Source organism: Streptomyces sp. NPDC050806 (assembly GCF_055586425.1).
Window position 1 is genome coordinate 1 of sequence record NZ_JBVJIF010000001.1, and the last position, 55,911, is coordinate 55,911.

General features: G+C 69.7%; 52 protein-coding genes and 1 pseudogene. 28 read left to right on the top strand and 25 right to left on the bottom strand.

Annotated elements, in window-relative coordinates; translation table 11 throughout:
* Positions 1–432: 432 nt before the first annotated feature.
* Positions 433–591 carry a hypothetical protein gene (locus tag ACZ6WH_RS00005; protein ID WP_469724760.1) on the top strand — a complete coding sequence of 53 codons (159 nt, stop codon included), beginning with the start codon at positions 433–435 and terminating at the stop codon, positions 589–591.
* Between the two features lie 33 nt (positions 592–624).
* Positions 625–732: pseudogene (locus tag ACZ6WH_RS00010) on the top strand (HipA family kinase); the annotation flags it as partial.
* Between the two features lie 295 nt (positions 733–1,027).
* Here the strand turns inward: ACZ6WH_RS00010 and ACZ6WH_RS00015 are convergent.
* A complete protein-coding gene (locus ACZ6WH_RS00015) occupies positions 1,028–3,397 on the bottom strand; it encodes an ATP-binding protein (protein ID WP_469724762.1) in 2,370 nt (789 codons plus the stop codon).
* Positions 3,398–3,850: 453 nt separating this feature from the next.
* Here ACZ6WH_RS00015 and ACZ6WH_RS00020 point away from each other — a divergent pair, with 453 nt between their 5' ends.
* From ACZ6WH_RS00020 to ACZ6WH_RS00035, 4 genes are read left to right on the top strand one after another with little or no spacing between them, the layout of a single operon-like run.
* A complete protein-coding gene (locus ACZ6WH_RS00020) occupies positions 3,851–4,399 on the top strand; it encodes a flavin reductase family protein (RefSeq protein WP_469724763.1) in 549 nt (182 codons plus the stop codon).
* Between the two features lie 59 nt (positions 4,400–4,458).
* Positions 4,459–6,033: a 4-hydroxyphenylacetate 3-hydroxylase N-terminal domain-containing protein gene (locus ACZ6WH_RS00025; protein WP_469724764.1), complete on the top strand. Its 1,575-nt coding sequence runs from the start codon at positions 4,459–4,461 to the stop codon at positions 6,031–6,033.
* 58 nt (positions 6,034–6,091) lie between these two features.
* On the top strand, positions 6,092–6,955 hold the full coding sequence (gene catA, locus ACZ6WH_RS00030; protein WP_469724765.1) for a catechol 1,2-dioxygenase: 864 nt from the start codon (positions 6,092–6,094) through the stop codon (positions 6,953–6,955).
* 14 nt (positions 6,956–6,969) lie between these two features.
* Positions 6,970–7,647 (top strand): hypothetical protein, encoded by a 678-nt coding sequence (locus ACZ6WH_RS00035; RefSeq protein ID WP_469724766.1) that lies wholly within the window; start codon positions 6,970–6,972, stop codon positions 7,645–7,647.
* A gap of 11 nt (positions 7,648–7,658) precedes the next feature.
* On the opposite strand, the gene ACZ6WH_RS00040 is transcribed toward ACZ6WH_RS00035, so the two are convergent.
* Complete coding sequence (locus ACZ6WH_RS00040; protein ID WP_469724767.1) at positions 7,659–8,174, bottom strand: non-oxidative hydroxyarylic acid decarboxylases subunit D; 516 nt, start codon at positions 8,172–8,174, stop codon at positions 7,659–7,661.
* The gene (locus ACZ6WH_RS00045; RefSeq protein ID WP_469724769.1) at positions 8,104–9,861 is read right to left on the bottom strand and encodes a PucR family transcriptional regulator; all 1,758 of its coding nucleotides are present in this window, start codon (positions 9,859–9,861) and stop codon (positions 8,104–8,106) included. The genes ACZ6WH_RS00040 and ACZ6WH_RS00045 overlap by 71 nt, the downstream gene beginning before the upstream one ends.
* A gap of 287 nt (positions 9,862–10,148) precedes the next feature.
* Here ACZ6WH_RS00045 and ACZ6WH_RS00050 point away from each other — a divergent pair, with 287 nt between their 5' ends.
* The 10 genes from ACZ6WH_RS00050 to ACZ6WH_RS00095 all read left to right on the top strand — a co-directional run bounded on the left by ACZ6WH_RS00050 (position 10,149) and on the right by ACZ6WH_RS00095 (position 19,682).
* The gene (locus tag ACZ6WH_RS00050) at positions 10,149–10,337 is read left to right on the top strand and encodes a general stress protein (protein WP_469724770.1); all 189 of its coding nucleotides are present in this window, start codon (positions 10,149–10,151) and stop codon (positions 10,335–10,337) included.
* Positions 10,338–10,488: 151 nt separating this feature from the next.
* The gene (gene dnaK, locus ACZ6WH_RS00055; protein WP_469724772.1) at positions 10,489–12,405 is read left to right on the top strand and encodes a molecular chaperone DnaK; all 1,917 of its coding nucleotides are present in this window, start codon (positions 10,489–10,491) and stop codon (positions 12,403–12,405) included.
* A 10-nt stretch (positions 12,406–12,415) separates the two neighbouring features.
* Positions 12,416–13,000: a nucleotide exchange factor GrpE gene (locus ACZ6WH_RS00060; RefSeq protein ID WP_469724774.1), complete on the top strand. Its 585-nt coding sequence runs from the start codon at positions 12,416–12,418 to the stop codon at positions 12,998–13,000.
* A gap of 6 nt (positions 13,001–13,006) precedes the next feature.
* Positions 13,007–13,948: a DnaJ C-terminal domain-containing protein gene (locus tag ACZ6WH_RS00065; protein WP_469724775.1), complete on the top strand. Its 942-nt coding sequence runs from the start codon at positions 13,007–13,009 to the stop codon at positions 13,946–13,948.
* Complete coding sequence (locus tag ACZ6WH_RS00070; RefSeq protein WP_469724777.1) at positions 13,948–14,316, top strand: chaperone modulator CbpM; 369 nt, start codon at positions 13,948–13,950, stop codon at positions 14,314–14,316. The genes ACZ6WH_RS00065 and ACZ6WH_RS00070 overlap by 1 nt, the downstream gene beginning before the upstream one ends.
* A complete protein-coding gene (gene clpB / locus ACZ6WH_RS00075; RefSeq protein WP_469724778.1) occupies positions 14,307–16,946 on the top strand; it encodes an ATP-dependent chaperone ClpB in 2,640 nt (879 codons plus the stop codon). The genes ACZ6WH_RS00070 and clpB overlap by 10 nt, the downstream gene beginning before the upstream one ends.
* Positions 16,943–17,401, top strand: coding sequence for a thioredoxin (trxA, locus tag ACZ6WH_RS00080; protein ID WP_469724780.1), 459 nt, complete (start codon positions 16,943–16,945; stop codon positions 17,399–17,401). The genes clpB and trxA overlap by 4 nt, the downstream gene beginning before the upstream one ends.
* Positions 17,402–17,407: 6 nt before the next feature.
* Complete coding sequence (locus ACZ6WH_RS00085) at positions 17,408–17,668, top strand: UBP-type zinc finger domain-containing protein (protein ID WP_469724782.1); 261 nt, start codon at positions 17,408–17,410, stop codon at positions 17,666–17,668.
* Entirely contained in the window at positions 17,668–19,449 is a 1,782-nt protein-coding gene (locus ACZ6WH_RS00090; RefSeq protein ID WP_469724783.1) for an FAD-dependent oxidoreductase, read from the top strand. Before ACZ6WH_RS00085 ends, ACZ6WH_RS00090 begins: the two co-directional genes overlap by 1 nt.
* A 47-nt stretch (positions 19,450–19,496) precedes the next feature.
* Positions 19,497–19,682: a hypothetical protein gene (locus tag ACZ6WH_RS00095; protein ID WP_469724785.1), complete on the top strand. Its 186-nt coding sequence runs from the start codon at positions 19,497–19,499 to the stop codon at positions 19,680–19,682.
* Between the two features lie 213 nt (positions 19,683–19,895).
* Here the strand turns inward: ACZ6WH_RS00095 and ACZ6WH_RS00100 are convergent, their stop codons facing one another.
* A complete protein-coding gene (locus tag ACZ6WH_RS00100; RefSeq protein ID WP_469724787.1) occupies positions 19,896–20,093 on the bottom strand; it encodes a DUF1931 family protein in 198 nt (65 codons plus the stop codon).
* Positions 20,090–20,437 carry a hypothetical protein gene (locus ACZ6WH_RS00105; protein ID WP_469724788.1) on the bottom strand — a complete coding sequence of 116 codons (348 nt, stop codon included), beginning with the start codon at positions 20,435–20,437 and terminating at the stop codon, positions 20,090–20,092. The genes ACZ6WH_RS00100 and ACZ6WH_RS00105 overlap by 4 nt, the downstream gene beginning before the upstream one ends.
* Positions 20,438–20,672: 235 nt before the next feature.
* On the opposite strand from ACZ6WH_RS00105, the gene ACZ6WH_RS00110 reads away from it, so the two are divergent.
* Positions 20,673–22,847, top strand: a complete 2,175-nt coding sequence (locus tag ACZ6WH_RS00110; protein WP_469724790.1) for an FUSC family protein — start codon at positions 20,673–20,675, stop codon at positions 22,845–22,847.
* On the opposite strand, the gene ACZ6WH_RS00115 is transcribed toward ACZ6WH_RS00110, so the two are convergent.
* Positions 22,821–23,357, bottom strand: a complete 537-nt coding sequence (locus ACZ6WH_RS00115; protein WP_469724792.1) for a phosphate-starvation-inducible PsiE family protein — start codon at positions 23,355–23,357, stop codon at positions 22,821–22,823. The genes ACZ6WH_RS00110 and ACZ6WH_RS00115 overlap by 27 nt on opposite strands.
* A 519-nt stretch (positions 23,358–23,876) precedes the next feature.
* Here ACZ6WH_RS00115 and ACZ6WH_RS00120 point away from each other — a divergent pair.
* Positions 23,877–24,182 (top strand): putative quinol monooxygenase, encoded by a 306-nt coding sequence (locus ACZ6WH_RS00120; RefSeq protein WP_469724793.1) that lies wholly within the window; start codon positions 23,877–23,879, stop codon positions 24,180–24,182.
* 201 nt (positions 24,183–24,383) lie between these two features.
* On the opposite strand, the gene ACZ6WH_RS00125 is transcribed toward ACZ6WH_RS00120, so the two are convergent.
* The 15 genes from ACZ6WH_RS00125 to ACZ6WH_RS00195 form a co-directional block, all read right to left on the bottom strand.
* The gene (locus tag ACZ6WH_RS00125) at positions 24,384–25,007 is read right to left on the bottom strand and encodes a UbiX family flavin prenyltransferase (RefSeq protein ID WP_469724795.1); all 624 of its coding nucleotides are present in this window, start codon (positions 25,005–25,007) and stop codon (positions 24,384–24,386) included.
* Between the two features lie 2 nt (positions 25,008–25,009).
* The gene (locus tag ACZ6WH_RS00130; RefSeq protein ID WP_469724797.1) at positions 25,010–26,371 is read right to left on the bottom strand and encodes a UbiD family decarboxylase; all 1,362 of its coding nucleotides are present in this window, start codon (positions 26,369–26,371) and stop codon (positions 25,010–25,012) included.
* Positions 26,371–27,795, bottom strand: coding sequence for an aldehyde dehydrogenase family protein (locus ACZ6WH_RS00135; protein ID WP_469724799.1), 1,425 nt, complete (start codon positions 27,793–27,795; stop codon positions 26,371–26,373). The genes ACZ6WH_RS00130 and ACZ6WH_RS00135 overlap by 1 nt, the downstream gene beginning before the upstream one ends.
* Positions 27,792–28,568 carry an SDR family NAD(P)-dependent oxidoreductase gene (locus ACZ6WH_RS00140; RefSeq protein WP_469724801.1) on the bottom strand — a complete coding sequence of 259 codons (777 nt, stop codon included), beginning with the start codon at positions 28,566–28,568 and terminating at the stop codon, positions 27,792–27,794. Before ACZ6WH_RS00140 ends, ACZ6WH_RS00135 begins: the two co-directional genes overlap by 4 nt.
* Before the next feature lie 82 nt (positions 28,569–28,650).
* Entirely contained in the window at positions 28,651–29,838 is a 1,188-nt protein-coding gene (locus ACZ6WH_RS00145) for an NAD(P)/FAD-dependent oxidoreductase (RefSeq protein WP_469724802.1), read from the bottom strand.
* The gene (locus ACZ6WH_RS00150) at positions 29,835–30,074 is read right to left on the bottom strand and encodes a ferredoxin (RefSeq protein ID WP_469724804.1); all 240 of its coding nucleotides are present in this window, start codon (positions 30,072–30,074) and stop codon (positions 29,835–29,837) included. Before ACZ6WH_RS00150 ends, ACZ6WH_RS00145 begins: the two co-directional genes overlap by 4 nt.
* A gap of 60 nt (positions 30,075–30,134) precedes the next feature.
* Positions 30,135–31,313: a cytochrome P450 gene (locus tag ACZ6WH_RS00155; protein ID WP_469724806.1), complete on the bottom strand. Its 1,179-nt coding sequence runs from the start codon at positions 31,311–31,313 to the stop codon at positions 30,135–30,137.
* A 15-nt stretch (positions 31,314–31,328) separates the two neighbouring features.
* The gene (locus tag ACZ6WH_RS00160) at positions 31,329–32,687 is read right to left on the bottom strand and encodes an MFS transporter (protein ID WP_469724807.1); all 1,359 of its coding nucleotides are present in this window, start codon (positions 32,685–32,687) and stop codon (positions 31,329–31,331) included.
* 119 nt (positions 32,688–32,806) lie between these two features.
* Positions 32,807–33,706, bottom strand: a complete 900-nt coding sequence (locus ACZ6WH_RS00165) for a LysR family transcriptional regulator (protein ID WP_469724809.1) — start codon at positions 33,704–33,706, stop codon at positions 32,807–32,809.
* Between the two features lie 16 nt (positions 33,707–33,722).
* Positions 33,723–34,886 carry an XdhC family protein gene (locus ACZ6WH_RS00170; RefSeq protein ID WP_469724810.1) on the bottom strand — a complete coding sequence of 388 codons (1,164 nt, stop codon included), beginning with the start codon at positions 34,884–34,886 and terminating at the stop codon, positions 33,723–33,725.
* Positions 34,887–34,892: 6 nt separating this feature from the next.
* The gene (locus ACZ6WH_RS00175; RefSeq protein WP_469724811.1) at positions 34,893–36,137 is read right to left on the bottom strand and encodes a xanthine dehydrogenase family Fe-S subunit; all 1,245 of its coding nucleotides are present in this window, start codon (positions 36,135–36,137) and stop codon (positions 34,893–34,895) included.
* Positions 36,134–37,030: an FAD binding domain-containing protein gene (locus ACZ6WH_RS00180; RefSeq protein ID WP_469724813.1), complete on the bottom strand. Its 897-nt coding sequence runs from the start codon at positions 37,028–37,030 to the stop codon at positions 36,134–36,136. Before ACZ6WH_RS00180 ends, ACZ6WH_RS00175 begins: the two co-directional genes overlap by 4 nt.
* A gap of 8 nt (positions 37,031–37,038) precedes the next feature.
* Positions 37,039–37,818 carry an enoyl-CoA hydratase/isomerase family protein gene (locus tag ACZ6WH_RS00185; protein ID WP_469724814.1) on the bottom strand — a complete coding sequence of 260 codons (780 nt, stop codon included), beginning with the start codon at positions 37,816–37,818 and terminating at the stop codon, positions 37,039–37,041.
* A 2-nt stretch (positions 37,819–37,820) separates the two neighbouring features.
* A complete protein-coding gene (locus tag ACZ6WH_RS00190) occupies positions 37,821–40,253 on the bottom strand; it encodes a xanthine dehydrogenase family protein molybdopterin-binding subunit (protein WP_469724815.1) in 2,433 nt (810 codons plus the stop codon).
* A gap of 5 nt (positions 40,254–40,258) precedes the next feature.
* Entirely contained in the window at positions 40,259–41,812 is a 1,554-nt protein-coding gene (locus ACZ6WH_RS00195) for a class I adenylate-forming enzyme family protein (RefSeq protein ID WP_469724817.1), read from the bottom strand.
* A gap of 118 nt (positions 41,813–41,930) precedes the next feature.
* Between ACZ6WH_RS00195 and ACZ6WH_RS00200 the strand changes: the two genes are divergently transcribed.
* On the top strand, positions 41,931–42,500 hold the full coding sequence (locus tag ACZ6WH_RS00200; RefSeq protein WP_469724818.1) for a PadR family transcriptional regulator: 570 nt from the start codon (positions 41,931–41,933) through the stop codon (positions 42,498–42,500).
* Between the two features lie 939 nt (positions 42,501–43,439).
* Positions 43,440–44,528, top strand: a complete 1,089-nt coding sequence (locus tag ACZ6WH_RS00205) for a hypothetical protein (protein ID WP_469724819.1) — start codon at positions 43,440–43,442, stop codon at positions 44,526–44,528.
* Here the strand turns inward: ACZ6WH_RS00205 and ACZ6WH_RS00210 are convergent.
* Positions 44,525–45,526, bottom strand: a complete 1,002-nt coding sequence (locus ACZ6WH_RS00210) for an AraC family transcriptional regulator (protein ID WP_469724820.1) — start codon at positions 45,524–45,526, stop codon at positions 44,525–44,527. The genes ACZ6WH_RS00205 and ACZ6WH_RS00210 overlap by 4 nt on opposite strands.
* A gap of 723 nt (positions 45,527–46,249) precedes the next feature.
* On the opposite strand from ACZ6WH_RS00210, the gene ACZ6WH_RS00215 reads away from it, so the two are divergent.
* The 7 genes from ACZ6WH_RS00215 to ACZ6WH_RS00245 all read left to right on the top strand — a co-directional run bounded on the left by ACZ6WH_RS00215 (position 46,250) and on the right by ACZ6WH_RS00245 (position 51,778).
* Positions 46,250–47,179 carry a tyrosine-type recombinase/integrase gene (locus tag ACZ6WH_RS00215; protein WP_469724821.1) on the top strand — a complete coding sequence of 310 codons (930 nt, stop codon included), beginning with the start codon at positions 46,250–46,252 and terminating at the stop codon, positions 47,177–47,179.
* Positions 47,180–47,213: 34 nt separating this feature from the next.
* A complete protein-coding gene (locus tag ACZ6WH_RS00220; RefSeq protein WP_469724823.1) occupies positions 47,214–48,038 on the top strand; it encodes a HipA family kinase in 825 nt (274 codons plus the stop codon).
* The gene (locus tag ACZ6WH_RS00225) at positions 48,035–48,430 is read left to right on the top strand and encodes a DUF3037 domain-containing protein (protein ID WP_469724825.1); all 396 of its coding nucleotides are present in this window, start codon (positions 48,035–48,037) and stop codon (positions 48,428–48,430) included. The genes ACZ6WH_RS00220 and ACZ6WH_RS00225 overlap by 4 nt, the downstream gene beginning before the upstream one ends.
* Positions 48,431–48,634: 204 nt before the next feature.
* Positions 48,635–49,396 carry a 3-oxoacyl-ACP reductase FabG gene (fabG, locus tag ACZ6WH_RS00230; RefSeq protein WP_432850893.1) on the top strand — a complete coding sequence of 254 codons (762 nt, stop codon included), beginning with the start codon at positions 48,635–48,637 and terminating at the stop codon, positions 49,394–49,396.
* A 159-nt stretch (positions 49,397–49,555) separates the two neighbouring features.
* Complete coding sequence (locus tag ACZ6WH_RS00235; RefSeq protein ID WP_469724827.1) at positions 49,556–50,308, top strand: SDR family oxidoreductase; 753 nt, start codon at positions 49,556–49,558, stop codon at positions 50,306–50,308.
* Positions 50,309–50,471: 163 nt separating this feature from the next.
* Positions 50,472–51,149, top strand: a complete 678-nt coding sequence (locus ACZ6WH_RS00240) for a uracil-DNA glycosylase (RefSeq protein WP_432850892.1) — start codon at positions 50,472–50,474, stop codon at positions 51,147–51,149.
* Between the two features lie 143 nt (positions 51,150–51,292).
* A complete protein-coding gene (locus ACZ6WH_RS00245; protein ID WP_432850890.1) occupies positions 51,293–51,778 on the top strand; it encodes a hypothetical protein in 486 nt (161 codons plus the stop codon).
* A 131-nt stretch (positions 51,779–51,909) separates the two neighbouring features.
* On the opposite strand, the gene ACZ6WH_RS00250 is transcribed toward ACZ6WH_RS00245, so the two are convergent.
* Positions 51,910–52,425, bottom strand: coding sequence for a DinB family protein (locus ACZ6WH_RS00250; protein ID WP_432850889.1), 516 nt, complete (start codon positions 52,423–52,425; stop codon positions 51,910–51,912).
* A gap of 222 nt (positions 52,426–52,647) precedes the next feature.
* Here ACZ6WH_RS00250 and ACZ6WH_RS00255 point away from each other — a divergent pair, with 222 nt between their 5' ends.
* Positions 52,648–53,553, top strand: a complete 906-nt coding sequence (locus tag ACZ6WH_RS00255) for a Gfo/Idh/MocA family protein (protein WP_469724829.1) — start codon at positions 52,648–52,650, stop codon at positions 53,551–53,553.
* Positions 53,554–53,596: 43 nt separating this feature from the next.
* On the opposite strand, the gene lnt is transcribed toward ACZ6WH_RS00255, so the two are convergent.
* Entirely contained in the window at positions 53,597–55,180 is a 1,584-nt protein-coding gene (lnt, locus tag ACZ6WH_RS00260) for an apolipoprotein N-acyltransferase (protein WP_469724830.1), read from the bottom strand.
* 141 nt (positions 55,181–55,321) lie between these two features.
* Complete coding sequence (locus tag ACZ6WH_RS00265) at positions 55,322–55,837, bottom strand: nuclear transport factor 2 family protein (protein WP_469724832.1); 516 nt, start codon at positions 55,835–55,837, stop codon at positions 55,322–55,324.
* Positions 55,838–55,911 lie beyond the last annotated feature (74 nt).

Sequence of the window (55,911 nt, forward strand, 5' to 3'; positions counted from 1 at the left end):
CACTCAGCCCACGACCCTTCTGCTGAACTCCCGTACGCAGTAGCTGGGTGAAGAATCGCGAGGAAGGCCACCTCACACCCCGCGATCACTCCAAAAAGTGACGATTCGACCGGGTCAGAAGTTAAGGAACAAGGTGAGTAGCTGTGCCATATCCTCGGCCATGTGACGCTATGTAAGGCTGAATGGTGATGGGTCGGGCTCGCCCCGCTGCTGCCTACTGGGTCCACGCAGGGACGACGGGCCTCGGGGTCGCGATCGGCGCGTTGGTCATCTAGCGGGCGTGGGAGTTCCGGGCCGCCGGTGCGGCGCTGCGGGAGCGGCAGGCGGCCATGACCCCGGAGCTGGTCGGGCACGTCGCCGCCGTCGCCTTCGACGCGAACTCCGGCCGACTCACGGTGCCCGGAGTCGGCGGTCTGGGCGACGAAGACGCGGTTGGAGCAGACCCGCGTCATCGAGGCCGCCAACAAGTCGGCCGGCCGCACGGTCGTCCGCTCCCTGCGGATGCTCGCGCCCAGCGCCGCCGCGAGGCCGACGCCATCCGCGCTGCCGCCCTGCGGCGGGCCCGCCTCGAACGTGCCGGGTCCGGCGTGATTCCGGCGGTCAACAGGCGGATAGCCTGGGCAAATGCTTACAGAAGTCATTGCGACTCGATATGTGACACCTCTGCGGGAGGGTGGATCACTGCCAGGGATCGTCGAAGGGGACGACCTGGGTACTTACGTCATGTACTTCCCCAGCGGACGTCGCTGACCTGCGGTTCCGGCCGCTAGCAGCCCGCTGACCTGCGGCGATGCTTCTTGCGGAGGCTTTCAGGTTCGTGCGCTTCTATGCGGCCGGAACTCCCCATGGACTCCCCAGCGGGGGCCGTTCTCCCCAGCGACTCCCCAAGCAGGTGGGGGAGTGGCCCTTAGCCAAGGGGGGTTCTGCTCTGCAACGTGCGCGGCCGCCGCAATCCGATTGGACCGGACAGGGCGTGGACGGGTGGGAAGTGCTCCACTGATGTCAGGGGGCGAGGGCCGCCGGGTCTTCAGGTAGGTGGCGTTGAACTTCCACACGAGCGGCTGTCGTCGCCGGGCCCGTCGAGGGATGCGGTCCAGGAGGCGATCTGGGTGCGGGAAGCGAAACCGAGCTTGTTAAGGATGCGCTCGACGTGGCCGTCCACCGTGCGTGGTGAGATCACGAGTGTCTCGGCGATCACGCGGTTGCTCATACCCGTTGAGATGAGGCGTGCCACCTCCAACTCTCTGCTGGTGAGGGGGGAATCGCGGGGGACGTGCGCCGCGGTGCTGGACTTGGCGGCAGCGGCGGTCTCCAGCGCGAGCTCGATAGCCTCGGCCTTGGTCAGATGGGCCAGGCGTCGGGTGACCTGTTCCACCCGTGCAGTACCGAGGGCCGTACGCACCTCCTCGGCGACGCGCCGGGAGTCCGTGCTGATGTGCGGGCCGAACGCGTCGATGGTGGTGCCGAGCCGGTCCCACACCGCCGCGGCGGCGGCCCCCAGCGTGACCGCGTGGTCCGGGTGCCGGTTGGACATGGCGATCCACGACATCAGCTCCAGGACCAGGGCGGTACAGACGCCGTCCGTGAAGTCCCGTTGGATCTCCAGTGCCGCTGTCGCCACACGCTTGGCGGCGGACATGTCACCGGCACGCCAGTGCTGCAGGCCGCTGATCCATAGCGCGTACGCATGGTTCCAGCGTTCGCCGTGCCGGGCGCTCACGTCGAGAACTTCCTGGCACGTGTGCAACGCCCGGCCGGGCGGATAGTGGAAGTTCTGTGCCATGGCGAGCTGGAATTGGGCGGTGAGCGCCGAACCGGTACTGCCGGCCTCGCGATGTCCTCGCACGGCGCGGTGGTACAGCTCGATCGCCTGCCGCAGGTCGCCGGTGAAGAGGTGGTACAGCGCTCGCCAGTGCGCCGCGTGCGCAGCGAGCTCCGGGTTCTGCACCACCTCAGTCAGGCGTTCCAGTTCCGTCAGGCGATCGCCGGCGGCCTCCCGGTCACCCTGCAGGAGCGTGGCCCATGCTGCCACCCACAGCACCGACCCCCGTTCTACGGTGTCGCCGTCCAGCACGTCGAGAATGCGGTCCAGCCATCGCCTGCCCTCGCTGAGCGAGCCGCCGGCGATCCAGTGGTAGCGCAGGAAAGAGGCGAGTTCGCCGCCCGTGGGACGCTCGCCGGGTGTGTTGACGGACCATTCCAGCACCGCGAGCAGGTTGGTGTGGTCGCGGCGCATGGTGGCAAGCATCTCGTGCTGACCGGGGCCGCACCAGCGCTCCACCATGGAACGTGCCTGGCACAGGTAGTGATCGCGCATACGACGGCGGAGCGCCGGCAGCTCCCCGAGTTGATCGAGCCGCTCGGCGCCGTACTCGCGCACGGTCATCAGCTGCCGGTAACGGACCTGCTCGCCCGAATGCTCGGCTCTCACGATCGACTTGGCGACCAGCCGGTCGAGCACGTCGACAACGCGCTCGGGAGCAAGGTCGCCGAACCCGCAGACCTCCTCGACCGCCTTGAGGTCACATCCGCCGGGGAAGACCGACAGCCGTGCCCACAGCAGGCGCTCGTCGTCCGAGCACAGCTCGTGGCTCCAGTCGATCAGCGCACGCAGGGTCTGCTGCCGGGGGCGTGCCACCCGGCTTCCTCCGGTGAGAAGTTCGAAGCGGTGGTCGAGGCGCTCGACGACCTGGCCGACGGACAGGGTGCGCAGCCGGATGGCGGCGAGTTCGATGGCGAGCGGCATTCCGTCGAGCCGTTCGCACATCTGCTGGACGGCGGCGCGGTTGGCGTCGGTGACGGCGAAGTCGGGGGTGACGCTGCGCGCCCGGTCGACCAGCAACTGCACGGCTTCGCAGTGATCGACGCTCGCGGTGTCGTGGAGCTGGTCCGCCGTGGGCACCGACAGCGGCGGAATCACCGTGACCAATTCGCCGGCGATGCCGAGCGGCTCGCGGCTGGTCGCCAGGACACGTAGACCAGGGGTTGTTTCGAGGAGTTGCGCCAGCAGGCCGGCGGTGGCCGGCAGGACGTGCTCGCAGTTGTCAACAACCAGGAGCACCTGCTGAGCCTGCAGATGGTCGATCAGCTGTTGGGACGCGGACCGATTCGACTGGTCCAACACGGCGAGCGCCGAGGTGAACGCGGAGGGTACCTCGCGTTCGTCATCGAGGCTGGCGAGCTGGACCACATGCGTACCGTCGCGGAACGCCTTATGGATCCGGTTTGCGACCACCAGGGCGAGTCGCGTCTTGCCGATGCCACCGGGACCGGTGAGCGTGACGAGCCGGGAGGCCGACAGGTTCCTGCGTATGTCGGCGATCTCCTGTCGCCGCCCCACGAAGCTGGTGAGGCCGCCGGCGCCGACCAGGCAATCGCGTCCACTGTCGTCGTGCATCGTCCTTGATGTCCTCGCTCGGGCCGTTCCACCGCTGCCCTCGACGGTATGCGGCAGGACACGCTGTGCCAATAACCGCACACCACGAGAGACGACGTTTTCCCCGGTCAGCCTCCAGATTCAGAGGCCAGCACTCCCGTCTCATATCTACCACAACCGAATTCGAATATACGCTCGAATTCATAGCTACCTGGACGTGCCGAGGGGGTGGGTGAGGGGGTGGTCTCACCCGAGACCGCGACCGCGGATCTGTCCAGTCTGCTGTCACTACGACGCGGGCCGGTGCTGTGGCGGGCACGGCACCGGCCCGCGTGCCACATCTCCGACAGGCAGGAGCGGGGCAATGAGACTCCCGAGGACGAGCCGCACTGTGCGGGCACCCGAGACGGTCGTCGCCATCAGCAGAGGCGAGCACCTGGTACTCACTGGTTCCGGCTCGCCCGGGCGGACCACATGAATCAGCGCGACCTCAGGAACGCCTTCGGCCGCTTCGCCACCGGGGTCACAGTCGTGACCTGTGCAACCTCCGACGGCGGACGTCACGGCGCCACCGTCAACGCATTCACTGCCGTCTCTCTGGAGCCGGCCCTGTGCCAGGTGACTCTTACCCGCCAGTCCAAGGCGTGCCAGTACCTGAAGGAGGCCCCGTTCGCGGTCAACATTCTGGCAGCCGACCAGGTCGATACCGCCTGGCACTTCGCCGGGCGGCCCGTCGAGCCGGAACCGGAGTGGTCGGAAGGCCCCCTTGGCCCTGTGCTCACGGGAGCGGCAGCAACGATCTCGTGCCGCCCCTGGCGCACCTACGACGGCGGTGACCACCTCATCGTCATCGGTGAGGTGACCGCAGCCGAGATCACCGACCTGGAACCGCTGCTGTTCCACGCCGGCACCTTCCGCCATTTGGGCCGACCGGAGACGAGCGCCCACTGGGGCGCCTGCCTGGACAGCCCGGAGAGCGGATGGTTCACCGGCGCACCGGCCTTCACCGCGATGCACGCGTAACGCGCACGTACGCCACCTCGCACACCACGTTTCGCCCCCCGAACTCACCGAGGAACGACATGACTCTCGAAGACACCCGCTCCCCGGCGTCCCCGGCCACCGAGGACGTCCGCACGACCCGCCCGCTGACGGGCGACGAATACATCGAATCGATCCGCGACGGGCGTGAGATCTGGGTTTACGGCGAGAAGGTCAAGGACGTCACCGAGCACCCCGCCTTCCGCAACTCGGTGCGGATGACCGCCCGTCTTTACGATGCGCTGCACGACGCGGAGAAGCAGCCCAAGCTCACCGTGCCGACCGACACCGGCAGCAACGGCTTCACCCACCCGTTCTTCCGCACACCCCGCAGCCGGGAGGACCTGATCGCCGACCGGGACGCCATCGCGGAGTGGGCGAAGATGACGTACGGCTGGATGGGCCGCAGCCCTGACTACAAGGCGTCCTTCCTCGGCACCCTCGGCGCCAACAGCGACTTCTATGCGCCCTTCACCGACAACGCAAAGCGCTGGTACACCGAGTCGCAGGAGAAGGTCCTGTACTGGAACCACGCGATCATCAACCCGCCGGTGGACCGCGACCGCAACCCCGACGAGGTCAAGGACATCTTCGTCCACGTCGACGAGGAGCGCGACGACGGCCTGATCATCAGCGGTGCCAAGGTCGTCGCGACCGGCTCGGCCATCACCCACTACAACTTCATCGCGCACTACGGGCTCCCCATCAAGAAGAAGGAGTTCGCCCTCGTCTGCACCGTGCCGATGGGCGCGCCGGGCATGAAGCTGATCAGCCGGCACTCCTACGCGATGAACGCCGACGTCATGGGCAGCCCCTTCGACTACCCGCTCTCCAGCCGGTTCGACGAGAACGACACCATCTTCATCCTCGACAAGGTGAAGATCCCGTGGGAGAACGTCTTCATCTACGGCGACGCCGAGAAGGCCAGCACCTTCTTCCCCGGATCCGGCTTCCTGCACCGCTTCACCTTCCACGGCTGCACCCGCCTGGCCGTCAAGCTCGACTTCATCGCCGGGCTGCTGATGAAGGGCGTGGAGGTCACCGGCACCAAGGAGTTCCGCGGCATCCAGACCCGCGTCGGCGAGGTGATCGCCTGGCGCAACCTCTTCTGGGGTCTGACCGACGCGATGGCGAACAACCCCGATTCCTGGAAGGACGACGCCCTCTTGCCGAAGCTGGACTACGGCCTGGCGTACCGCTGGTTCATGACCGTGGGCTATCCGCGGATCAAGGAAATCATCATGCAGGACCTGGGCAGTGGGCTTATCTACCTCAACTCCAACGCCAAGGACTTCGCTCAGCCGGAGATCCGCCCGTACCTGGACAAGTACGTGCGTGGCTCCAACGGTTACGACTCGGTGGAGCGGGTGAAGCTGATGAAGCTGATCTGGGACTCCATCGGCAGTGAGTTCGGCGGTCGGCACGAGCTGTACGAGCGCAATTACTCCGGCAACCACGAGCAGGTCCGCGCCGAGATGCTCTTCACTGCCCAGGCCAACGGCACGGCCGATGCCATGAAGGGCTTCGCCGAGCAGTGCATGGCCGAGTACGACCTCAACGGCTGGACCGCCCCGGACCTGATCAACCCTGACGACGTCAGCATCCACCGCCGCTGACCGACCCTCTGGGCCGGGGCGGCCACGCGCCGCCCCGGCCCGCTGAAGGAGCCGCACGATGAGCATCACCGAACCCTCGACATCCCCCGCTCCCACTGCCGCCGGCTCCGGTGCCTCGGCCAGCGCCGCGTTCCGGGGCAGCAGGCAGCGACGCGGCACGGCGGACACCTCCACCGAACGGACCGACAGGGTCTTGCGCGCACTGCTGGGTGCGTTGCACCAGGTCATCTCCGAGCATGAGATCACCTATCCCGAGTTCCAGGCTGCCAAGGGCTGGCTCATGGAAGTTGGCGAGGCCGGAGAATGGCCCTTGTTCCTGGACGTGTTCGTCGAGCACGCCGTGGAGGAAGTGGCCTCCCGCACCCAGCAGGGCACGAAGGGCACCATCGAAGGGCCGTACTACCTGCCGGGCAGCCGGCGGCTGCCCGCGCACTGCGAACTGCCCCGCCGTGCAGACGAGAGGGGCACTCCACTCACCTTCGCCGGCCAAGTCCGTGACGTGGACGGCACCCCACTGCCCGGAGCCGAGGTCGACATCTGGCACGCGGACGCCGACGGCTATTACTCCGGCTTCGCACCGCACCTTCCCGAGGGAAATCTGCGTGGTCTGGTCGTCACCGACGACGAGGGCCGGTTTGCCATCCGCACGGTCCAGCCGGCGCCGTACCAGATCCCGGTCGACGGGCCCACAGGACAAATGATCGACGCGGCAGGCTGGCATCCTTGGCGTCCCGCGCATCTCCACCTGATGGTGCGGGCCGAAGGACACCGGCAGCTCACCACGCAGCTGTACTTCGAAGGCGGGCAGTGGGTGGACGACGACGTCGCACAGGCGACCAAACCCGAGCTGGTCCTCCACCCCGTGGCGGACGGACGCGGTGGGCTGGCGCAGAAGTACGACTTCGTTCTCGAGCCGGGCTGAGGGGAGTGATGGACATGACCGCACCGGCCCCCTCGCACTACCGAACTTGCACATCGGCCACCGGACCAGCCGGCCTGACATGGACGGGCCTGGACGACGTACCGTCCGACTGGTCCGGTTGCGCGGTGACCATGGGCGTCTTCGACGGGTTCCACCGCGGTCACGCGGCACTGGCCCACCGGGTACGCGAGCGGGCGGCACAGTACACACTGCCGTCCGTGTTGCTGACTTTCGATCCGCATCCCTTGGCGGTGACGTGCCCGGAGCGGGCACCCAAACAGCTCGTGCCGTTGCAAGAACGCATTCGCCGTGCGCACAGCGTCGGCCTCGATGCCGTACTCGTGCTCCCCTTCACCCCGGCGCTGGCGGCCATGACGGCCGAGCACTTCACCCACCGGGTCCTCGGCGGCACGCTCAAGGCACGCGCTGTGGTGGTCGGCGAGAATTTCCGCTTCGGCCAGGGAGGTGGTGGCGACACGGCGCTGCTTTCCCGTGTGGGGAAAGCGCTCGGCTTCACGGTGGATGCCGTACCCCTCGTCGTCCACGAAGGCCGCGCCTGCTCGTCCACCTTGGTGCGCAGATGCCTGGCGGCCGGTGATGTCCAAGGCGCCGAAGAGCTCCTGGGCCGCCCGTGGCGTACACCAGCCTCGGTGCCGTCTGTGCCGCCCAGGGGCGACAACGGTGTCGAGTGAGGGCATAAGCATCATGCCGGGCATCGGCGAGGACGGTGTCCGGCGCGTTCGAAGCGCGCCGGACACCGTGGTGCGAGACAGGGGGCAGGGTTGTGCGCGCAGCGGAGGGATGGTGGGGACGGCCGGGGCGTTGGCGATGTCCTCACGGTCATCTTGAAGCTGTTGGGGTAGGCGTCGTGCTGGGTGCGGCGGTCCGGTTCAGTGGTCCGCCACATGTAGAGGCAGCGCGGGCACTGCAGGACGTCCCAGGCGCCGGGAACGGGGGCTGGTGACGTGGTCGATGGTTCCGTGCGCGCAGCGCGTGCAGATGGGCACCACCGGTGCCTCGAATCGCCGGGTCGGCTGGGGGTCTGGCCTGCATCGATTTCGCCTGGTTTTGATGTGTCCGGTGAGGTCACAGGCGACATGTTCGAGTGCCGGGCTGACCCGCTGCGCCGGGCCTCGGGGCCACCGCGGTCAGCGCCGCCCGCCCAGGATGATCTTCCAGATTCGGGTTGCCACTTGTAGGTTGAGCCGGATTTCCACATCCGCCAGATCGCGGCCGCTGATCTCACGAATGCGCTGCAGCCGGTAGCGCAGGGTGCTGCGGTGGACTGTCAGCGCGGCGGCCGCATCGTCGTAGTTGCCTCCGCAGTCGAAGTAGCGCGAGAGCGTTTCCACCAACTCCGTATCGTGCCTTGCGTCGTAGTCGATCAGCCGGCCGAGCCACTCGCGTACGAAATCCTCGAGCTCCCCAAGGTCGTTTCCGGGCCCCAGGATCCGGTACAGCCCAAGTTCGTCGAAGAACGTCGTCCCGCTGCCTCGGCGGGAGTTCTGCCGCACCTCCAAGGCCCGTAGCGCCTCCTCATAGCAGCGGGGGATGCTGTCAGGGGAGTCGCAGCGGGTGCTCACGCCGATCGCTCCGTCGGGCGTCCCCAGCTCATGGGCCAGCGCCGCGTGCACGGTATGGTCGGGCCTTGCTTGGGTCAGCAGGACCACCCGGCCGCCGCGACGGGTGATCAGCGGACGGGCCACCGTGGTGGCCGTCGCTTGCTCGACGGCACGGGTGAAGGAGTCGTCCGCGGCGTTGCCCTGCCAGTGCACCACGACCACGTAGTGGGTACGTCGCAGGTCGTGGCCGATGGCATCGGCTCGGGCGTAGGCGCTCGTCCCGTCAGTGCCTTCCAACAGGTCGTCGATCAGCTGGCGCCGCAGCCGCAGTTCGACCTCGGCGAGTTCGCGTACATGCATGAGCTCATGGGCGAGTGACTGCTGAGCGTGTTCCAAGGCGAACATGGTGTGCTCGTCGGCCGTCGTCTTGGGGTCCTCGAGGGCGAGTACGCCGAGGAGTTCGCCGCGCGGCCGGACCAGGGCGATCAGCCGGTCCTTGACCCGGACAGGGCCCGCCTCGCGCGAGACCTGCCGCAGCATCTCTTCCTGGTGGGTCGAGGGCCGCACCGGATAGGGGTCGGGCTGGTCGGGGCCTGCCCAGGACCTCAGGTTGCCGAACCGGTCCTCGATGAGCGCCGACAGCCCGGTGAGCTCGTACAGCGCTCGGGTGATGGCGTCCTCGCCGCCACCCCGGGCAGTGACACGGGCGAAGGCCTCGTGCACGGTGTTCTGCAGGTGCAGCTTGAAGCGCAGTGTGTCCAACTTCCGCAGTGCTGTGGACCGTTCGGTGCGGAGTTGGCTCAGTTCGACGGCGTTGTCGCGCTGTTCGGGGCGCGCGGCCGCCAGTGACATGGCCGCCGATGTGAACTCCATGAGGGTCGAGAGCAGGAAGTGCCCCTGCTCATCGGGCTCGGAGTGGGAGGAGACCACGATGTAGCCGAGCAGACCGCTGGCCCCGCGCAGGCCGAACGCCCAGTTCCAGGACCGCTCTGGAAGGGGTACTGGGCCGTCAGCCTTGCCCAGCCCCTTCATTCGCGTGGCGTCGACTGTCGGCGCCCCCCTGCCGTGGCCAGGAACGCGAGAGAAATGGTCGCCCGTCGCGAGGTATCCGGCCTCGGCCTGGTAAGGGCCAAGGGCACTGACGTGCCGCATGGCCAGCCGCACGATCTCACTTTGCTCCGCGCAGGTGAACAGGGTGTGGGACAGCGCCAGCAGCCCGTGCGGGTCCAGCGCCGCGAGCGGACGGGGGGTGTGCCGTCCGGTGCCCGAAGTGTTGCTCGGGTGGCGGGTCACTTTCTGGTCGGAGCCGTCAGCGGGCAGCCTCCGTGACGGATGGGAGGCCATAGATCACTCCGTCCTCCTCCGGTAATCGGAGGCGATCGAGCGAGCCGGGAGATCCACGCCTGGGCGAGCCCTGTGTGTCCAGCCTAGGCGAGGTCATCTGATGTGTCCGAATTTGAGCCTTGTTCTCGCAGGGCGACCAACTGTGTCGATTTCTGACCTGCCGGGCGCAGGTGGAGCGTACGGTTCACTGCCAGCCTGGGCTTGACAGGGGTCGCCGGGCGCATCGGTGGCCGTAGCAGGAAGGACTGGCTGATGAGCGAGGAGTCCGCAGGGCCATTGCCGCGTACATGACCTACCGGGAAGCGGAAAACGCCGTCGATCACCTTTCCGATCAGGCGTTTCCCGTCGAGAGGGTGGTCGTTGCCGGGCAGGACGTACGCCTAGTCGAACAGGTGACCGAGCGTACGGGTGATGTCGGGGCCGCGCTGCACGGCGCGGCGAGCGGCGCCCGGATCGGTGGATCTTCGGATCGCTGAACTGGCCGGCATCGGTCATGTCGGGACTGCTCCTCGCTTCATACGGGCTGATTTTTGGAGCACTCGTCGGCGCCATCACCTGAGCGTGTGCGGACAACCGGGCGCCACTCCGAGGGCGAGCGGGGGCCGCTCGTCGTGAAAGGAGTTCCTCATGGCCAAGGCAGTAGGCATCGACCTGGGCACGACGAACTCGGTGATCGCCGTCTGGGAGGGCGGCGAACCGACGGTCGTGCCCAACAGCGAGGGAAACCGTACGACACCGTCCGTGGTGGCCTTCACCGACACCGGCGAGCGCCTGGTGGGACAGCTGGCCCGCCGGCAGGCCATCCTCAACCCCAAGGGCACCATCTACTCGGCCAAGCGGTTCATAGGCCGGCACTTCGACGAGATCTCCGAAGAGGCCAAGGCCGTCGCGTATGACGTGGTCGAGGGAGACGGTGGCGCCGCCCGCTTCAAGGTGCGCGACAAGCTCCATGCGCCTGAGGAAATCAGCGCGCAGGTGCTGCGCAAGCTCGCCGACGACGCCTCCAAGCAGCTGGGAGAGCGGGTCACGGAGGCGGTCATCACGGTGCCCGCCTATTTCAACGACGCCCAGCGCACCGCTACCAAGGACGCCGGACGGATCGCGGGCCTGGAAGTGCTGCGGATCATCAACGAGCCGACCGCGGCCGCGCTCGCCTACGGCATGGACAAGAAGGAGCACGAAACGGTGCTCGTCTTCGACCTGGGCGGCGGCACCTTCGACGTCAGCATCCTCGACGTCGGAGACGGCGTGGTGGAGGTGCGGTCCACGGCGGGCGACAGCCATCTGGGAGGCGACGACTTCGACCGCCGACTGGTCGATCACCTCGCCGACGGCTTCCAGAAGGAGAACGGCATCGATCTGCGCCAGGACCCACAGGCCCTGCAGCGCCTGTTCGAAGCCGCTGAGAAGGCCAAGACCGAGCTCAGCTCGGTGACCCAGACGCAGGTCAGCCTGCCGTTCATCACGGCCGACGCCTCCGGGCCCAAGCATCTGACCACGACGATCATGCGGTCCACGTTCGAGCAGATCACCGGTGACCTGGTGGAACGCTGCCTCGACCCGGTGCGGCAGGCCATGGACGACGCCAAGGTCAGCGACAACGACATCGACGAGGTCATCCTCGTCGGCGGCTCCACCCGCATCCCCGCCGTCCAGGCCCTGGTGCGGAGGCTCACCGGCGGCAAGGAACCCAACATGAGCGTCAACCCCGACGAGGTTGTGGCGATGGGCGCCGCGATCCAGGCGGGGGTCCTGACGGGCGAGGTCAAGGATGTCCTGCTGCTCGATGTCACTCCGTTGTCGCTGGGCGTGGAGACACGAGGCGGCGTGATGACGAAGATCATCGAGCGGAACACCACCATCCCGGTGCGACGCACCGAGACCTTCTCCACCGCCGAGGACAATCAGCCCGCCGTCGACGTCGTCGTCCTGCAGGGCGAGCGTGAGAGGGCCGCGGACAACCGGGTCCTGGGTCGCTTCCAGCTCACCGACATCCGCCCCGCGCCACGTGGTGGGCCGCAGATCGAGGTCACCTTCGACATCGACGCCAACGGCATCCTCAACGTCACCGCACGGGACAAGGACACCGGTAAGGAACAGGGCATCACCATCAGCGAGAGCTCCAACCTCGACCGTAGCGAGGTCGAGCGGATGGTCCAGGAGGCCGAACGCAACCGGGGTGAGGACCAAGCCCTGCGCGAGGCGGTCGACGCCCGCAACGAACTGGACGCCATCGCCTACCAGGTCGAAAAGCGACTCGGCGAGCTCGGCGACGCCGCGCCCGCACACGAGAAGGCCCGCGCCGAGATGCTGGTGGCCGAGGCCCGGGACGCGGTCAAGAACGAGGCCGGGGTGGACAAGGTCCAGCCGTTGACGTCCGAACTCCAGCAGATCTTCGCGGGGCTCGCGGCCCACGAGGCGGGAGCGGCCGCGGGCGGTCCAGCGGCCACCGGCTCACCGGATGGAACCGAGCCCGGCGGGGCCGCGCCGGGCGGCACCGAGGGCGACGACGATGTGATCGACGCCGAGTTCGACAAGGGCTGAGGTGCCCGCCATGCCCACCCCACCCCGGGGCCGAGAGCCCGACCCGCCGCCGGAAGGCGCCGTACAGCCGCCGCGCGAGGAACTTACGCAGCCTGGATCGCCAGCCGAGGAGGCCGAGCCGGGACCCGACGCCACCACCGGCACCGCCGCAGCTGACGACGAATACGAGGCCGCGCTGCGAGAGGCCGAGGACCGCTGGCGCCGCGCCCTGGCCGACCTCGACAACCTGCGCAAACGCCACGCCAGGGAGCTGGAGCGGGAGGCTGCGGCCGAACGCGCCCGTACGGCCGCGGCCTTCCTGCCCGTCATCGACAACCTGGAACTTGCCCTGAGCCACGCGGCCGCCGACCCCGATGCGATCGTCGAAGGTGTCCGGGCCGTGCGTGACCAGGCCGTGAACGCCCTGGAGCGGCTGGGCTACCCGCGCCACGCAGAGACCGGTGTGTCGTTCGACCCGGCCCGGCACGAGGTGGTCGGTGTGGTCCAGGATCCCGACGCCGACCCGAACACCGTGGTCCAGGTGCTGCGACCCGGTTACGGGGAGGCCGAGCGGCAGCTGCGGCCTGCCGCCGTGACCGTCGCCAAGCGGGAGTGACCCTCCATGGCACGCGATTTCTACGAGGTGCTCGGTGTTCCGCGCACCGCCGACCGGGACGAGATCCAGCGGGCCTACCGCACCCTGGCCCGCAGGTACCACCCCGATGTCAACAAGGACCCCCAAGCGGAGGAGCGGTTCAAGGCGATCAACGAGGCCTTCAGCGTCCTGTCCGATCCGGAGCAGCGAGCCAAATACGACCGCTTCGGCAAGGACTTCCGGAAGATCCCGGACGACTGGGAGGAGCGTGTCGCCGCCGGAGCCGGAGCCGGAGCCGGCAGCGGCTTCCGGTGGAGCACCGGCGGCGGCCCCCGGGTGCGGTACTCCACGGCAGGCTTCGAAGGCGAGGAGGTCGACGTCGAGGATCTGTTCGGCTCGCTGTTCGGCGGCGCCGGGCGGGTGCGCGTGCCCGGCGCCGACCAGGAGGCCGAACTGCCGCTCACCGTCGAAGAGGCCTATCGGGGCGGCCGCCGTACGGTCACCCTCGCCGGGCCGGCCGGGCAACGGCGTTACGAGGTCGATGTGCCGCCCGGCACCATCGATGGGCAGCGCATCCGGCTGGCCGGGGAGGGCGGGCGGGGGAGCGGAGACGACGCTCCCGCCGGGGACCTGTTCCTGAGAGTGCGGATCCGGCCGCACCGTGAGTTCCGCCTCAAGGGCCGGGACGTCCACGTGAAGCTTCCGGTGACCCCGTGGGAGGCGGCGCTGGGTGCGACCGTGCCGGTGCCCACGCCGAGCGGTGCCACGGCGAAGGTGACCGTGCCCGCCGGGTCCTCCAGCGGGCGGCGCCTGCGGCTGCGCGGTGAGGGCATGCCGGCCCCGCACGGCGCGAACGGAGACCTGTACGCGGAGCTGAGGATCATGGTGCCGCCCCGGCTGAGCGACCGGGAGCGCGAGCTGCTGGAGGAACTTGCCGCTGTCTCCGAGTTCGATCCGAGGAGGACCTGATGACCGACCGACCGGCCGAGGCCCACCCGTCCCACGCACGTATGACCGAGATGGGCGTGCAGTACGCGATCGTGCCCGTCTCCAGGCTCTCCCTGGAGACCGTGGCCCACCGCTCAGGTCTCCATCCCGACCTGATCCGTCGGTTCGTCGCTCTCGGACTGGTGGACGCCGGACATGACGCCTCCGGGCGGCTGGTGTTCGCCTCCACGGCCCCGGCATCCCTGGCCCGTGTCCAGCGGTTGCGCACCGGGCTGTGCCTGAACTACGCATCCATCGGTCTCGTGCTCGACCTGCTCGATCGCATCAGCTTGCTCGAAGCCGCGCTGCGGCGTGCAGGCATGAGGAGTGATCTACCACCATGGACATGAACAACCTGACCCAGAAGTCCCAGGAAGCCCTCCAGGAGGCCCAGAGCGCCGCCGGCCGCCTGGGACACACCGAGGTCGACGGCGAACATCTGCTGCTCGCTCTCCTCGACCAGGAGGAGGGCCTGATCCCGCGGCTGCTGCAGCAGGCGGGCACCGAGCCCGAGGAGTTGCGCGCGGCCGTACGCGAGGACCTCTCCCGCCGGCCCAAGGTGACCGGCCCGAGTGCGGCGCCGGGCCAGGTCTTCGTCACCCAGCGCCTGGCCCGGCTGCTGGACTCGGCCGAGCGGGAGGCCAAACGCCTCAAGGACGAGTACGTGTCCGTGGAACACCTGCTGCTGGCGCTGGCCGACGAAGGCTCGGCGACCGCCGCCGGGCGCCTGCTGAAGGAGCACGGCGTGACCCGGGAGTCCTTCCTCGGCGCGCTCACCCAGGTCCGCGGCAACCAGCGCGTCACCTCCGCCAACCCCGAAGTGGCCTACGAGGCTCTGGAGAAGTACGGCCGCGATCTCGTCGCCGAGGCCAAAGCCGGGCGGCTCGACCCGGTCATCGGCCGGGACGCCGAGATCCGCCGCGTCACCCAGATCCTGAGCCGCAAGTCCAAGAACAACCCCGTCCTCATCGGCGACCCCGGCGTCGGCAAGACCGCCATCGTCGAGGGCCTCGCCCAGCGCATCGTCCGCGGCGATGTGCCCGAAGGACTCCGCGACAAGATCGTATTCGCCCTCGACATGGGCTCGCTGGTCGCCGGCGCCAAGTACCGCGGCGAGTTCGAAGAACGCCTCAAGGCCGTACTGTCCGAGGTCAAGGCCGCCGAGGGTCGCATCCTGCTCTTCGTCGACGAGTTGCACACGGTCGTCGGCGCGGGTGCCGCCGAGGGCGCCATGGACGCGGGCAACATGCTCAAGCCCATGCTGGCGCGCGGCGAGTTGCACATGATCGGCGCGACCACCCTGGACGAGTACCGGCAGCACATCGAGAAGGACGCCGCCCTCGAACGCCGCTTCCAGCAGGTCCTGGTCGACGAGCCGAGCGTGGAGGACACCATCTCCATCCTGCGCGGACTGCGTGAACGCCTGGAGGTCTTCCACGGTGTGCGGATCCAGGACACCTCGCTGGTCGCGGCGGCGACGCTCTCCCACCGCTACATCACCGACCGGTTCCTGCCCGACAAGGCCATCGACCTCGTCGACGAGGCCTGTGCCCGACTGCGTACCGAGATCGACTCCATGCCCGCCGAACTCGACGAGATCACCCGCCGGGTGACCCGCCTGGAGATCGAGGAAGCGGCCCTGTCCAAGGAGACCGACCCCGCCAGCAACGCCCGCCTGGAGGAGCTGCGCAAGGAGCTGGCCGACCTGCGCGGCGAGGCCGACGCCAAACACGCCCAGTGGGAGGCCGAGCGACAGGCGATCCGCCGCGTGCAGGAACTGCGCCAGGAACTGGAGCAGGTCCGCCACGAGGCGGAGGAGGCCGAACGCGCCTACGACCTCAACCGCGCCGCCGAACTCCGCTACGGCCGCCTCCAGGACCTGGAGCGCCGACTCGCAGCGGAGGAGGAGCAACTGGTCGCCAAACAAGGGCAGAACCGGCTGCTGCGCGAGGTCGTCACCGAGGAGGAGATCGCCGAGATCGTCGCCGCTTGGACCGGCATCCCCGTCGCCCGCCTCCAGGAGGGCGAACGCGAGAAACTGCTGCGCCTCGACGAGATCCTGCGCGAGCGCGTCATCGGCCAGGACGAGGCCGTCAAGCTCGTCGCCGACGCCATCATCCGCGCCCGCTCCGGCATCCGCGACCCTCGCCGCCCCATCGGCTCGTTCATCTTCCTCGGCCCCACCGGCGTCGGGAAGACCGAGCTGGCCAAGACCCTCGCCCGGAACCTGTTCGACTCCGAGGAGAACATGGTCCGCCTCGACATGAGCGAGTACCAGGAGCGGCACACCGTCAGCCGGCTCATGGGCGCACCGCCCGGATACGTCGGCTACGAGGAAGGCGGCCAGCTCACCGAGGCCGTACGCCGCAAGCCGTACTCGGTCGTGCTGTTCGACGAGATCGAGAAGGCGCACACCGATGTCTTCAACACCCTGCTGCAGATCCTCGACGACGGCCGCATCACCGATGCTCAGGGCCGCACCGTCGACTTCCGCAACACCGTGATCATCATGACGTCCAACATCGGCTCCGAGCACCTCCTCGACGGCGCCACCGCCGAGGGCGAGATCAAGCCCGACGCACGCGCCCTGGTGATGGGCGAGCTGCGCGGACACTTCCGCCCGGAGTTCCTCAACCGCGTCGACGACATCGTGCTGTTCAAGCCGCTCGGTGAGCGGCAGATCGAGCGGATCGTGGAGCTGCAGTTCGACGAACTGCGCCGCCGCCTCGCCGAACGACGCATCTCCGTCGAACTCACCGATACAGCACGTGAGTTGATAGCCCACCAGGGCTACGACCCGGTGTACGGAGCCCGGCCGCTGCGGCGTTACATCTCCCACGAGGTCGAGACACTCGTCGGGCGCGCCCTGCTGGGTGGCGACGTCCAGGACGGCTCGGTGGTCCGCGTCGACGCCGAGCGCGGAGAGCTGGTGGTCACCTACGACCAGCCCGAGGATGCGAGGGAGGCGACAACGGCATGAGCGCCGTGCAAGCCACCAACGTCGCCTGTCCGCATTGCGGGCGGACCAACCGGGTGCCCGTGGCCGCCGAGGGGCGCCCCAGGTGCGGCAACTGCAAGCAGCCTCTTCCATGGATGGCCGACGCGGGCGACGACGACTTCACCGAGGTCGTCGAGCAGGCCACCGTGCCCGTCGTCGTCGACCTGTGGGCCACCTGGTGCGGCCCTTGCCGCATGGTGAGTCCCGCGCTGGAGAAGGTCGCCGCCGATCTCGCAGGAAAGATCAAGCTGGTCAAGATCGACATTGACAAGAACCCGCGCCTGGCGCGGCAGTTCGAGGTCCAGGCGGTACCCACGCTCCTGGTCCTCGACAAAGGACAGACCATCGCCCGGCAGTCGGGTGCCGCACCTGCCCCCGCCCTGCGGCAGTGGGTGGAGCAGTCGATCGCCGGCCGCGAACCGGCCGGGAAAGGATGATCGGCCATGACCGTACGAACCGACCCTCACCTCGCCCTCGTACGCCCCGTCACCCCGCGCGCCTCGGGGTGCGAGGAATGCCTGGCCACAGGTTCCCCCTGGGTCCACCTCAGGCTCTGCCTGACCTGCGGCCACGTCGGCTGTTGCGATTCCTCGCCGAACCGGCACGCCCGCCGGCACGCCGCCGCCGACGGCCATCCGATCGTGGCGTCGCTGGAGCCCGGCGAGGACTGGCGGTGGTGTTTCGTCCACCAGGCGCTCGTGTGATGTCCGGCGACGAGACGCGGCCGGGCGCAGCGCCGGTGCCGGACGAGGCGGAGGAGAGCGTCCCCTTCGAGACTCCTGACATCCACGGCGCCTATCCCCGCCTGTCGGACGATCAGATGGCCCGCCTGGCGCAGCATGGCCGGCGGCGCCCGGTCGAGGCAGGTGACGTGCTGATCCGGGAGGGGGAGCGGTGCGAGACGTTCTACGTCGTCCTCAGTGGCGCGGTCGCCATCATCGAGGGCTACGACACGCCCGATGAACGCCTGCTGCGCGTGCACGGCCCCGGCCGCTTCATCGGCGAGCTGGGCCTTCTCAAGGGACAGGTGGCCTTCTACACCGCCGTGGTCAGGGACCCCGGTGAGGTCCTCGCCCTGTCCATGAATCAGCTGCGTGACCTGGTGACCCGGGACTCCACCCTTGGCGACGTGGTGCTGCGCGCCTGTCTGGGCCGCCGGGCTCTGCTCGTAGGGCAGGGCGCCGGATTCCGCATCATCGGCTCGCGCTATTCGCCCGACACCCGGCGGCTGCGTGAGTTCGCCGCCCGCAACCGGCTGCCCTACCGCTGGATCGATCTGGAGACGGACGAGGAGGCCGAGGCGCTGCTGCGGCGCTTTGCGGTCGGTCCGGAGCAGACACCGCTGGTGATCTGGCGGGACACGACCCTGCTGCGCAATCCGAGCAACGCCGAACTGGCCCGGTTCGTCGGCCTGCCGCCGCTGGAGTCGGTCAACGGCCGCGGCGATCTCCTCATTGTCGGCTCCGGTCCGGCCGGTCTCGCCGCCGCGGTGAATGCGGCCTCAGAGGGCCTCGACACGACCGTGGTCGAGGTGCTGGCCACCGGCGGCCAGGCCGCGACGTCATCCCGCATCGACAACTGTTTCGGCTTCCCATCCGGCATCTCCGGCGCCGAACTCACCGAGCGAGCCGTGCTCCAGGCGGAAAAGTTCGGCGCCCGGATCAGCGTCCCTGCGGAGGCAGCCCGACTCGAACGGCGGGACGGCCACTATGCCGTGGGGTTCGCCGACGGCAGTGAGATCACCGCCCGTACCGTCGTCCTGGCCACCGGCGCCCGCTACCGCCGGCTCCATGTCCCCGGCGTCGAGCCGCTGGAGGGCGCGAGCGTCCACTACTCGGCGACCGTCTATGAGGCCCAGCAGTGCCGTAGCGACCCGGTGGCCGTGGTCGGCGGCGGCAACTCCGCGGGTCAGGCCGTGCTCTTCCTGGCCGGGTACGCACCGCAGGCGTATCTGCTCGTGCGTGGGCCGAGCCTCGAGGCGCACATGTCCCGCTACCTGATCGATCAGATCGAGCGCCACCCGCGAGTGCGTGTGCTGCTGCACACCGAGGTGACCGAGGCGCTCGGCGACACGACGCTGGAGGCGGTCACCGTGGTCGACCACCGTACGGGCGAGCACCGCCGGCTCGGGGTGCGGGTCCTGTTCGTCTTCACCGGCGCAGATCCTCACACCGATTGGCTGTCCGGCGCGCTCGCCCTTGACTCGCGCGGCTACGTGCTCACCGGCGCGGAGGCACAAGCCTGCTCCGTTCCCGAGCTGTGGCAGAGCCAGGGCCGCGATTGCCTGACGTTGGAGACCAGCCTGCCTGGCGTCTTCGCCGCCGGCGACGTCCGCAGCGGCTCGGTGAAGCGCGTGGCCTCCGCGGTCGGCGAAGGCGCGATGAGCATCCACTTCGTCCACCGCTACCTGGGCCACACGGCCGCGCCCGGCGGCACCGACAGCTCACCCCACATCCGCCGGAAGGAGTCCGCTTGGCTCGCCTGACGCCCAGCGGGGGACGAGAGCACGAGTAGGAGAAGGAGGCGATGGGAATGACCACGCCCGTCCGGCGCCACCGCGGTGGCGCAATGCAGCACGGAACTCCTGGCTGGGGACGCAGTCCGCTGGCGGAGTTCGACCACGGGGCGCTCACCATTACCGTCCCCAAGGCCGAGGTCGCAAAGCCCCGGCACGTCGAGATCAGCGAGACGAGTGAAAGCACCGAGAGCGGCGGTTGAGACGGAAACGCCGTGGCGCCGGACCTCCATCCGGAACCACGACCGGCCGGCAAGGCTCGCCCCGAGGTGACTCATGAACGACGACCCGTATCACAACCCCTCGCGGCGGCGGAGCCTCGGCACGCGGCTCCCCATCGGCCTTCCTTCGGTGCGCCGCAGACGCCAGGCGCGCAGCAGCCGAAGGGGGGTGCAGACCCGGCGGTGCTCGCCGGCTCATGTCCGCCTGGTCCTCATGGTCGAATGCCTGTGCGTAACCCTCGGCGTCCTGGCAGTGGCCTGGGCGACGGTCAGCAGATCGTAGAGCTTGGCGTCGACGAAGTCGCTGTAGCGCTTGAGATCGTTCTTGTCGACGTCCAGCCTCGCGGCCGCGCGGACGAACCTTTCGAACCTGGCGATGGACATCACGGTCATGACGGCAACCTCCGGCTGCGGATGTCGCTGCTGATGAGGCCGAACGCCGTGGTGGCGAACACGCCAGGGGGCTTGGGAGAGGCCGGTGAAAGCGGCCAGAGCTGTTTGACGCGGGCCGTCCCGCCGAGCAAGCGCAATCGCCCGCGGACGCCGGGCAGGACGTAGTGAGGTGCCTCACTGGTGTACTGGATCTTCCCGGGTGGCCGGGCGTCGCCGGACCCCGGGGTCAGCGCGCCGATGAGCAGCGGGCTGAGCATGGGCAGCGGCCGTGGCGCGATGTGCTCCGGCGGGCCGGTCATGGCGATGATGGGGCGGGTGTTGTACTGGTAGGGCAGGTCCGTCACTCTTCTTCAGTCGCTTCGCGACCTCCGTTGGCCATCCCGGATCGGCCGCGAGGGCCACGTCGAGCCGCAGCCGCTGGGGTGAACAGACGGCGGGGGACGTGGTTATCGATCGCCCTGTACGCGAGGCTGCCGGTTTGTGCTTGTAGACCGGCCGGGTGCCGCTGACATGGCGGCGCCGGGAGGCGGCGGCGCGGCCGACACGACCCGGCAGAGCGTTCCGGCTAGCCTCGCACCCGTGACGTGGTTGCGGGTCTTCGGAGATGTCGTGCGATCCGGGCTCACGATCGAGGAGACGCGACTGGAGCCCCTGCTCGCGCTGCGTACGGCTGCTGGGGTGGCGATCGTCATCGGGTCGATGCTGTGGCTGGTCTCCCCCGCGTACGCAGCGTCCGCCGCCCTCGGTGCTTATTCCGCTGGTGGGGCCACCTTTCAGCGCACCTGGCGGCCACGCAAGGTGATTGCGCTCGGTGCGGGCGCGGGTCTGGCGCTCAGCACCTTCGTGGGCTATCTGGCGGCGGGGCGCCTCGTGACGTTCCTCCCCCTGCTGGCCGTATGGGCCTTTGCCGCGGGGATGACGTGGGCCGTCGGATCGACCGCTGGGATCGTCGCAGCGACGACCGTCGGCAGCATGCTGGTGACCATTACCCTGCCGACGAGCGTCGGGCGGGCCTTGGAACACGCCGGGGTCATCGCGCTCGGAGGCGTGGTGCAGGCGGTGTTGATCTTGCTGTTCCCGATCCGCCGTTGGGGGGCACATCGTGACGCTCTTGCCGACGCCCTGGCCGCCGTGGCGGACTACGCCCGCCGGCTGCGGCACGACCCGACCGCCCCGTTCGACCCCGAGCCGTTGATGACGGCCCGGGACGCGGCCGCCGTGACGCCATCACAGGCCCGCACCCGTCCCCCCGTCCTCCACGGCCCCAGGGGACTCGCCGAGCGCATTCTGCCGGTCATCGCCGCGCTCGCCGACCCTGGCGTCGGTGCCCCGGCGGAGGGATCCGGACGCGACCGCGCGCGGGAGTTGCTCGACGCGGCCGCCGACGTCCTGGACGCGGCTGCTCGTTCGATCCGCCGCGGAATTTCCGTCGAGGTGCCGCCCGGGAGCGCGGGCGTCCTGCACCTCGAAGAGGAGCATGAGGTGCTGCAGGGGCCCGCGCGGCAGGCCGCTGAGCAGCTGGTGGAACTGCTCGGCGAGGTGTTGGAGATCGCCGGAAGCGGCGGTCCGCGCCCGAAGACGCCCACGCCGCCCGGGTCCGAGGGCGCCCGGTTCCTGGTGCGCCCGACAATGTTCCGGCTGATCCCGGTCGTCGTCCGGGCGGTCCGCCGTGAGCTCTGCCGGGACTCGCCCGTGTTTCGGCATGCCGTCCGCCTGGCGGCGGTGGCCGCGCTCGGCTATCTGATCGCTTCCCGGCTGCCCCTGGGCCACGGCTACTGGGCACCCGTCGCCTCCGTGATGGTGATGCGGCCGGACTTCCACCGGACGTACGCCCGTGCGGTGGCCCGTCTCGCCGGGACCCTGACGGGGGTCGCGCTCGCCACCGGGATGGTGCGGGCCCTGGGCCCGGATGCCCATGTGTTCGGCGCGCTGGCGGTGGTCTCGGTGGGCCTGTCGTACACGCTGACCCGTACGGGCTACGCCTACTCCCAGTGCTTCACTGCCGCGTACGTCGTCTTCCTGCTCGGCATGGGTGGTCAGACGTGGGAGCAGACGGTCCCGGAGCGGGTGGTGCTCACCCTGCTCGGCGGGGCCCTGGCAATGCTGGCGTACGTGGTGTTTCCCGCGTGGGAGACGCCCCGGCTGTCGGGTCGGCTTGCGGACTGGCTCGCCGCCAACGGCCGCTACGCGGCCGCGGTGCTCCGTGGCTACGCCGAACCGACCCGGGAGCGTCGCGCTGACATGCGCAAGGCACTGCTGGAGAGCAGGAAGGCGCGTGCCGCCTGGCAGGAGACCTACGACCGGGCAAGGCAGGAACCGGTCCGCCCCAGGGGACTGACGTCGCGCGAGGCGGAGGAGGCGCAGGAGGCGCTCAAGAGGTTCGGCCGGGCGGCGATGCTCATGGAGAGCCACGTCCCGCGGGCCGACAGCCGTTTCGCCCCCGAGGCAGAACGGCTCGCCGAGGCCTTGGAGGCGGACACCGCGCAGGCGGCAGTCGACGTACGCGAGCACAGGAATCCGGATTGGGGGCGCGTGGAGGGGGCGCTTCACGAGTGGGAGGGCACAGCCGGGGGCCGGAGCCCGGCGGTGCGGCGCGAGGCGGAACTGCAGAAGCGAGCCTTGGAGGACCTCGCGACTGCCGTGAGCCGCACACCCCTCGAACGGGACGTCAGCTCTGCCCGCGAGGAGCAGCGGGTGCGGGCGGCCGTGGCGGCGGACGGTGACGGATCAGGACCCGCGAACCGGGGCGGATGACGGCTTCGCCGACGGGGAGCGCCCTGCCTCCTGGAGCGGGAAGTGCTCTCCCGGCCGCGCCGAGCGCCGCCACACATACACCGCTGTCGCCATCACGAGGATCAGCCCCGTCAGGATGAGCAGCTCGATCCCCTCGACATTCCACCGGAAGGACTTCTCCGCCTCGGCCGTCACGATGAGCACCTTGCGGATGCCGGCGATCAGACCGACAACGAGGAACGGTTCCGCGTCGAGGGTTTGGTTCCTGATGGTGAGGCGGACGGTGTGGAGCAGCTCGGCCACGATGAACAGCACAAGCCCGTTGTCCAGGGCGGAGAGAACGACCGTATCCTCGCGGTACGGCCCCTGAATCGCCTTGATGACGTCGTGGGCGACCCCGACGGTCAGGATCCCCGCGAGCAGCACGAGGAACGCCGCGACGACGAGGTGGATGCCGTCCTCGATGAGTTGCAGAGGGCCCTGTACCCGGCCGCCCTCCATCTTCGGGAGAATGGGTTGCACAGTCAGCATGCTAGGGGTGCCCCGGCCCGACGGCGCGGCGTGCCGCCGAACGGGTGCCGCCGCATTGTCAGGGCCGGCACCCCTCTGGGAACGGCGACCGCCGCGGATGCCCGGTGCGGGCACCGCTGTACCCGGCTCTCTGTTTCCGAGCACGCGGAGCAGGGACGTGTGACGACGCGTGTGCCACGGCCGATGCGCAGCGCACGGCACGGGAGGTCACCGCGAGGACGTCCGTCGGACGCTCGACATGCGCATCCGGCACGTTCTTCACGTGCACCTCACGCGGTCGGTCCTATACGAGAGCCTTCATCGGTATCCCTCGCTCTCGGCAGATGCTGAGCCTGCTTCGGAAGCGCGGTACGGCCACTGAACGAACCAATACATACACGCTCTCACACCCGCGAAAGGGTGCACAATGGTGATAATCAGGCATCGATGCGGCCGTGCAAAAGACCCGTTCGACGCCAACCGATCACTTCGGTGCCCGGCCGCTGCCGGGCGGCCGAGCATCGGAAAAGGAGTCCCCTCATGGTCGACATCAACGTTGCGCTGCACGTACAGGTCGAGGCCCGGCCCGGCAAGGAGGAAGAGGTCGCCGACTTCCTCCGCGCGGGCCTTGCCCTCGTACAGGAGGAGCCCGGCACCGTCGCCTGGTTCGCCGTGCGCCTGAGCCCCTCCACCTTCGCCATCTTCGACGCCTTCCCCGACGACGACGCACGCCAGGCCCACCTCGCCGGCCGCCTGGGCAGCGCCCTGATGGAACGAGCCGGCGAACTGTTCGCCCAACCACCTTCCGTCGAGCAACTCGACGTCCTCGCCCACAAACTCCCCTGAAGACCAGGCGGACCGGTCCACGCCCGGCGCGTCGGACTGGTCCCGGGAACCGGGCTTGCAGCAGGTCAGCGTGGCGATCGAGATCCGTTTTGCAGGAACGGCCGCGGACCCGCACCAGGGGTCCGTCCACGTCTGCCCCAGGTTCTGGCATGCGGCGGCGTCGTCACGGTCACCGCCCGTACGGCCGGAGGCCCGGCGCGATCAGCGAAGGCGCTCGCGCCGAACCTCAAAGACCTTCCGGCTCCTGTGCTCCCGGCCCCACCGCACCGTCACCGGATGCGGCAGGCGCAGGTGGTCGAGTGCCCGGCCGACCGTCTGGGTGACCACTTCGTCGAGTGAGGTGGGGCGCGTGTAGAAGGCGGGCACCGGCGGCATGATGGTCGCGCCCGCCTCCGTCGCCTGCGTCATCAGCCGCAGGTGCCCGGCATGCAGGGGAGTCTCGCGCAACAGCAGGACGAGCGGGCGGCGTTCCTTCAAGGTGACGTCGGCGGCGCGCACCAGCAGATTGTCGTCGTAGCCGTTGGCTATGCCGGACAGCGTCTTCACGCTGCACGGCGCCACCAGCATCCCGTCCACCGGGAACGAGCCGCTCGAAATCGCCGCGCCCAGGTCGTGCTCGGCATGCACGTGGTCGGCGCGCGCCCGCACGTCGGCCACGGTCAGGTCGGTCTCCTGGGCCAGCGTCGCCTTGGCCGCCTTGGTGAGGACCAGATGGGTCTCCACACCCAGTTGGGAGAGCAGCTCCAAGGCGCGGACCGCATACATCGCTCCGGACGCTCCGGAGACCCCCACGATCACCCGTGGTGGAAACCCGTCCCCGTCCATGATCAGCCCTCCAGTTCGGCGAGGTAGGGGCGCAAGGAAGAGGACGTGGAGCGGATGCGGGCGAACTTCTCGCGGTCCCCGGCCGGTACGGTCGCGTCCATCCCGAGTTTCGCCGTCGTCCCGCCGTGTGCCGAGGGATCCAGGCTGCTGCCGGTGGTGCGCTCCACCACGAACAGGTCGCGGTCGGCCTGCATCCGGGTCGCGATCGCCCACTCGACCTGCTCGTCGTCGAACACGTCCACGTCGTCGTCGACGATTACCGTGAGCTTCACCGTCGTCACCGCCGCGAACGTCGCCATCGCGGCATGCCGCGCCGTGCCCCCTCCACGGGAGCGCAGGGAGATCACCGCGTGCATCCGGCACGACCCGCCCTCGGTGAGCCGCACGGCCGCCACATCGATCCCCGCGGCCCGCAGTGCCCGCAACAGGCGCGCCTCGCGTGGCAGCCCGCCCAGCCAGAAGTGCTCCCGACCGCCGGACAGAATCGTCTGCAGAAAAGCGCTCTCCCGTGACCAGCGCGAGGACAGCTCCAGCACCGGGGCGGGCCCGCCCGGACCGTAGGTGCGCGGGTACTCCCCGAACGGCCCTTCGTCCGCGCGCCGGCCCGCGCGGAAAGTGCCCATGAGTACCATCTCCGCGCGGGCGGGCACCGGTACCTCCAACCCCTCCACGTATGTGGCGGCGAGCCGCTCGGGATACAGGGCGCTCGCGACCTCCAGGTCGTCGAGGTCGGCTGCCGCGGGCGACTGCGAGGCCAGCGTCAGCAGCGGATCGACGCCCACGCAGAGCGCGACGGGCAGGTCCTGCCCCGCCGCCTCGTGCTCGGCGAAGATCGACCGGAGCCTGCCCGGCAGCATGAGGGCGCGCACCTCGCGAGGCCCGGTGACCTGCAACCGGTTGATCGACAGGTTCGCCTTGCCGGTGAGCGGATCGCGCGCCACGATCAGCGCCGAGGTGAAGTACCGGCCTGCGTCGCGTTCGTGCTGCACCGGCAGCGGGAGGTCCCCGAGCAGGTCGCCTTGCGTATCGTGCCGGGCGGTCACCGGCGCTTCAGCCGATGCGATCACCGAGTACGGGCGCGGGGTGCGTACGGCGTCGGCGAGCCGGTCGACCACCTCCCCCTCCAGGCAGCCCAGCGCCAGGGCGAAGTGCCCGCGTGAGGGCATCGTGTTGCCGACGAGCGGGTACCTCGCGCCGCGCACCGCGTCGAAGGCCACCGCGTAGCGGCCGTCGGCATGCTCCAGTACGGCGGCCACGTCCTGGTCCGCGTCGATCTCACTGCTCACCCTGCGCAGCTCGCCACGTTCCTCCAGCAGCGCCAGCCAGCCCCGCAGATCGGGCTGTTTCGGCCAGGTCGTGCCCATCACTCCCCCTCGGGCAGTGCGAAGTGGACGTGCTTGAGCTCGGTGAACTGTTCCAGTCCTTCGACACCGCGGGTCCGGCCGAGACCGGAGGAACCGTAGCCGCCGCTGGGCATTTCTGGGTACGAGCGGTTGTAGCCGCCCACCCAGACTGTCCCCACCTGCAGCGACCGCGCGACGCGCCAGGCGCGTGAGCCGTCGCCGCTCCACACCGAGGCGGCGAGCCCGTACGAAGTGGCGTTGGCCGCTTCGATCGCGCCGTCCTCGTCGTCGAAGGGTTCGAGGGTGATCAGAGGGCCGAAGATGTCCTCCTGTACGAGAGGCGAGTCCACCGCGACGCCGGTCACCGCGGCGGGGGTCACGAAGTACCCCGGCAGCCCGTCGGGGCTGATGCGCTCCCCTCCGGTCAGCAGGGTCGCGGTGGACCGTGCGAGATCCACATAACCGGTGAAGCGGTCGAGCGCGCGAGCGGAGATGAGCGGGCCCATGTCCGTCTCTTCGGCGGCGGGATCGCCGAGCCGGAGCGAGCGCAGGACGTCGACCACCCGGTCACGCGCGCGCTCGAAGACCGGGCGCTGTACCAGAAGTCGGGTGCACGCCATGCACATCTGCCCGCTGGTGATCACCGACGCCCGGGCCGCGGTCTCGGCCGCCTTCTCGACGTCGGCGTCGGCGAACACCACCATGCTCGCCTTGCCGCCCAGTTCCAACAGGGTGCGGGTCATGTCCGGGGCCGCCGCGCTGCGGATCGCGGCCCCGATCGCGGTGGAGCCGGTGAAGGCAACGGCTCGGACCAGCGGATGGGTGACCAGGGCGTCCCCGACAAGGCCGTCGCCCACCACGAGCTGCACGACGTCGTCGCCGATTCCTGCCGTGCGGCCCAGTTCCAGCGCCCGCCGGGTGACCAGCGTGGTCTGCGGGGCGGGCTTCACCAGCGCGGTCACGCCCGCGGCGAGCGCCGGGGCCAGGTCGCGGAAAAGCAGCAGCAGCGGCCAGTTCCACGGCACGATGAACGCGGTCACGCCGACCGGTTCCCGCACCAGGTGGGCTTCGGACCCGTCGGGCAGCGTGCCGGCCCGGCCACCGATCGAACAGGCGAGCCCGGCGTTGTAGCGGAGTGCTTCGACCGCCCCGGCCACTTCGAGGCGGGCCTCCCGGATCGGCTTCCCGCTCTCCGTCACCAGCGCCTGGACGAGTTCCTCGGTGTGTTCGACGAGCATGTCCGCCCACCGCCACAGCAGCGCCTGGCGCCGGCGGTTGTCCACGGGCCAGTTCCCGCGCTGGGCCGCCGCGGCGGCCTCGGCAGCCTCGGCGAGCCGGTCGGGTGTGGTCGCGGGGGTCTCCTGCAGTGGCCGCAGGATGGTCGGATCGGCCGGACGGGCGTCCTGCGGGACGCCCCAGGCGCGGCGCTGTGCCGTGGCCGTCATACGAACACTCCGCCGCCGTCGACGACCACCGTCTGCCCGCTGACGAAACCGCTGGCGGGGCTCGCCAGCCACAGCACCGCGCCGACCAGGTCGTCCGGCGCCATCTCGCGTGCCAGGCACCGGGTCTGCTGCATTCTGCCGAGGTAGTCGGGGTCGTTGATGGCGCGGGAGGCGGCGTCGTCGACGAGCCCCGGCGAGACGGCGTTGACGCCGATGCCGTACTGCCCGAGCTCCCTGGCCGCGGCTCTGGTCAGTCCCTCCACCGCCGCCTTGGAGGCGACGTAGTGGGCGAAGCCGGCCGCGCCGGTGCGCGTGACCACCGAGGCGATGTTGACGATCCGTCCGCCGCCGCGCTCCCGCAGGGCGGGGACGGCGGCCCGGATGACCTGCCAGGTGCCGCGTACGTTGACCCGCAGCACGGTGTCCCAGTCCTGTGCGGTCAGCTCCGTAAGGGGGCGCTTGGGGCCGAGTGTCCGGTAGACGGCGGCGTTGTTCACCACCGCATCCAGGCCGCCGAACCGGTCGGTCGCCTGCCCCACGACCGTGTTCACGTCGTTGTCATCGGTGATGTCGCACGGCGTGAAGACCGCGGTGCCCGGCCCTTGGGCGGTGGCCTTCTCGGCGAGCCGCTTGCCGTCCTCGGCACACTGGGGCAGGTCCGCGGCGATCACGTTGGCGCCCGCCGCGGTGAGCGCGCACGTGTAGGCGGTACCGATGTCGCCCGTCGCGCCGGTCAGCAGTACGACACGATCCTGCAGAGTCGCTGAAGTCATGGAAGTTCCTGATCCTTGAGTGAGTCGTGCCGGTCGCCCGGTCAGGGACGGTTCACACCTCTGGACACGAGAGCGAGGCGCGTCACGCGGCGGTGGCGAGCGCCTCATGCCAGTCGGCACCGCGGGCGAGCAGGCGGCGGCAGTCCAGGAGCCGCCGTGCGGAGTTGATCGCGAAGGCGCCTTCGAAGCGGTCGCCGTCGCGATACAGGGCGAGCAGGCTCTCCTGGTCCTCCCCTTCGTGCACGATGCGGACGTCGCCACTGCTGCGTCCGGCCATCTGGATGCGCGTCCCGTACTGGTCGGACCAGACGTAGGGCACGGGCGTGTACTCCACCGGGGAGCCGGGGCCGAGCATGTTGCGGGCCACGACCGCGGCCTGTTCCCTGGCGTTGGTCCAGTGCTCCAGCCGGACATGCCGGCCGTAGCCGGGGTGGAACCAGCGGGCGACGTCGCCCGCGGCGTACACGTCCGGCGCCGAGGCCCGGCAGTACGCGTCGCACAGCACGCCGTCGTCCAGGCGGATTCCGGAATCGGTCAGCCAGCCGACGGCGGGTGTCGCGCCGATGCCCACCACGACCAGGTCGGCGTCGATGGTGCTGCCGTCCTCCAGCCGCACCCGCTCGACGGCGGTGTCCCCGTCAAAACCGGCCACGGCGCTTCCGCACAGGACACGGACGCCGTTGCGGACGTGCAGCCGCGCGCACGCCTCGCCCATCCGCTCGCCGAGCCCCCGGGACAGCGGCACCGGCAACGCCTCAACAAGGGTGACCGGCAGATCGCGCCGGCGTGCCTCCGCGGCCACTTCGGCGCCCACGAAGCCGCCGCCGACGATCACCACGCGCGGCCGCTTCGCGAGCGCGTCACGGAGGGCGAGCGCGTCCCCGAGCGTGCGCAGGGTATGTATGCCCTCCAGCCCGTGCCGACCGGGGAGAGAGCGGGGCGTCGCACCCGTCGCGACGACGAGTGCGTCGTACGGCAGAGATGATCCCCCGGACAGCTCGACCGTCTTCGCCACGGGGTCGAGGGCGCGGGCCCGCTCGCCGAGGCGGAACTCCACCTCCAGTGCGGCCAGTGCCTCGTCACTGCGCAACGCGGTCCGCTCCGGCGCCCAGTCCCCGCTCAGCAGCTGCTTGGACAGCGGCGGGCGGTCGTAGGGCAGGGCCTGCTCGTCACCGACGAGGGTGAGGGAGCCGTCGTAGCCGTTCTGGCGCAGCGCTTCCGCGGTGCACAGGCCGGCCAGCGACGCACCGACGACCAGGACGCGCTTCACGACGCCGGCTCGACGTCGATGGCGGCGACCGGGCAGGCGCCGGCGGCTTCGCGCGCCCGCGCCTCGCCGGGCTCGGCTTTGGATATCACCTGCGCGATTCCGTCGTCGCCCAGTTGGAACAGCTCCGGGGCGGCCAGTTCGCAGTCGCCGTACCCGCAGCACTTGTCGGTGTCCACCGTGATCTTCATGGCGTGGCTTCCCTCCGTCGGCGCGTCACCCATCGATACGTCATCCATCGCTACGTCACCTGTCCTCACGTCACCTGTCCTCACGTCACCCACTCCTCGCGGTACCTGTCACCAGGTCACCGGGAGCCGTCGGACGCCGAGGTGCCGGCCGCCGCCTTCCAGTGGATCGGTGCGCTCGACTTCGCCGTTGATCCGGAAGCCCGGGATCCTCTCGAGCAGCGTTTGGACCGCGATGCGGATCTCGGCCTTGGCCAGCGGCATCCCCGGGCAGCTGTGGATGCCGGCGCCAAAGGCGAGGTGCCTGTTGGGCGTGCGGTCGATGACCACCTCGTCCGGGTTCTCAAAGACCCTCGCGTCGCGGTTGGCCGAGGCGAACAGCAAGATCACGCGGTCGCCCGCGGACATCTGCTGCCCGGCCACGCACGCGTCTTCGGTCAGCTGCCGGGGGAACCAGTGCAGCGGGGTCTCGTAGCGCAGGATCTCGTCGATCGCCGTGGGAATGAGCTTCGGTTCGTCGATGAGGCGCTGCTGGACCCGGGGGTGCTCGGCGAGGTGGAGCAGCACGTTGCTCAGCCCGAGCGCCGTCGAATCGTGCCCGGCGTAGGTCAGGATGAACATCATGTTGGCGAGCGTCGCGTCGTTCACGCCGAGCTCGTCGTTGAGGGTCAGCAGCTGCGAGATGAAGTCCTCGCCCGGTTCCTTGCGGCGCTGCTCGAAGAGCCGGACCCAGTAGGCGCACACCCGGTCGATGACCTTGCGGCCCTGTTCGTCGGAGGCGTGCTCCAGGAAGTCCAGGGAGTACTCGCGGATCTCGTCCGCCTGTTGCGGGCCGAGGTCGTAGAGCTGCGTGATCACGTCGAGCGGCAGCGGGAGGGCCAGGCCCTCGACCAGCTCGGCCTCGCCGGAGCCATGGAATGCCGCGACGAGCCGGTCCACCGTGGCCTGGATCTGCGGCTCCATCCGCCGGGCCGCGGCCGCGCTGGTGAGCGGGGCGATCAGCTTGCGGAACTTCTCGTGCTCCGGCGGGTCGTAGTCGATGGGTGGGAAACGGTTGTCCGACACGGCGGGGACGTAGACGCCGCCGGTGGAGGAGTAAGTGCCGTGGTCCATGGCGGCCGCGCGCACGTCCTCGTAGCGGGAGAGCGTCCAGTAGCCGCCGTGCTGCTCACCGCGGGCGACGGGGCACTGCGCGCGCAGGCCCTCATACAGTTCATACGCGCGTTCGGGCGAGAGGTCGCGCGCGTGGGGGTCGTAGGTGGGGCCATGCGGGTCGGTCTGCTCTGTCATGGCGCACTCCTGTGGTCAGGCCTTGGCGGGCTCGGTCATCGGGTGCGGGGGCTGCTCGCGTTCCATGGCTCCGCGGGTCTCCGGGCTGATCGCGTTGGCGATGAGGAACGCGGCCACGACAACGATCAGGAAGACCATGAGCCGGCCGGGCACATCGGCGAGGCCGGGGCTGGCCAGGTTCACGAAGGTCGGCATCAGTCCGCCGATCATGAACCCGGTGTTCCAGCAGACGGCCGTGCCGCGCGAGCGCAGCGCCGTGGGGTAGCGCTCGTTGAGGAACACCAGAACCGGTGCGTACGCCGCGTTGGCGAAGAACGCCAGCGCCGTCGCGTACACCGTGATCAGCCCGGTCTTCGTCGGCTCGGTGCTGGTCAGGAGCCAGACGAGCAGCGGGAGGGCGATGAGGTTGAAGCCACCCATCAGCAGCATCGAGCGGCGGCGGCCGATGCGCTCGCTCAGTTCACCGGCGGCGATGGTCGCGACGATCACGCCGAGGCTGGAGACGAGCAGGATCACGCCCTGGGAGCTCTTCTGCACGCCGGTGATCTGATCGAGCAACGTCGGCAGGTATCCCGAGGTCAGGTAGTACTGCGATCCGGCACCGGCGACGAGCAGGATGTTCAGGGCGAACAACCCGCCCCGGCCGTCCCGCACGAGGTGGCTCATCCGCGGCTTAGGCTGCGGCGCACCCTCCTTCTGCGCCTGCTGCTGCGCCTTCCACAGCGGCGATTCCTCGACGCCGCGCAGCACGAAGTAGGAGAGGATCGCGGCGGCCAGGCCGGCGAAGAACATGACGCGCCAGCCCCAGACGTCGAACCGCTCGCCCGGGAAGATCTGGCTGACGACGATGAACAACCCGCTTGCCATCGCGGCGCCGAGGCCTGCTCCGCCGCCGCCGATCAGGCCGGACATCAAACCGCGCCACCGCGGGCCGACGCTCTCGGTGCCCAGGGTGTGGGTCGCGGCGACCACGCCCCCGACGAAGATTCCCTGAAGGAACCGGAGGATGAGGAACACGACAGGCGCCCACAGCCCGGCGGTGGCGTAGGTGGGCACCGCGCCCATGGCCGCGGTGCACAGGCCCACGCCGGCCAGGACGACCACCATCGTCTTCTTGCGGCCGTGGCGGTCGGCGATCCCGCCGAAGATCGCCGCCCCGGCGGGACGCAGCAGCACGCTGACGGCGAACGAGGCATACACGGCGGCCAGGCTCAGCGTCGGGTTGGAGGAGGGGAAGAGGAGCTCGCCGACGGTGCCGGCGACGAAGAGAAGGATGAACAGATCGAAGAGATCGAACGCCCAGCCGGCGACAGAGGCAAAGGCGGCGTAGAACGTGGCTCTGCGAGAAGGTCCCGTGATGCGGGGTGTGGACATTGCCCATCTCCTTGTGCGGCTCAGTACTGGTATTAAGGGGCGCCGTCGCGCGATGAGCGATGCGCAACTGCCTAGTCATGCGGTAGTCAGCGCCTATACGGGCAGCTGACGCCCGGCCTTCAGGCTTCGTCACCGCTGTCGCGGTCACTGTCGAACGCAGCGACGAGAAGATCGAGGAACGCACTCGCAGCGGGGGTGAGGGGGCTGCCCTTGCGCCAGATCACCCCCAGCTCCCGCCGGGCCACGGGATCATCGAGGGGAATCGCCGTGGCGTAGCCGGCGGAGGCAAGACGCGGCACCACGGACACACCCACCCCGCTGCGCACCATTCCGCACAGGACGGAGAGCTGGCCGGTCTCGATGGTCACCCGGGGACTGAAGCCCGCCTGCAGACAGACCATGTCCATCAGCTCGCGCAGCCCGTACCCGCGGTGCATGCCGACGTAGTCGTCCCCCGCCAGCTGTGCCAGGTCGAGGGCGGGCCGGTCCGCGAGGCGGTGCTCCGGGGGCAGCATCGCGACCATCGGCTCGCGTACCAGGATGCGCCCCGTGACACCGGGCCGTGCCAGGGGCGCGCGGCTTATCGCCAGGTCCAGCATCCCTGTGTGCACCATGCGTTCGAACTCGCCGGACACATTGTGCTCGGTGAGCAGAACTTCGATGCGGGGGTGCGCGGCCCGGTATTCGGCCAGTAGGTCGGGGAGCAGCGTGGCGCCGACGCTGGGCAGTACGCCAATCGTGACGCGGCCGCGGTCCAGGGAGCGTATCGCGGCCGCCTGCGTACGGGCCTGTTCGAGATGGAAAAGCGCGGGCTCGACGTGCTCCAGGAAAGCCTCACCGGCTGCCGTCAGTTCGACGCGTCGGCCGAGTCGCTGGAACAGGGCGACGCCCAGTTCCTTCTCCAGCTTGCGTACCTGGACCGACAGCGAGGGTTGGGCGAGGAAGAGCTCTTCGGCCGCGCGGGTGAAGCTGCCCGCTTTGGCGATGGTGAGTACGTAACGAAGCTGGTGCAACTCCATGTTCAGCGCCTGACGGTCATCGGTGGTGGTGGGCGGCGCCGACCGGCCGAGAGGCTTGAGGCCGTGCCGGCGCCGCCGTCTGTGATGCCCCGTTGGCATGGATGTCGGCCGTGAGGCCACTGAGCGGGAGGCCGGTGCCGCCCCAGCGCCGCTGGATGACCTCCGCGGCTATGGACACGGCTGTCTCCTCCGGTGTCCGGGCACCGAGGTCGAGGCCGATGGGGGAGGCGAGGCGGGCGATGTCGGCGTCGGTGACACCCTGCTCCCGCAGCCGCGCGGTGCGGTCGCTGTGAGTGCGGCGGCTGCCCATGACGCCGATGTACGCCGCCGGGGTGCGCAGCGCGGCCGTCAGCACGGGGACGTCGAACTTGGGATCGTGGGTGAGCACGCAGATGACGGTGCGTTCGTTGACGTCGGTGCGGGAGAGATGGTCGTGCGGCCAGGCGCACACCACCTCGTGCGCCTCCGGGAAACGTGCGGCCGTGGCGAACACGGGCCGCGCGTCGCACACGGTCACGCGGTACCCCAGACGTGCGGCCGTGCCGCTGAGCGCGGCGGCGAAGGCGTTCGCCCCGTAGATGAGCATGCTCGGTGGCGGAGCGAAGGACTGGATGAACACCGCGACCTGGTCCATACGGCGTTCCCCGTACGGGCCGTAGTGCTCGGTAGCGGTGATGCCTTGTGCCAGCAGCCCGCGTGCGTCGTCGCGCACCGCGGCGTCGAGCCGGACCTCGCCCAGGGAGCCCAGCGTCCGGTCCTGCCAGACGGTCAGCTGGGCCCCCAGGGGAGCCCGTCCGCCGGTGACGGTGGCGACGGCGACCGGCTGCTCCCGCTCGATCGAGGTGAGCACCTGAGGGAGCGACGAAGCGGGAACAACCGGCCGGATCAGGATGTCGATGACGCCGCCGCAGGTCAGGCCGACGGAGAAGGCGTCCTCGTCACTGACGCCGTACCTCTCGCGTCGTGGCACCCCCGTCTGCAGCACCTCGGTGGCCGCCTCGTACACCGCGCCCTCGATGCAGCCACCCGAGACGCTGCCCACCGCCTCTCCTGACGCGCTGACGGCCATGACCGCGCCCGGGTCGCGCGGGGCACTGCCCCGGGCGCCGACCACCGTGGCCAGGGCGAAGGCGCTGCCCTCGGCCATCCATCTACGCAGCTGCGGCATCACCTCACGCATGGCGGTTCATCCCCGGCGCTTTTCGACACGCAGGAGCTGCTTGAGGCGATCGAGCAGCGGGGCGAGGACCAGGCTCATGGCGCTGGGGGCCTTCACCGGGCCGGACGGCGCCTGGCCGGAGGCGGCCGCTTCGGCGACGGCGTCGGCGAACTGCTCGAACATACGGCGGCTGACGTCACCGGCAAGGGCGCGGCCGAACTGAGCGATGCGGCCGGTGAGGTAGACCTTGGCGTCGGCGTGCATGGCGGTGCCGGTCGGGGTGGGCTCCGTGCGCAGCGTGATGTCCGCCTGGGTCTGCGCTCCGCCGGTGTCCTGCCCCTGGGCGAGCACCCGCAGCCGGCCGGCTGCGCGGTCGTGCTCGACGATGTGCGCGAGGCCGTGGAACGCCAGCTTGATCGGTCCCACCGACACCCGGGCGCGGCCCGCGTAGCGGTTGTCGCCGAGGTCATCGGTGAGCTCGGCACCGGGCAGGCAGCGCGCCAGCAGGTGGATGTCGTCCAGGACGCGCCAGATCTTCTCCTCGGACACCTCGATCCCGGTCGTGATCTCGACCGCTATGGTGGGGTCGCCGCTGGGCAGCACGATGTCCTTGGCCAGGGACGCGGCCGTGTCGGCGTTGTCATCCTGGCCGTCGGAGGCGTTGCCGCCCTGCCCGGAGCGGCCGACGAGCGCCCGACGCCCGCAGTTGCCCGGGGCGGGAATTCCCTCGGGGTGCGCACGGTGGGCCTCTCCCACCGCGGTGAGGATGTTCCGGTATCCGGTGCACCGGCAGATGACGCCCGAAAGTTCCTCCGGCAGCTCCTCCTCCGTGACCTCCGGCTTGTTCGCCAGCAGGTCGTAGGAGCTCATCAGGAAGCCTGGGGTACAGAATCCGCACTGCAACGCGTGGTTGCGTCCGAACGCCTCCTGCAGCGGGTGCAGGTCGTCGGGCCGCCCCAGTCCTTCGACGGTGACGATGTCTGCCCCGTCAAGCTGTACGGCGAACAGCAGGCAGGCCCGGGCCGCCTCGCCGTTGACCAGCACGGTGCACATGCCGCAGACGCCGTGCTCGCATCCCACATGCGTGCCGGTGAGACCCAGATGGTCGCGCAGTGCGTCGGACAGGGTGACCCGCGCGGGCAGCTGGAGAACGGTAGGTGTCCCGTTGACGGTCATGCGCACTTCGACCGTGTCGTCCGCCCCCGCTTTCACCGGCCGAGGCGGGGCGGGGGGCGCCGCCTCGGTACGTGCTGCTGCTTCGTTGATGGTCATGCGCTTACCTCGCCGGAGTTCTTACGGGACCGCTCGTATGCCTTGGACAGTTCCCTGGCGGCCAGGGCGCGGAGCAGTCGGCGCCGGTAGTCCCTGGATGCGTGGGCGTCACCGTCGGTGTCGACCATCTCCTCGACGACGGCGGAGAGCTGCTTCCCGAGCTGGTCCGCCGGCGCGTCGCCCATGCCCGTGACCGCCGCGGTGAGCTGCTCGGTGACGTCGCGGGTGATCGCCTTGTCGGACACGCCGAACGAGGTCATCGTCGCCTCCGGGCGGCCACCGCGCAGGCGCACCCGCGTGGCGACGCCCGCAAGGGCGAAGTCGCCGTGCCGGCGTGCGATCTCGGCGAATCCGAAGCCCTCGTCCGCGGTGGCGACCGGCAGCCGCACGGAGGTGAGGATCTCCTCGGGGCCCAGCGCGGTGGTCATCGCCCCGCCGTAGAACTTCCGGGCGAGAACCTGCCGGGAGCCGTTGGGCCCGGTCAGGGTCAACTCGGCGTCGAGACAGCAGGCCACGGCCGGGAGCTCGGCCGCCGGGTCGGCGTGGGCGAGGCTGCCGCAGACGGTGCCCCGGCTGCGCAGCTCCCGGTGCCCTACCCAGGGCAGGGCCAGGCGCAGCAGCGGAACGCTTTTGCTGAGCGGGTCCCGCTCGACGCGGCGCTGCCGTACGGTGGCGCCGATGTGCAGGTGCTCCTCGGAGCGAGCCAGCTCGTCGAGCTCCTCAATGGCGTTGATGTCGACCAGGGTGTCGGGGCGGGCGAGTCGCATGGCCAGCACAGGGGCCAGCGACTGCCCACCCGCGATGACCTTGCCGCCCCCGCTGGTTCCCGCCAGTTCGGTGATCGCGTCGGCCAGACTCGACGGACGAACGTAGGCGAACGGTGCGGCTTTCATGGTTCAGCTCACCGGCCCTGGAACTTCGGGGCTCGCTTCTCGACGAACGAGGCGACGCCCTCGGCGAAGTCGTGGCTGGAGCGCAGCATGGAGTACGCCTTGCGTTCCAGCTCGATGCCGGAGTACAGCGGCGCGTCGACGCCCTTGTCGAGGACTTCCTTGGCGGTGCGTGCGGCCAGCGGTGAGAAGCCGAGCAGTGCGCTGACGATCCGCTCGACCTCGGCATCGAGCGCCGCACGGTCCTGGACGACGTTCGCGACCAGACCCCAGTCGCCGGCCTGCTGGGCGTTGATGCGGGTCGCTGTCATGACGTGGTACTTGGCGCGGGAGAGGCCGATGAGCCGGGCGAGGCGCTGGGTGCCGCCGGATCCGGGGATCATGCCCAGCCGCATCTCCGGCAGCGCGAACTCGCTGCGCTCGGTGGCGATGCGGATGTCGGTGGACAGGGCGAGTTCGAGGCCGACGCCGAAGCAGTAACCGTCGACGGCGGTGATGACCGGCTTCGGGCTGCGGGCCGGCGCGGTGATGTTCTGGCCGAGGTCGGTGAAGTCGACCGGCTCCACCTCCATGAAGCCGGGGATGTCGCCGCCCGAGGAGAAGTGCTCGCCGGCGGCCTGGATGACCGCCACCTGGATGTCCTTGTCGGCGTCGATCTCGGCGAAGCGGTCGGCCATCACCTGGCGGGTTTCCATGGTGATGATGTTGAACTTGCCGTGGTCGAGGGTCAGGTAGGCGACGCGTCCGTCGTGGCCGCGGTCCAGCCTGATCTCGCCTCCGGTGAGTGCCATGGTCACAGGGTCCTTTCGCTGTCGCTGCCGTTGAGCAGCTCGTTGAGCACGTTGCCGTGCAGCGGGAGGGTGGTGATGTCCACGCCGGCCGGGGCGAGGGCGTCGGCGACCGCATTGGCGATCGCGACGGGAAGGCTCATGCTGCTGCCTTCACCGCAGCCCTTCGCACCGAGGCGCGTGAGCGGAGAGGGAGTCTCCAGGTGGTCGCTGTTGAGCTCGTACTGAGTCTCCGCAGTGGTGGGACAGAGGTAGTCCATGAACGTCGCGGTGGGCTGCCCGGCGTCGGTGTAGCGCATCTCCTCGAACATCGCGCCGCCGATGGCGTGCGCGAGCGCGCCGTGGACCTGTCCTTCGAGCAGCTGATGGTTGAGGATCGTGCCCGGGTCGTGGACTGTCACCACCTGCTCGAGCTCGAGCTGCCGGGTCGCGGCGTCGATGCGCACGCTGACCAGTTCGGCGACGAACCCGTAGCACAGGCTCGAGTTGATCTGGTCGCTCCTGCTGGCTGCCTTCGACTGCGGGGGAGTGAAGGCGGCCTCCTCGTACAGGCGCGCGGGAGTGCCCTCGGGCAGCGCACCGGGGTCCCAGTGGACCAGTCCGGCCGCATGCCGGAAGGGGACCGCTCGCTCGGGCTCGTCACGGAGCCGGACCTGGCCCTGGCTGAGTTCGACATCGGCCGGATCGGCACCGAGCAGGGTGGCGCCGGCGATCTTGATCGTCTCGGCCAGCTTCTCACTGGCCTCGACCAGGGCACTGGTCAGCAGGGGCGCGAACCGGGAGGAGTAGCTTCCGGAGGTCACCGTCCACGGTGTGGTGGCGGTGTCCATCTCGACCACCGGCCGCACCTGTTCTCGTGGCAGTCCGAGCTGTTCGGCGACGACGGCCTGGGCGACCGTGGCATGGCCTTGCCCCTGCGGCACAGTGCCCAGCAGCACCGACACGATGCCGTTGAGGTCGACGCTGATGCGCACGTGCTCGGTGGAGCCGGACTTGCCGCGCCCCGCCTTGCGTTGCTCGGCCGGGGTGGCCAGGCCTACGTAGCCGATGTTGGTGGCCGACGGGTCGACGATCGTGCCGATGCCGATGCCGAAGTACTCGCCGCGCTCGCGCGCCTCCCGCTGCTTTTCCCGCAGCGCCTGGTAGTCGGCGTTCCTCAGCAGCATGTCCATCACGCGCTGGTAGTCGCCGGAGTCGTAGATGCCGCCCGTGGGGGTGGCGTACGGGAAGTCCTCGCGCTGTACGAAGTTGCGCTGCCGCAGCTCGGCCGGGTCGAGCCCGCACACTCCGGCGATCTTGTCCATGAGCCGTTCCAGGCCGAAGTAGAGCTGCTGGCCGCCGAATCCGCGGTTGAGGCCGGTCGGTGTCTTGTTGGTGACCACGGCGCGGGAGCGGATCTGCACGGCGTCGATCTTGTATGCGCCGGTGATGTTGCCGAAGCAGCGATACAGCGTGCTGGGCTCCGGCGGGCGCAGGTAGGCGCCGACGTTGTCCACCAGGTCCGCGCGCAGCCCCTGCACCGTGCCGTCGACGGAGACCGCGGCCTCGAACCACATGACGCGGTCGGAACCGGCGGAGCTGGCGAGCAAGTGCTCGATGCGGTCCTCGGTCCAGCGCACTGGCCGGCCGGCGTACTTGCTGGCCAGCGCCATCAGCGCCACGTAGGGGTAGATGCCGGCCTTGATCCCGAAGCTGCCGCCGTTGTCGGCCGGGATCATCAGCCGAACCCGCGAGGCGGGCACACCGAGTGCTCCCGCCAGCACCGGCACCATGGAGAACGGACCGTGGAAGTTCGCCCAGGCCTGGACGGCGGGCCCGTCGACCTCGTCCTGCCACTCGGCGATGACCGAGTAACACTCCATCGGGGTCGAGGAGTACCGCGGGAAGCTGTACTTGCCCTTCACGATGTGGTCGGCGGCGGCGAAGACGGCGTCCACGTCACCGAAGGCGAAGGTCCGGTCGGTCGCCACATTGCTGTCGGCTCCGTCATGCAGCCGCGGGGCCTCGGGCAGGAGGGTCTTCTCGACGTCGACCACCGGCGGCAACGGCTCGTAATCGATCTCGACGAGCTCGGCGGCATCCTCCGCGAGATACCGGTCGGCGGCCACCACGACCGCCACCGGCTCACCGACGAACCGGACCTTGTCGGTGCCCGTCGGGTAATACGGCATGGGCGTCTTGAGCGAGAGCGGGAAGGGCTTCAGCGCGGCGAGGACCTCCTCGGGTCCGATCACGGCGGCGACACCGGGGTGCCGTCGCGCCCGCTCGAGATCGACACCGCGGATGCGGGCGTGCGGATGCGGGCTGCGCACCACCGCGGCGGTGAGGGTGCCGGGCAGGGGGTCGATGTCGTCGAGGAAGCGGCCACGGCCCGTGAGCAGCGCAGGGTCCTCGATCCGTGCGGTCGGCCGGGCCGGCCGTTCGAAGGTCGTCGTCATGTGCGTCACCTGTCTGCCGCTGCGGCGCTGTCGGCCAGCGCCTGGTAGTCACCGGAATCCAGCCCACGGCGGAGGATCTTGCCCGCTCCCGACTTGGGGAGCTCGGCCACGGCGATGAGTCGTTTGGGGCGCTTGAGGGAGGGCAGTCCGGAGCGCTCGCGTACGTAGGAGTCAAGTACCGCCAACGCCTGGTGGGGGGCCATGTTCTCGGCGGGAACGAAGAACGCGGTGGCGGCCTGTCCCCACCGGTCGTCGGACAGCCCGACCACGGCGACCTCGCTGACTGCCGGACAGCGGATCAGCCTGTCCTCGATCTCGTCCGGATAGATGTTCTCGCCACCGGAATTGATCATGTCGTCGACGCGTCCGGCGACCCACAGGTCCCCGTCCTCGTCGGCGATGGCGAGGTCTCCGGGGAAGTACCAGCCGTCGCGGATCGACTTGGCGTCTGCGTCGGGGCGGTGCCAGTAGCCGGCGAATGCCTCCGGACTCTGCAGGGAGATGGCGATCTGTCCCTGCTCGCCGGGGCCGACCAGCGCGTCGGGGCCGGCGTCCGGGACCGGTTCGACCAGGCGGACCCGGGAGAAGACACCGGCCCGGCCCGCGCACCCGGGCTTGGCGATGACATCGGGCCCCACGGTGAAGGTGTAGATCTCGGTGCTGCCGAAGTGGTTGACGAAGGACTTCGGCTGAAGTGTCTCCGCCAGTTGCTCCACCAGTGCCGGGGTCATCGACGAGCCTGCGTAGGCCAGTTTGCGCACGGACGTGGCTTCCGCGAGGCGGCCGGTGCGCACCAGCGACCAGTAGATCGTCGGTACGAGGTAGAGGCAGCTGATGTGCTCTTCGGTGATGAGGCCGAGTGTCTCGTCGGCGTCGAACCGTACCTGCGGAGTCCATGTGCCCGCACCGACGACGGTGGCGATGAGCGTGCGCAGCCCCATGGTATGGAACAGCGGCATCACGCCGAGCGTCACGTCGAAGGGGGCCTGTCCGCTCTGCAGCAGATGGGCGATCGCGGCGTGGTGCTCGGCTCGGTGCGTCCGCGGCACGCCCTTGGGTCTGCCGGTGGTGCCCGAGGTGTAGAGCATCACGCTGGTGTCCTGCTCGGACACCCGGACGTCGAGCGGGCCGTCCGGCTGACCGGACGCGAGGCGCTCGATCGTGGCCTCGCCCGGGTCGCCGGAGAGGATCCACGGCAGGGAGTCCATGCCGCTCAGTGCCTCTTCGGCGACGGCGGCGGTCGACGCGTCGCTGATCACCAGCGCGGGCTCGGCGTCGGAGAGGCAGTACTGGAGCTCGGAGGCACTGAAGCGGAAGGACAGCGGCACCGAGACGGCACCCAGCTTCTGGGTCGCCAGGTGCAAGCTGGCCAGCGGCTCACCACCGGCCATCGAGAGCACCACCCGCCCGCCGGGGCGGACGCCGAGCTCGGCCAGCGCCCGCGCCAGCCGGTTGGTGTGGGCGTCCCATTCCCGGTACGTCATCGGGGCCCTGCCGCCGACCGCCCGGCGCTGCGGATAGCGCTCGGCCGTCCAGCGCATGACCGTGCCCAGATCCATGGCCCTCCCTCTCCCTCGAGGTGCGATTGAGCTATGCACACAACCGCACGCTCATACCATCCTATTCGAACCGTATGTTTCGGACCGTGCAGCTCGAACCTACGGTACGCTTCAGACCATGTCAACGGTCCGGCTCTCAACAACCTCGTTCGTCGTCCTGGGGATGATCGCGACGCGTGGCCCTTCCACCTCGTACGACCTCAAGCGCGCGATCGGCCGGTCCGTGGGCTACTTCTGGAACTTCCCGCACGCGCAGCTGTATTCAGAGCCCAAGCGGCTCCAGAAAGCCGGTCTCCTTGAGCTGCACCAGGAGGACACCGGGCGGCGGCGCAAGACGTACACCATCACCGCAGCGGGCCAGGCCGCGCTGGGCGAGTGGCTGGCCGAGCCGGTCAAGGAGCACTTCGAACTCCGTGACATCGCGGAGATCAAGCTGTTCTTCAGCGAACTGGCGGAACCCTCGGACGTGGCACGGCTCGCCCAGGACCAGATCGAGCAGCACGAAACCCGGATCGCCGAGTACGAAGAGATGCAACGCCGCTACGGCCACATCGAAGAGGTCGCCAGCCGCATGATCACCCTGGAACTCGGGCTCGGCATCGAATACGCCGCCCTCGAGTTCTGGCGCAAGATCCGGGCACGGGCAGAAAGCGGCGACTTCCCGAAGTCCGGCCCGACGCAGCAGTGACTTTCCAAGTCCGCCAACGCGGCTCCGCATTCCAGGGGAGTAGCGAGGCAGGCGCTCATCACGTGCTCGGTCACCACCCGGGGAGGCCGTGGGGGCGGTGGCAGCGGAGCTGCTCGCCTAGGAGGCCACCGAAACGGCGGCTCGCCGGTCCCTGACCGACCGGGGCCGATGGAGCAGACGATGCCGTTGCGGCACCGCAACGGCCACCGCCTGGATGGGGGCTGCTCGCACACCGCAGGACGGCGGAGCCCGCTCCATGGAAGGGCACCTGACGTCCGCAGCGCCCCCGGCGCCGAGGCCGCCCCGCAGCCCCACGCGTTACCGGGTGACCGTTCAACCAGTTGCCGTATGCCCGGGTCATCGTCGACAAGGGCCTGCGGCCGATGCGGACCAACACCGTCACGGAACGCGCGCCTGCCCCCGCCGAGGACGACCTGCGCGAGCTGCGCGCACCGCAGACAGTGCCGGGCCCCGAGGGCGATGGCCGGGAGCGGGCCGCAGCCAGGGTGACGAATTGCGCCACAGCTGGCACACGCGTACGACCGAGCCTGCGCCAAGCCGTCCCTCGCGAGCAACTGTGCGCCACCCGTTCACCGCGTGACGATCTGCACCCCACGGAACGTGCCACCACCAGCGGACTCAGCTTCTCGGGGTTGCCTGCCGACGCAGTGATTGCAGTCGCTCGCTCACCAGAAGGACCGCAGGGCCGGCGTTGGCCGTCTGCCGTTGGCTGACGCGCACTGGGCGCGGATCGAACGGTCACTCCCGTGCCGGACGTGGAAGTGGGGTGACCGGCGTACCGCCTGCACCTGCTGGCGGGGGCCAGCGTGTCACCCGGCGTCGGCGTTGCCTCGCAGGCATCCTGGTGGGCACTTGCGGTATGGATGCAGCGAAGAGGAAGGGCCCAGCGTGCGGGTGTCGTTTCAGGGCGTTACGGTCGTGGCTCTCCTGGCGGAACCGGATACGCCGACGGAGATCGCGCAGCGCATGGCCCAGATGCTTCCCGCTCGGCTGGCCGACAGGTCCGGCCAGGGGCGACGGTTCGACATCGAGGTGGTCAGTGAGCCCTTCAGCTCAGGAACCGAGGACCCGCCCGCCTTGATACGCCGGATCATGGACCGTGGACGTGCGGAGCATTGGGACATCGTCGTGGCCCTCACCGACCTTCCGCTGCACTCACACGGACGCAGGCTCGTTGTGGACCTGAGCCACGAACACGGCTTGGCGCTGCTGTCACTTCCTTCGCTGGGGGGCTTGCGGCTGCAGACGAGGGCCCGGCGGGCCGTGGAAGAAGCCGTGCTCGGCTTGGCGGGTCCGCGGGCCACAAAGGCTGAAGAACCTCCGCAGAGTCAGCCGCTGCTGGGGCCCTTCGTCAGTCGTCTCGCGCCTATTCACCCGGGCACGGTCGATGCGGAGGAGACCGCTGATCTTCGGTACGTCGTCAGCGGGCCGCGCGGTTACCTGAGGGTGCTCTTCGGTATGGTCCGCGCCAACCGGCCTTGGCGGTTGGTGCCGGGCTTGTCGAAAGCCCTGGCGGCCGCACTCGCCACGGGAGCCATCGCCACCCTGGACTCCACCACCTGGAGCCTCACTGAGGCCCTGAGCGCGCCACGCCTCGTGGTCGCCATGGTCGGGTCAGTCGGGCTCATGATCGGCTGGCTGATCGTAGACGGGGAGCTGTGGCATCGATCAGCAGAGGTCTCGCGGGAGGCAAGGCAGAGGGCGAGGCTCTACAACACCTCGACCGTCATGACCGTTGGTATCGGGGTACTCGTCTGCTACGTGGGTCTGATCGTCATCAACTTGGTGTGGGCGCTGTTCATCCTCAACGGCCGAGTGTTCGCCTCCTTGACACGAGCCCAGCTGCACGCCACGGAATACTGGACGTTGTCCTGGTTCGTGGCTTCGGTCGCCACCGTGGGCGGCGCGCTGGGATCAGGCTTGGAGAGCGACGAGGCGATCCGGGCAGCCGCCTACTCCAAGCGCGAACAGGAACGTCGCCACATGCTGGAAGACGACCAAACCTAGGTCCTGTGGAGAGTCGTCGAGGGTGTCACGCCATAGCGTTGACGGTAGTCGGCGGCGAACCTGCTGCGGTGTGTGAAGCCCCAGCGGTAGGCGACTTCGGTGACGCTCACCTGACCGGGTTCATTACGGCGCAGCTCCTCGTGAACACGGGCCAGCCGAATCCGGCGCAGGTAGGCCATGGGCGGCATGCCCACGTGGTGACGGAATCCCTGTTGCAGCCGCCGTATGCCGACCTCGGCGATCTCGGCGAGGAGCGTCACGGTGAACGGGTGCTCCGGGTGCGCCTCCATGGCGTCGATGGCGCGCTTGACCGGGGCAGGCCGGGAGGGTGGGGCCGGCCGCGCCAGTTCTTCGCGATAGGGGTGATCAGCCGCCAGCAGCAGTCCGATCACCATCGCCTCGTGCAGTCGGTCGGCGACCAGATCCTGGTGGATGAGCCCATGGGACGTCTGCGCGTCTTCCGCGGCCGTCCGGACCAGCTGTGCCCAGCTGCGCCCAGGGCCGTGAGAGACGTCCATGGCGGGTGCAAATCGAAGGGGTAGCCGGATCGGGGTGTCGAGCAGCCGCTCCAACTGGAGCTCCAGTTCGGAGCGTTCGACCTTGACCGCGAGAAGTCGGCAATCACCGCTCCACCGGTCCAGCACCGTATCGTGGCCGGGCTGGAAGACCGCGGCCTGGTGCACTGTGGCCAGTATTGGATCGAGGCGCCCCTGATGCCACGTCATGGACCCGGTGAGCGGCACGTCGATGTGGTAAGCCCCCAGCTCACCGAAGCGCATGCACAGATCCGCACCGAATTGCAGAGTACCGAGCGTCACGTGATGGAGCCTGCTGATCGCGAAATGCCCGGTGAGAACGGCTGATGGCTGGAGCAGGTCGACGACGTTGGAGTAGAAGTTCCGTCCGATGACCTGCCGGGCCTCGTCCAAATCGTCGGTGCAAAGCCGGACCGGCTGGCCGAATTCGGCTCGGGGGGCCGGAACCGGAAACTGATACATATCCTCCGTCGCTCCTTTTGCAGGACAGCGCTCGTTCGGTCATGCCCGAGGGTCCGGGTGCGGTGTTTCTCTTCCTTCAAGAACCAGGCCCGATGCCGGTGCGTTACGGATTGGACGGCCCTGGTGGCGCAGGAGGAGGGTTTCGGCGGTGGCCCGACGGGCGCCCCTCTTCGAGCACCGGGTGTGCGAGCCGGACGACCGCCGCGTCCTCCCTGTCCGGCAAACCTCGCCCGTGCAGCTCGACCAGGAGGCGCATGCGGACGCGGCCGGACGCCTGCCCCGGTCCCATCCGGCAGCAGGCCCGAATCGGCGACGACGCGGCGGTCCGGGCGGCACCCACGGAGCCACGCGGCCCCAGCCCAACAGGCACAAGATCATCTGGCATCCGTGGAAGTCTGCCGCTCCACCACTCCGAGAGTCGAGCCCCTCACTGAGTTCATACTGCACCGATTCAGTTAATTGCGTTTACAGGATCACTGCAAGTGTTAACCGGATCATGTCCGGGGGCATCAGTACTTAGGTTTCTGCCTGGGCCGCTGGCCTGCGCAGGACTGCCGACGGGATGCCGCTCAGTGAGTCTGCGTGCGGCGTTCCGGGAGCCCAGACCCCGCCCCCGGAACGCCGCGCACACCGAAGCAGCGGGGCCGGGCGTCCCCTCCCAGGGGCCAAGCGGACACGCCTCCTGGGCCGGGCCTGCTCGACGAGGACTACGACCGCGCCTAGTTGGACGCGACGGTCTTGTCGGTCGACTATCGGCGAGGAATTTTGGGCGAGCTGTCCGCGATTCTGGAGACCGCCGTCGATGACCGGCGCATCGTCAGGAATCCGATGCGGTCGAAGTCGGTGCGGTGGCCGAAGGCGTCGAAGGAGCGTCGCGAGGCGTGGCCGCTGGAGACTGCACTGAGCGTCCGGGACCTGATCAATGAGCGACATCGCATCGCGGTGGTGCTGGGCCTGGGGTGCGGGCTGCGCCAAGGGGAGGCGTTCGGCGTCGGTCCGGAGGACATCGACTGGGCGCGTGGCGTGCTGCATGTCCGGAAGCAGGTGCAGGCTCTGGGCGGGAAGCTGTACTACGCCCTTCCGAAGGGTGGGAAGACGCGCAGTGTGGATATGCCCGCCTCAGTGGCTGCCGAGCTGAAGCGTCACATCGAGTGCTTCCCGCCGAGGGAAGTGGAGCTCCCTTGGGGAGGGCCGGGTGAGGACATGGCACGCAAGAAGGTCCCGCTTCTGCTGACCTCCCGCTACGGCAATGCTGTCGCCGTGAACACGTGGAACACCTACGTGTGGAAGCCCGCCCTCGCGAAGGCCGGCGTCATCCCGCCGCAGGCTGAGGGCGCGAAGCCCTGGCAGTGGGCCGCTGCGCCCAAGGACGGCTTCCATGTGCTGCGGCACACCTACGCCTCGGTGATGCTGGAGGCGGGGGAGTCGGTGGTCACGCTCGCGCGGTGGATGGGGCACTCGTCGCCGACCATCACGCTGGATCACTACGCGCACTTCATGCCGGATGCCGGTAACAGGGGTCGGGGTGCCATCGACACCCTGTTCGGTGGTGGGGAGAGCGGCGTGGTCGATCGCGGCCGAAACTCCCCAGAAACTCCCCAGGGGGGTTCAGGGCGGATCGCCAGGTCGGAGAGCCTTGTCGGTCCGTCTTGATTCCTAAGGCCAGGTAGGCGTATAGCCTGGGGAAATGCTGACAGAAGTCATTGCGACTCGATATGTGACACCCCTGCGGGAGGGTGGATCACTGCCAGGGATCGTCGAAGGGGACGACCTGGGTACTTATGTCATGAAGTTCACCGGGGCCGGGCAGGGGCGGAAGACGCTTGTTGCTGAGGTGGTCTGTGGGCAGCTCGGGCGGCGGTTGGGGTTGCGGGTGCCGGAGCTGGTGCGGATGCAGCTGGATCCGGTGATCGGGCTGAGTGAGCCTGATCAGGAGGTGCAGGAGCTGCTCAAGGCGAGTGGCGGGCTGAATCTCGGGATGGATTACCTGCCCGGGTCGTTGGGGTTTGATCCGCTTGCCTTTGAGGTGAGTGCGCGCGAGGCGGGGCGCGTGGTGTGGTTCGACGCGTTGATCAATAACGTCGACCGGTCGTGGCGGAACCCGAATCTGCTGGTCTGGCACGGGGAGCTGTGGCTGATCGACCACGGGGCCACGATGATCTGGCACCACAACTGGCCGGGTGCGGAGAAGGCGGCCGTGAAGCCGTATGACGCTTCGGATCATGTGCTGGCTACCTTTGGGCCTGACGTGGCGGGTGCGGCGGAGGAGCTTGCGCCGCTGGTCACGGAGGAGCTGCTGGCCGAGGTGGTGGCGGATGTGCCGGACGAGTGGCTGGTGGACGAGCCGGGGTTCGAGTCGGCCGAGGAAGTGCGGCAGGCGTATGTGCGGACGCTGGCCGCGCGGGCCGCGGTGATCAGCGAGAACATCAAGGTCGGGGAGCGTACGGAGGAGAAGCCTTCGCAGGTGCCGGGCTGGCTGGCCGGCAAGCTTCCGCGGAGGGCAGTGAAGTGAGCGGACTGCACAACGGACGGGACGTCTTCGAGTACGCGCTGCTGCGGGTGGTGCCCAGGGTCGAGCGCGGCGAGATGATCAACGCGGGGGTCGTCGTCTACTGCCACGCGCGGCGCTTCGTGGAGGCGCGTACGCATCTGGACGAGGCGCGGCTGCGGGCGCTGGATCCTTCGGTGGATGTGGAGGGGGTGCGGGCCGCGCTGAGTGCCGTCGAGGGCGTTTGCTGCGGTGGTGAGCGGGCCGGGCAGGCGGCGGGGGACGATGTCGGCCGGCGGTTTCGGTGGCTGATTGCGCCGCGCAGCACGATTGTGCAGCCCGGGCCCGTGCACACCGGGCTGACCGCCGACCCGGCCAAGGAAGCGGAGCGGTTGTTGGACCTGCTGGTGCGGTGAGGTACGGGGGCCACGGGGGCGGGTACGGACTTTCCGTGCCCGCCCTTGTCGTCCGATGCCGCAGGTGAGGTGCGCAACGGCTGGCGGTGGGGCGTTGACAGCGGGTGGCCTGGCTTCTAGCGTCAGCTCTGCTGAAGCGACTAAGCGGTTGCTCACCCGCCTTCCGGGAGCGGTGAGCCGCTTTCGAGGTGAGGAGAACCCCGCATGTCCACCACCGAGCAGCGCGTAGCCATCGTGACGGGCGCCGCCCGCGGTATCGGCGCCGCCACCGCCGTGCGCCTGGCCGCCGAGGGCCGCGCCGTCGCCGTACTCGACCTGGACGAGGCGGCCTGCAAGGACACCGTCGAGAAGATCACCGCGGCCGGCGGCAAGGCCCTCGCGGTGGGCTGCGACGTGTCGGACTCGGCGCAGGTGGAGGCCGCTGTCGCGCGCGTCGCCGACGAGCTGGGCGCGCCCACCGTGCTGGTCAACAACGCCGGTGTGCTCCGTGACAACCTGCTGTTCAAGATGGCCGACAGCGACTGGGACACGGTCATGAACGTGCACCTGCGCGGCGCGTTCCTGATGTCCCGCGCCTGCCAGAAGCACATGGTGGACGCCAAGTTCGGCCGCATCGTGAACCTCTCCTCCAGCTCCGCGCTCGGCAACCGCGGCCAGGTCAACTACTCGGCCGCCAAGGCCGGCCTCCAGGGCTTCACCAAGACGCTCGCCAAGGAGCTCGGCAAGTTCGGCATCACCGCCAACTCCGTCGCGCCCGGCTTCATCGTCACCGACATGACCGCGGCCACCGCCGAGCGGGTCGGCATGGGCTTCGAGGAGTTCCAGGCCGCGGCCGCCACCCAGATCCCGGTGCAGCGCGTCGGCAAGCCCGAGGACATCGCCAACGCCATCGCCTTCTTCACGGGCGAGCAGGCCGGGTTTGTCTCCGGTCAGGTCATGTATGTCGCGGGTGGCCCGCTCAACTGACGCGTGCGTAGCAGGTTATACCTGCGGTACAGCTCACATGTGCGTACCGGTCGCGCGCACGTACAACTCGCATGCGGGTACAACTGACGCGCGCGTACGTGCGTACGTCAAGGTCAGCCGACGGGACACGGTCAACCGACGCCAGGAGATCCAAGGAACATGACTGAGCAGGACAACGCCAAGGTCGCCCTCATCACGGGCGCCAGCCGCGGCATCGGGTACGGCGTCGCCGAGGCCGTGCTCGCGCGCGGCCACCGCGCCGTGATCACCGGCCGCAACGAGGACGCCCTCAAGGAGGCCGTCGAGAAGCTCGGCGCCGACCGGGTGATCGGCGTGGCCGGCAAGGCGCACGACGAGGCCCACCAGGCGGCCGCCGTCGAGCGGGCCATGGAGGCCTTCGGGCGGGTCGACTACCTCGTGAACAACGCCGGTACCAACCCGGTCTTCGGGCCGATGGCCGAGCTGGACCTCGCGGTCGCGCGCAAGGTGTACGAGACCAATGTCGTCTCCGCGCTCGGCTTCGCCCAGCAGACGTGGAAGGCGTGGCAGAAGGACAACGGTGGGGCGATCGTCAACATCGCGTCCATCGCGGGCGTCTCCGCCTCGCCCTTCATCGGCGCGTACGGTATGAGCAAGGCCGCGATGATCAACCTCACGCTGCAGCTCGCGCACGAGTTCGCGCCCACGGTGCGGGTCAACTCGATCTCGCCCGCCGTGGTCAAGACGAAGTTCGCGGCCGCGCTGTACGAGGACCGCGAGGCGGAGGCGGCGGCGCAGTACCCGATGGCGCGGCTCGGCGTGCCGCAGGACATCGGCGGGGCCGCGGCGTTCCTGCTTTCGGACGACGCGGGCTGGATCACCGGTCAGAACCTCGTCATCGACGGCGGGCGGTTCCTGAACGCGGGGGTCTGAGAGGCGGCGGTGGCGGCGGTCCCCCAGGGGCCGCCGCCACCGGCATTTTCGTTTCTCCTCGCGGGTTTTCCACAGGCCCGGGTCCCGGCGGACGGCGTTGTCAGTGGTCGCCGGTAGGTTCTCCAGGGAAAGACGCGGAACCCACCCGGAGGTCGTTGACGTGATGCCCGACATGCTGCCCGAATCCTGGCGCGGCGTACTCGGCGAAGAGCTGGCCAAGCCCTATTTCGAGGAGCTGACGGCCTTCGTGGAGGAGGAGCGCGCCCGGGGTCCGGTCTACCCGCCGCGCGAGGAGGTCTTCGCCGCGCTGGACGCCACGCCGTACGACCAGGTGAAGGTGCTGGTCCTCGGCCAGGACCCGTACCACGGCGAGGGCCAGGGACACGGCCTGTGCTTCTCGGTGCGGCCCGGCGTCAAGACGCCGCCGTCGCTGCGCAACATCTACAAGGAGATGCACGAAGAGCTGGGCACTCCGATCCCGGACAACGGCTATCTGATGCCGTGGGCCCAGCAGGGGGTGCTGCTGCTGAACGCGGTGCTGACCGTGCGGGCCGGTGAGGCCAACTCCCACAAGGGCAAGGGGTGGGAGAAGTTCACGGACGCGGTGATCAGGGCGGTCGCGAGCCGGCCCGACCCGGCGGTGTTCGTGCTCTGGGGCAACTACGCCAAGAAGAAGCTGCCGCTGATCGACGGGCAGCGGCACGTGGTCGTGCAGGGGGCGCATCCCTCACCGCTCTCGGCGAAGAAGTTCTTCGGCTCGCGCCCCTTCACGCAGATCAACGATGCGGTCGCCGCCCAGGGGCACACCCCCATCGACTGGCGCATTCCCGACCTCGGCTGAGCGGAGTACACGGAGGTGCCGGTAGCCCGCCCGGGGCTCCCGGGCCCCGCTCCGTCCGGACCGTTCGCCGTGCCGGGGGAGCGGGGCGCGGTTAGCGTCGGGGGTGCAGGTGGCCGGGCGGCGTACGGATGCGGGAGAGCGCAGTGGCACAGAGGCGGCAGGGGACGACGGCCGAGCACGCCGTCCTGACCAGGATCGGACAGGCCGTCATGTTGCACCGGGGCGGTGACCGGGAGGAAGCCCGCAGCCGGATGACTCTGTTGTGGCACGAGCTGGGGCCGTCCGCCGACGCGTACCAGCGCTGCGCGCTCGCCCACTATCTGGCCGACACCCAGGACAGCCCCATGGAGGAACTGCGCTGGGACCTGCGGGCGCTGAGTGCGGCCCAGGGGAGCCGGGGGCACGCGGACGCCGGGCGTGCCGAGCTGCGGGCGCTGCTGCCCGCGCTCCATCTCGACCTCGCGGCGGATTACGCCCGGCTGGCCCGGCACCCCGAGGCCCGCTGGGAGCTGGGCCGGGCCCGTACCGCACTGGACGCGCTGGAGGACGACCCGCACCGACAGGGCATTCGCGCCGCCATCGAGCGCCTTCAGCACCGCCTGGACCGCGCGGGCGGCCCCCGCGCGTAGCGGGCCTCGCCGTGCGGCGGCCCTGTCAGCCGCCAGTCAGAAGGCCGGGCAGAAAGCCGGTCAGGTGCTGGTCGGACTGGCGCTAGTCGGACAGGTGCTGGTCCGAAAGGTGCTGGTCGGACTGGTGCCGGTCAGGCGCCCGTGTCGCCGTCGAGGCGTTCGCGGAGGAAGTCGGCGTGGCCGTTGTGGCGGGCGTACTCCTCGATCATGTGGAGGTAGATCCACCGCAGCGTCAGTTCCTTGCCCGGCAGCCGGTCGGGCGCCGGCTCGTCCAGGGTGCGGCCCTCCGCGGCCTTCGTTGCCAGCTCCACCTCCGTCTGCCAGGTGGCCAGCGCCTCGGCCGCGGTGTCCTGCTCGCCGAAGTGCCAGTCGCGGTCCCAGTCCTCCTCGTCGCAGTAGATCCACGGGAGGTCCTCGCCGGTCATGATCCGCCGGAACCAGTGCCGCTCCACCTCCGCCATGTGGCGCAGCAGGCCGATCAGGGTCAGTTCCGAGGGCGGCACCGAGGCGGTCCGCAGCTGTTCTTCGGTGAGCCCCGCGCACTTCACGGCCAGGGTGGCGCGGTGGTAGTCCAGCCAGCGCACCGATTGCGTGAGCTCGTCGCCGGTTCCGGTGGGGATGGTGCGTGCTGGATCGGATGCTGTCATGCCGTCCAGCATGGCCCGCTGTGGCGTGTGCCGACCCGGTTTTTCCCGGTTCGGTCGGCACGGCCCGCAATTTTGCGCCAGCCTGCGGGAATGGGGTGCGGCGGACGGCCCGGCCTGCTTGCGGAGGGAGCCGCCCCGGCCACTCGCCCGGCCGCGTAGGCTCGGACGCGCTCCATGACCCCCGGCCCGGTCTCCGGCCCGATACCTCAGAGGTGAAGCACAGTGAAGGTAGGCTGCATCGGCCTCGGTGACATCGCGCGGAAGGCGTACCTCCCGGTGCTCGGGGCGCAGCCCGGGGTCGAGTTGCATGTGCAGACCCGTACCCCTGCCACCCTCGAACGGGTCGCCGACACGCTGCACCTGCCCGCCGCCCAGCGCCACGGCGACCTGGAGTCGCTGCTCGGCGCCGGGCTGGACGCGGCCTTCGTGCACGCGCCGACCGGGGTGCACCCGGAGATCGTCAGCCGGCTCGTCGACGCGGGCGTTCCCACCTATGTCGACAAGCCGATTTCTTACCATTACGGCGAGAGCGAGCGGATCGTGCGCCGGGCGGCGGACCGCGGCGTCAGCCTGGCCGTCGGATTCAACCGCCGCTACGCGCCCGCGTACGCGCAGTGCCTGGAGCACCCGCGCGAGCTGATCCTGATGCAGAAGAACCGCGTCGGGCTGCCCGAGGACCCGCGCACCCTGGTGCTGGACGACTTCATCCACGTCGTCGACACGCTGCGGTTCCTCGCCCCGGGGACCGTCGACGACGTGCACGTACGGGCGCGCGTCCGGGACGGGCTGATGGAGCACGTGGTGCTGCATCTGGCCGGCGACGGGTTCTCCGCCATCGGCACCATGAACCGGCTCAGCGGCTCGGCCGAGGAGGTCCTCGACGTCTCGGGGCAGGACACCAAGCGGCAGGTCGTCAACCTCGCCGAAGTGATCGACCACAAGGGGCAGCCGAGCGTACGGCGTCGCGGCGACTGGGTGCCGGTCGCCCGGCAGCGCGGCATCGAGCAGGTGGCGCTGGCCTTCCTGGACGCCGTAGGGACCGGAAAGCTGCTCACCGCCGAGGACGCGCTCCGCACGCATGAGCTCTGCGAACGAGTGATCGGCGAGGCGCTCGCGCAGGCCGCCTAGTGGGTGATCGGCGAGGCGCTCGCGCAGGCCGCCCAGCGAACGATCAGCGAGGCGCCGGCGCGGACCGCTCAGCGGGTCCCACCGACGAGGGCTTGCGCAGTGCCCGGGTCCCCTTCCGCACGCAGTAGACGGCGATCGCGAGGAGGGCCGCGTACAGGGGCCAGTCGCCGAGGCGGACGTACGGGCTGGTGCCGTGGGCCAGGGGGACGTCGTAGACGGCGGCGGTGGCGCGGTCGGTGCCCAGCCGGGGGCCGACCTGCTCGCCGCGCGGGCCGTGGACCGCGCTGACGCCGGTCAGCGTGGCGTGCACCATCGGCCGCCAGGTCTCGGCGGCGCGCAGCGCGGCCAGGGAGGCGTGCTGTGCGGGGGCCCAGCTCTCCTGGAAGGAGGACGTGGCGGACTGGGCCACCAGTACGCCCGCGCCCTGACGGACCAGCCGGCGGCTCATGTCGGGGAAGGCCGTCTCGAAGCAGACGAGGGGACCGAAGCGCAGGCCCGCGCCGGCCGCCGTGTCCGCCGTCATCACGACCTGGCGGGTGCCGCGGTGGCGGTCCTCCGTGGCGGCCTTGCCGACGCTGGTGGCCCAGCCCAGTATCGAGCGGGCCGGTACGTACTCGCCGAAGGGCACCAGGCGCATCTTGTCGTAGCGGTCACCGGTCGGGCCGTCGGGGCCGATGAGCACGGACGACTTGTAGATGCCGGGGCGGTCGGCGCGCCGGGCGTCCACGTTGACCAGCAGGTCGGCGTCCACCTCACGGGAGAGCGCGGCCAGCCGGGCCCGCAGGTCCGGGCGGTCGCTCAGGTCGGCGCCGACGCTGCTCTCGCCCCAGACGACCAGGTCCACGCCGCGGCCCGCGAGACGACGGGTGAGCTGCTCGCCCCGTGCGAACCGGGCGTCCGGGCCGGCCACCACGCCCGCCTGCACCACGGCGATCCGGGTCGTGCCGGCGGGCGGCGGGCGCGGCGTCCACAGCCAGGCGGCGCCCGCGGCGACGGCGATCGTCAGCAGCCCGGCGAGCGCGGCCCGCCACGCGGTCCGGGTCAGGAGAAGGGCCAGCGCGGTGTTCACCGCGACGAGCAGCAGCGTCAGCAGCCAGACGCCGCCGAGAGAGGCGAGCCGCAGCGCAGGCGCCACCTGCCACTGGCTCGCCCCGAAGACGCCCCACGGCCCGCCCAGGTACTCCCAGGAGCGGACCAGTTCGATCAGCAGCCAGCCGGACGGTACGAGGACCAGGGCGGCCGCGCACCGGCCGGGGCCGGGGCCGCGGGGGCCCGCCGGGGTGTGCCGGCTCCGCAGCAGGTCGCGGACGAGCAGGCCCCAGGGCGCCCAGAGCGCGCCGAGCAGTGCGGCCAGGACGAGGAGGAAGACGTGCAGGCTGGGCAGCAGCCAGTGGTGCACCGCCAGCATGAACGCGGTGCCGCCCAGCCAGCCCTCCAGCGCGGCACGGCGCGGTGTGGCGGCCGTGGCGAGGAGAGCCAGCCAGGGGACCAGTGCGACGTACGCGAGCCACCAGAGGGCGGGTGCGGGGAAGCACAGGGCCGGCAGCGCGCCCGCCACCAGTACGGCGACGACGCGCCACCAGGGGGAGCCGGGGCTCCCGTCCTCTCGGCCGGCCGGGCGGCGCATACCGTGTCCCCCTCCAGGACCTCTCGGATCGGCCCCCTCTCGGGTCGGACGCCCAGTGTGCGCCACGACGGCGATCAGGCACAGGGGGCGCGGCGGCCCGCGTTCAGGAGGAAGCCGCGCGGGGGAAGAGCCTCGCTAGCCTCACGCCTTCTTCGCCGGTCCGATCTGCCGCCATCGCTCGTGGACGACGACCTCGGCCAGGCGCCAGCCGTCCGCGGTGCGGTGGGCGGTGAAGTCGTAGCGGCCCGCGCAGGTGTAGTTCGGCGCGAGTGCGGCGTGGCCGTGCGGGTCGGTGCTGGTCGGGGCGGTGGTGGGCGGCTCCGACGGGTCGGCGAGCAGCATCGGGTTGAGGTAGTCGGCCCGTACGGTGGCGGTGTCGCCGGGGGCGCCGTCCCGGGTGTCGAGGGCGATCCGGCGGTTGACGATCAGATGCTGGCGGACGGGGAAGTGGCGCATCATCTCCGCGAGCCAGGCGGCGATCTCCTCCCAGCCGCCCTCGATGCCGCCGGCCGAGCGGTAGTCCGCCCGGCCGTCCTTGGTGAACAGGTGCCGGTAGGCGGCCCAGTCGCCGTCGTCGACGGCGATGGCGTAATCGGTGACGAGGTCGTCGATCGCGAGGCGGTCCATGACGGTCGAGTGTTCAGCGCGCTGAGTCACCCTACGAGTGTTCGGCATCGGCCGGTCGCCGCCAAGAGGCGGGACCGGCCGGTGCTGTCGTACGTGGTCGGATG

Excerpts from the sequence above, each read along its gene's own strand:
- ACZ6WH_RS00015 (WP_469724762.1), bottom strand. The coding sequence starts at position 3,397 with ATGCACGACGACAGTGGACGCGATTGCCTGGTCGGCGCCGGCGGCCTC.
- ACZ6WH_RS00020 (WP_469724763.1), top strand. The coding sequence starts at position 3,851 with ATGAATCAGCGCGACCTCAGGAACGCCTTCGGCCGCTTCGCCACCGGG.
- ACZ6WH_RS00025 (WP_469724764.1), top strand. The coding sequence starts at position 4,459 with ATGACTCTCGAAGACACCCGCTCCCCGGCGTCCCCGGCCACCGAGGAC.
- catA (WP_469724765.1), top strand. The coding sequence starts at position 6,092 with ATGAGCATCACCGAACCCTCGACATCCCCCGCTCCCACTGCCGCCGGC.
- ACZ6WH_RS00035 (WP_469724766.1), top strand. The coding sequence starts at position 6,970 with ATGACCGCACCGGCCCCCTCGCACTACCGAACTTGCACATCGGCCACC.
- ACZ6WH_RS00040 (WP_469724767.1), bottom strand. The coding sequence starts at position 8,174 with ATGTGGAAATCCGGCTCAACCTACAAGTGGCAACCCGAATCTGGAAGA.
- ACZ6WH_RS00045 (WP_469724769.1), bottom strand. The coding sequence starts at position 9,861 with ATGGCCTCCCATCCGTCACGGAGGCTGCCCGCTGACGGCTCCGACCAG.
- ACZ6WH_RS00050 (WP_469724770.1), top strand. The coding sequence starts at position 10,149 with ATGACCTACCGGGAAGCGGAAAACGCCGTCGATCACCTTTCCGATCAG.
- dnaK (WP_469724772.1), top strand. The coding sequence starts at position 10,489 with ATGGCCAAGGCAGTAGGCATCGACCTGGGCACGACGAACTCGGTGATC.
- ACZ6WH_RS00060 (WP_469724774.1), top strand. The coding sequence starts at position 12,416 with ATGCCCACCCCACCCCGGGGCCGAGAGCCCGACCCGCCGCCGGAAGGC.
- ACZ6WH_RS00065 (WP_469724775.1), top strand. The coding sequence starts at position 13,007 with ATGGCACGCGATTTCTACGAGGTGCTCGGTGTTCCGCGCACCGCCGAC.
- ACZ6WH_RS00070 (WP_469724777.1), top strand. The coding sequence starts at position 13,948 with ATGACCGACCGACCGGCCGAGGCCCACCCGTCCCACGCACGTATGACC.
- clpB (WP_469724778.1), top strand. The coding sequence starts at position 14,307 with ATGGACATGAACAACCTGACCCAGAAGTCCCAGGAAGCCCTCCAGGAG.
- trxA (WP_469724780.1), top strand. The coding sequence starts at position 16,943 with ATGAGCGCCGTGCAAGCCACCAACGTCGCCTGTCCGCATTGCGGGCGG.
- ACZ6WH_RS00085 (WP_469724782.1), top strand. The coding sequence starts at position 17,408 with ATGACCGTACGAACCGACCCTCACCTCGCCCTCGTACGCCCCGTCACC.
- ACZ6WH_RS00090 (WP_469724783.1), top strand. The coding sequence starts at position 17,668 with ATGTCCGGCGACGAGACGCGGCCGGGCGCAGCGCCGGTGCCGGACGAG.
- ACZ6WH_RS00095 (WP_469724785.1), top strand. The coding sequence starts at position 19,497 with ATGACCACGCCCGTCCGGCGCCACCGCGGTGGCGCAATGCAGCACGGA.
- ACZ6WH_RS00100 (WP_469724787.1), bottom strand. The coding sequence starts at position 20,093 with ATGACCGTGATGTCCATCGCCAGGTTCGAAAGGTTCGTCCGCGCGGCC.
- ACZ6WH_RS00115 (WP_469724792.1), bottom strand. The coding sequence starts at position 23,357 with ATGCTGACTGTGCAACCCATTCTCCCGAAGATGGAGGGCGGCCGGGTA.
- ACZ6WH_RS00120 (WP_469724793.1), top strand. The coding sequence starts at position 23,877 with ATGGTCGACATCAACGTTGCGCTGCACGTACAGGTCGAGGCCCGGCCC.
- ACZ6WH_RS00125 (WP_469724795.1), bottom strand. The coding sequence starts at position 25,007 with ATGGACGGGGACGGGTTTCCACCACGGGTGATCGTGGGGGTCTCCGGA.
- ACZ6WH_RS00130 (WP_469724797.1), bottom strand. The coding sequence starts at position 26,371 with ATGGGCACGACCTGGCCGAAACAGCCCGATCTGCGGGGCTGGCTGGCG.
- ACZ6WH_RS00135 (WP_469724799.1), bottom strand. The coding sequence starts at position 27,795 with ATGACGGCCACGGCACAGCGCCGCGCCTGGGGCGTCCCGCAGGACGCC.
- ACZ6WH_RS00140 (WP_469724801.1), bottom strand. The coding sequence starts at position 28,568 with ATGACTTCAGCGACTCTGCAGGATCGTGTCGTACTGCTGACCGGCGCG.
- ACZ6WH_RS00150 (WP_469724804.1), bottom strand. The coding sequence starts at position 30,074 with ATGGATGACGTATCGATGGGTGACGCGCCGACGGAGGGAAGCCACGCC.
- ACZ6WH_RS00155 (WP_469724806.1), bottom strand. The coding sequence starts at position 31,313 with ATGACAGAGCAGACCGACCCGCATGGCCCCACCTACGACCCCCACGCG.
- ACZ6WH_RS00160 (WP_469724807.1), bottom strand. The coding sequence starts at position 32,687 with ATGTCCACACCCCGCATCACGGGACCTTCTCGCAGAGCCACGTTCTAC.
- ACZ6WH_RS00165 (WP_469724809.1), bottom strand. The coding sequence starts at position 33,706 with ATGGAGTTGCACCAGCTTCGTTACGTACTCACCATCGCCAAAGCGGGC.
- ACZ6WH_RS00170 (WP_469724810.1), bottom strand. The coding sequence starts at position 34,886 with ATGCGTGAGGTGATGCCGCAGCTGCGTAGATGGATGGCCGAGGGCAGC.
- ACZ6WH_RS00175 (WP_469724811.1), bottom strand. The coding sequence starts at position 36,137 with ATGACCATCAACGAAGCAGCAGCACGTACCGAGGCGGCGCCCCCCGCC.
- ACZ6WH_RS00180 (WP_469724813.1), bottom strand. The coding sequence starts at position 37,030 with ATGAAAGCCGCACCGTTCGCCTACGTTCGTCCGTCGAGTCTGGCCGAC.
- ACZ6WH_RS00185 (WP_469724814.1), bottom strand. The coding sequence starts at position 37,818 with ATGGCACTCACCGGAGGCGAGATCAGGCTGGACCGCGGCCACGACGGA.
- ACZ6WH_RS00190 (WP_469724815.1), bottom strand. The coding sequence starts at position 40,253 with ATGACGACGACCTTCGAACGGCCGGCCCGGCCGACCGCACGGATCGAG.
- ACZ6WH_RS00195 (WP_469724817.1), bottom strand. The coding sequence starts at position 41,812 with ATGGATCTGGGCACGGTCATGCGCTGGACGGCCGAGCGCTATCCGCAG.
- ACZ6WH_RS00200 (WP_469724818.1), top strand. The coding sequence starts at position 41,931 with ATGTCAACGGTCCGGCTCTCAACAACCTCGTTCGTCGTCCTGGGGATG.
- ACZ6WH_RS00210 (WP_469724820.1), bottom strand. The coding sequence starts at position 45,526 with ATGTATCAGTTTCCGGTTCCGGCCCCCCGAGCCGAATTCGGCCAGCCG.
- ACZ6WH_RS00220 (WP_469724823.1), top strand. The coding sequence starts at position 47,214 with ATGCTGACAGAAGTCATTGCGACTCGATATGTGACACCCCTGCGGGAG.
- fabG (WP_432850893.1), top strand. The coding sequence starts at position 48,635 with ATGTCCACCACCGAGCAGCGCGTAGCCATCGTGACGGGCGCCGCCCGC.
- ACZ6WH_RS00235 (WP_469724827.1), top strand. The coding sequence starts at position 49,556 with ATGACTGAGCAGGACAACGCCAAGGTCGCCCTCATCACGGGCGCCAGC.
- ACZ6WH_RS00240 (WP_432850892.1), top strand. The coding sequence starts at position 50,472 with ATGCCCGACATGCTGCCCGAATCCTGGCGCGGCGTACTCGGCGAAGAG.
- ACZ6WH_RS00250 (WP_432850889.1), bottom strand. The coding sequence starts at position 52,425 with ATGACAGCATCCGATCCAGCACGCACCATCCCCACCGGAACCGGCGAC.
- lnt (WP_469724830.1), bottom strand. The coding sequence starts at position 55,180 with ATGCGCCGCCCGGCCGGCCGAGAGGACGGGAGCCCCGGCTCCCCCTGG.